Below are 57376 nucleotides of genomic sequence, written 5' to 3' on the forward strand. Positions count from 1 at the left end.
CAGCATGCTGCATATACGAGCATGAGCGTATTGAGCGTAGAATACAGGATTTTCATTGGATTTGGATACAGCGAGATCCATGTCAAAGTCCATGTGAGTGTCTGCACTTCTCATAGCGAAGAAGTAGCGGACTGCGTCAAGACCGACCTCTTCCATCAAATCGCGCATCGTAACCGCTTTTCCGGTTCGTTTGCTCATTTTCATTTTCTCGCCGTCTTTGTAGAGATGAACGAGCTGAATGATTTCGACCTCAAGCGTTTCTTTCCCATAGCCAAGTGCTTCAATCGCCGCTTTCATTCGGGGAATGTAGCCATGGTGATCGGCACCCCAGATGTTGATGAGCTTTGTGAAGCCGCGGTCCAGCTTGTCCTTGTGATACGCAATGTCCGGAGTCAGGTATGTGTAAGAGCCGTCGTTTTTAATTAAAACGCGGTCTTTGTCATCACCGAATTCAGTAGAGCGGAACCATGTTGCGCCCTCTTCTTCAAAGATGTGTCCTTTTTCGCGAAGAGCTTCAAGGGCATGGTCAATTTTCCCGTTCTGATAAAGACTTGTTTCAGAGTACCACACATCAAACGGCACGCGGAATTCATCCAGGTCCTTTTTCAGTTTATCCATTTCGAATTTCAGCCCGTATTCACGGAAGAAGCCGAGACGTTCATCCCGTTCTTCTGAAACGAAGCGATCTCCATATTCGTCCGCAAGCTTTTGGCCGATTTCCTGGATATCCTTGCCGTGGTAGCCGTCCTCCGGCATCGGTGTATCCTGGCCGAGTGCCTGAAGATAGCGGGCTTCAATGGAAAGGGCAAGATTATTGATTTGATTTCCTGCATCATTGATGTAATATTCTCTGGATACATCATAGCCTGCTTTAGCAAGGATATTGCAAAGCGAATCACCTACGGCTGCGCCGCGGGCATGTCCAAGGTGAAGCGTACCCGTTGGATTGGCGGACACAAACTCCACTTGAAGCTTTTCGCCGTTTCCAATATTGGACTCTCCATATTTGTCACCAGCATCTAAAATAGCCGGTACAAGGTCTGTAAGATAGGCGTTGTTCATGTGAAAATTGATAAAACCTGGCCCTGCGATTTCAATTTTTTTAATGGAAGCTTTTTCTTTATCGAAATGATTGACGATCTCTTCTGCAATCATGCGCGGCGCTTTTTTAGCGACTCTCGCCAGCTGCATAGCCATGTTTGTTGAAAAATCGCCGTGCGCTTTTTCTTTAGGCACTTCCAGCACAACGTCCGGTATTTGGGATGCTTCTGCAAGCCCTGCATGTTGAACTGAAGCTTTTACTTCCTGTTTTAAACGTTCTTTCATTTGCTCGACGATGTTCATGACTTGGCCTCCTTAAAATCAATCAAAAGGGTGTGAAGGTGAGTTTGCCCTTCCCCCATATGCAGTTCGTATTCAATCTCCAGTTTGCCTTCAGCCGATTCATGGTTAATGATTTGAGCTACCCTCGATGTATAGGTAGTCATTTGAAGAGTTCCGAGAGGGGTTTTGTAATGTGTGAGCGTTTCAGCATCCTTAATAAAACGCTGTTTCATGGAGACAGCGCCTGACCTGAAGACAATCGTTTCCTCTGGCTTCATTTTCACGATGGTCTGAATCGTGCCGTATTCCTGCTCTTCCTTGTAAGTAAGGTAAGGAACCGAATCTTTTATGTAAAAGCTGCCGCTTGAACGGAATTCAATCGTTTCCGTTTCTCCTTCATTTCGGATCTTTGAATGAATGTAGAGGCTTACTGGTGTCTGTTCCTTCATCTAAGACACATCCTTCCACTATAACTACAATAGTATAAAGATTCTTCATGCAAAGTTCAATAGCATGGGGGAATTGGAAATAAAAACGGACTGTCCGGTATAAATCGCCAAAACCGGCGCTTTATGTGAACAGTCCTGTTGTTCGTTTATCGTTTTTGAACCCAGCCTAAAATCATTTCGCGAATCAGCTTGCTTGCGGTGTTCGCTGTTTGCTCGGATGGATCGTAGATTGGGGCAACTTCTACAAGGTCAGCTCCAACCACTTTGACTTCAGAACGGGCGATTTCATGGATGGATGCAAGCAATTCCTTGGAAGTGATGCCGCCTGCGTCTACGGTTCCCGTTCCAGGAGCGTGAGCAGGATCCAATACGTCAATGTCGATCGTTACGTATACCGGACGTCCGGCAAGCTGCGGCAAAATTTCTTTCAGAGGCTCGAGCACTTCGAATTTTGAAATGTGCATGCCTGCTTCCTTTGCCCATTGGAATTCTTCCTTCATTCCGGAACGGATTCCGAAAGAGTACACATTTTCAGGTCCGATGTGTTCAGCAATTTTACGGATCGGAGTGGAATGGGAGAGCGGCTCTCCTTCATATTCTTCACGAAGGTCCGTATGTGCATCCATATGAATGATGGCCAAATCCGGATATTTCTTCGCGACAGCTTTCATGACAGGCCATGATACAAGATGCTCTCCGCCCATGCCAAGCGGGAACTTGTCCGCTGCCATAAGCCCGTCAATGTACTCCTCAATCATGTCAATGCTGCGCTGCGGGTTGCCGAACGGCAAAGGGATGTCGCCGGCGTCAAAGTATTTAACCTCTTCCAGCTCACGGTCTAAATACGCGCTGTACTCCTCGAGGCCGATGGACACTTCGCGGATGCGGGACGGGCCGAATCTTGATCCCGGACGGTAGCTCACGGTCCAGTCCATTGGCATGCCGTAAATAACCGCCTCGCTTTCCTCATAAGACGGGTGGCTTTTAATAAATACGTTACCTGAATAAGCTTCATCAAATTTCATTTTTCACCCTCCAATTTAGGAAAGGGCGTTCGGTTAAACGCCCTTTTGATTCATCTTATTTCGTTAAGTCCTGTACAAATTTCGGCAGCACGAAAGCTGCTTTATGAAGCTCTTTTGTATAGTATTTTGTTTCAATTTCGTGGAAACGGTCTTCCGGCACTTCAAGCGGATTGTATTTTTTTGATCCGATGGTGAATGTCCACATACCGCTTGGATACGTTGGGATGTTTGCGATATAAAGGTTAGTAATCGGGAAGATTTCGCGGACGTCGCGCTGTACGTTGCGGATCAAATCAGGCGTGAACCAAGGGTTGTCCGACTGGGCAACGAAAATTCCGTCGTCTTTTAGCGCTCTTGAAATACCAGCGTAGAAGCCTTTCGTGAAGAGGTTTACAGCCGGTCCAACAGGCTCTGTGCTGTCTACCATAATCACGTCATACTCGTTTTCGCTCTCAGCAATATGAAGGAAGCCGTCTCCTACTTTTACGTCTACGCGGGGATCATCAAGCTTCCCGGCGATTTCCGGCAAGTATTTCTTGGAGTACTCGATTACTTTTCCATCGATATCAACAAGCGTTGCTTTCTTCACGCTTGGGTGCTTCAGGATTTCGCGTATAACTCCGCCGTCTCCTCCGCCTACTACCAGAACGTTTTCAGGATTCGGGTGAGTGAAAAGAGGAACGTGCGCAACCATTTCGTGATAAACAAACTCGTCCTTTTGAGACGTCATGACCATGCCGTCCAAGTACAGCATGTTTCCGAACTCCTCGGTTTCTACCATTTCAAGGTGCTGAAATTCCGTTTGTTCTGTATGTAAAGTGCGTTTAATTTTCATCGTGATTCCAAAGCTGTCAGTCTGCTTCTCTGTATACCAAAGTTCGGACATGTTTTGATCATCCTTTCAAGTATGTGTTGTCATTTCAGAGACCATCTTGTTTGTACACAGTTTAACCTACCCCAACCGCCTAAAACAAAACCCTATCTCAACCTCTAAAAAAGTATAGAGGAATCCTGCAAAAATGCAAGAAATTTTTAAGGACTATCGGCCCCCGACTGTTTAGAAATACAGATCTTTTTCCATAATGGTAAGAAGAGATTTAAGACGAAACGGGGTGTAAAAAAATGAACGTGATCCATCCTTCAAGAATCCGCCGGACAATTAAACTGGTTCGCGCTTTATTTTTCATCGGCTTGATGCTGCTCGCATTGATGTCCATAGCCGCGGGCATGGTTCTGCTTACTGCCAAGCTGCAGGGGCCTCCGTCTTTAAACGTACCACAGTCAACCATTCTATTTGCAAGCGATCAGTCAAAATTGGGAGAAACGCATTATGGGGAAAAACGCTATTGGACGAACCTTGAGGATATTTCCCCGTATGCGGTTAAGGCCACTTTAGCTATAGAGGACCGCCACTATTTCGAACATCACGGATTTGATTTTAAACGGATTGCCGGAGCGGCATTAGCCGATTTGAAAGCAATGGCCAAAATTCAGGGTGCCAGTACGATTACACAGCAGTACGCCAGGAATCTTTATTTAAGCCATGACAAAACATGGACAAGGAAACTGACGGAAGCTTTTTATACGGTTCGCCTAGAGGTGAACTACAGTAAGGATGAAATACTTGAAGGCTATTTAAATACTATTTATTACGGGCACGGGGCGTACGGGATTGAAGCGGCTTCGAAAACGTATTTCGGGAAAAGCGCTAAAGAATTGACGCTTGCCGAAGCGAGCATGCTTGCCGGGATTCCTAAAGGACCAAGCCTATTCTCTCCTTTTTTAAATGAAAAAAGAGCAAAGGAGCGGCAGAAACTGATCCTCAGCTCGCTTGTCAGTGCAGGTGCCATCAAACATGAGCAGGCAGTTTCAGCAGAGCAGGAGCCTCTTATTTATGCAGGGCCGAAGCCCGAGGAGGAAGCAAAAACGGATGCTCCCTATTTTTATGATCAGGCATTGAAAGAAACGGCCCGGCTGCTTGGTGTTGAACAGGGTGCCCTATCGACCCGCGGCTTAAAAATTTACACTACGCTTGATCCTGTACTTCAGCAAAAAGCTGAAAAACAGGTGAAAGACGTCATTGATCCCGATTCCGCTATCCAGACAGGGCTGATTTCCATCGATCCGAAAACCGGAGCGGTACGGGCAATGGCAGGAGGACGGGACTATGATAAGAGTCCATTCAACCGGGTAACACAAGCCTTCAGGCAGCCCGGCTCGACAATCAAACCGTTCCTGTACTATGCAGCCATCCAAAACGGTTTCACGCCATCTACTATGATGGTCAGCAAACCGACAGTCTTTGAATACGATTCGGGAAAATCATCGTATAAACCAAGCAACTACAATGACTACTATGCAAACGGGCCGATCACTCTCGCCCAGGCGATTGCCCTCTCAGATAACATTTATGCTGTTAAAACCCATCTGTTTATCGGACCGGAAAAGCTCGCTGAGACCGCTCGATTGGCAGGAATAACCAGCAAGCTTCCTGAACTTCCATCGCTTGCACTTGGAACAGCGCCGGCGAGGCTTGAAGAAATGGTGAATGCTTATGGAATGCTTGCCAATGGAGGAAAAAAAATCAGACCGGTGTATGTAACAAGGATCGAGGATGGAACCGGAAATGTTCTCTATAAAGGGAATGCAGCGGCTGGGAAACAGGTTTTAAATGAAAAGGCAGCCTTTGTGACAACCCAGCTGATGATGGGAATGTTTGATACGAAGCTGAGCTCTTATACCTCTGTAACAGGCGGGCAAATCGCCAAAAAACTGACGCGTTCCTACGCTGGCAAATCCGGCACAACCCAGACAGACAGCTGGATGATCGGCTACAGTCCGGAGCTTGTAACGGGAGTGTGGACGGGCTACGACCGCGATAAGGCTCTGGAGCAAGTCGAAGAGCGCGCCTATGCAAAAAACATTTGGGCCGGGTTTATGGAAGATGCATTACGTGAAAAACCGCTGAAGGAGTTCAAGCCTCCCGAAGGTGTTACCGGCGTCTACATTAACCCGGAGAATGGCAAGCTTGCCGGTCCCGGCTGTCCGGTTAAGCGTTTTGTTTATTACCTGGCCGGAACCGAACCGACAGAAATGTGTACGGATCATCTGGATCATAAAACAGCGCCCGGGAAAAAGCATGAGAAAAAGAAGGAAAGCTTCTGGAAGAAATTAAAATTTTGGGATTAGAAAAACCGAGCGGCGAACTGCTCGGTTTTCTTTATTTCAAGCCTTCAAATCTTCCTTCAGCTTCGCCTCTGAACGCTGCCACATTCCGGCATCGTGGGATATGAGGAATTGGGCTAGAATCTCTTTGGATTTCTCATCCATATGCTCGACCATGATTTGCCGTTTCATGGATTTATCCATTTTATTCACATGCTCGGGAAGGGATTTATAGCCTCTTCTGATTTCCCGGTTGACGGTCATCTCACAGGCTGTCACACCGGCGTAGTAAGGTCCTTCCGGCTTGCGGTCGATGGTTACCCAGACCAGCCAGAATGGTTTTGCATCCGGTACATCCTCTTTATTCGGAAGGAATTTAATGCCTTTTTCAACCACACTGCGGGCATGCATCGCCCCGATATCGACAAACGCTTCCCCTTCATTTACGTCCACGAAAACCGGAGAGATGTTATCGAGGCTGAGCGCTCCGACTCCATAGCCTCCATGCCCGTCTGTAGGGTCACTTTTAATTATATTAAAGCCTATGCTCTTTTTCTTTTTTTCTTCCATTGTAAAAAGCCTCCTAAAACAGCGGGTTTAATATCCCATAAAAAAGATTCATAACTAAATACCTGCCCGTTTCCAGAAACGGCCAAACCGTATACTGATCGAGAGGTGTAACGAATAATACAATAAACACAATGAATCCGTACGTTTCAAACTGCGTCATTCTAGGTCTCCATGTCCTTGGAGCCAAATCCTCCAGTATCCGGTAACCATCAAGGGGAGGCAGCGGAAGCAGGTTAAACAGGAATAATGTCACGTTTAAGCCGACAAAAATATCAAAGAAGTTTTTCAATGCATCCGTGACTGGAGGGGAGAAGCTTTCAGCCGTTCCCGATACGAGGAGGATGCTCCATACAGCCGTGCCTAAAAAGGCCATCAGCAGATTGCTCACCGGCCCTGCAACAGAAACCAGCACCCCTGCAAGTCTTGGCTTTTTAAAGTAAAACCGGTTAACCGGAACAGGCCTCGCCCATCCAAAACCGGCAAGTAAAATCAGGATCGTACCGAAAGGGTCCAAGTGGGCAATCGGCGACAAGGTTAGTCTGCCCTCATTTTTCGCTGTCGGATCCCCAAATTTATATGCAACATAGGCATGTGCAAATTCATGCACCGTAAATGCAGCCAGCAGGGTAAGGATAACATATGGCAGCACTTCTAAATCAAAGGCCAAAAAACTGAGAATATCTTCCACGCACACTTCTCCTTTGACACATAATCACTGCATCTATTTTCTGATTAAAGTATACTATATTTAAGGATGAATATCAGTCTCAAGTTCTTATGGATTCAAACAATTGTAAAGGAGCGATTCTAAAATGCCGTACATAACTGTAAAAATGCTGGAAGGCCGTACAGAAGAGCAGAAAAAAGCCCTCGTTGAAAAAGTAACGGCCGCTGTATCTGAAACCACTGGAGCAGCCGAAGACAAAATCGTCGTTTTCATTGAAGAAATGACGAAAAACCACTACGGTGTTGCCGGAAAACGTTTAAGCGATATGTAATCATGATAAACGGCTTACCGAGTGATCGGCGGGCCGTTTTTTAGATAAGGAGGAATAAACAGATGAAACTGCATCCGTCATTTCTAAAAAGAATCGGCCTGAAAGACAAAGGACGCTTACAATTTCGCGACCTTGAGACTATTTTAACAGCCTTTTCATATCATATTCCATTCGAAAACCTCTCGATTCTGCAGAACAAAAGAACTCCACTCGATGCGGAAGCCCTCTCCAATAAAATCATTGAGCAGAAACAAGGCGGAGTTTGCTACGAATTAAATCCGATTCTGTACTATTTTTTACTGGAGAATAATCTTGATGCCCAGCTTGTCCAGGGAACCGTATTCAACCATGAGGCACAGGAATGGAGCCTAAGCGGTACCCACGCCGCTGTCTTAATCCGCACAGGAGAAGGCTCCTATATTCTGGACGCTGGATTTGGAACGAATGTCGCTCAAAAGCAGATTCCGATGAATGGCGAAATCATAGAATCATCTGCAGGCCAATTTCGAATCATAGAAAAAGAGACGAGCGAAGGCAGCCATCTGCTTGAAATGAAGCTTGCGGAGGATGCCTGGAAAACGGGGTACGCTTTTAACGCAGACAGCCAATTGAATCTAGCTGACCTGCAAGACATGCAGGCAAAAATCCACGAACACCCTGACTCTCCGTTTAATAAGAAGCCGCTGGCTGCAATGAGGATGGAAGCTGGTTTTAAAACGTTATCCCCGTCATCCTTTTCGGTAACGGAGGGCGGTCATACAGATAAGCACGGAATTTCTGCTGTGGAATTTGCGGAGATTGCTGAGAGAGAGTTTGGTTTGCACTGACCCTTGCTCTGCTAATGGATTTGCAGATAATAAGCGGCGCGGGTTCCTGACCCGCGCTTCATTAGTGAACTAAAGCTCCGGCACCCGTTTTTTTAACCCTTGCCGGGAAAGGCTTTAAAGAGTATTGCCTCTGTCCCCGGCTGCGGTGAAGCATGTGGGGACTGGCACCGTGCCTGACCCGCTGCCTATTAGTGAGATAAAGCTCCGGCACCCATTCTTCAATCTCTTGCTGGGCAAGGCTTCAAAGAGTATAGTCTCTGTCCCCGGCTGCGGTGAAGTAAGTGGGGACTGGCACCGTGTGACGGTTAAAAGGTTTACAGAGTGCGAGCATGGTTTTTGCACTGACCCTCACTATGCTAAAGCACTAAACCTCCGCCCCCTCACTCTTCGATCGTGGATCTGGCGCTGGCTAGCCCGTTTTTTGCTCTGGCCCCCACTGCGGTGATTCAATGGGGGTCAGTGCAATGCACTGACCCCCGCTCTGCTAAAGCACTAAACCTCCGTCCCCTCACCCTTCGATCGCCGATCTGGCGCTGGCTGACTGATTTTTTGCTCTGGCCCCCGCTGCGTTGATTCGATGGGGGTCAGTGCAAAGGGCACCAGACCCTGTAAACCAGGCGGTGATTAACAGAAAAAACGAGGCCAATCCATTGGATCAGCCCCGTTTACCTTAATGCTTTGTTTTCTCCTTCAGCGCTTCCACATACGTGTACGCCTCATCCACTTCTTCTTCTGTGTACTTCTGTTTGCTTTTAAGGGTAAACACCTTTTCCTTTACTTCTTCCCGCTCGAGACTGTCAAAATACAGGACGGTGGATACGAGTTCAAGGAACCGGGCGGATTGACCGTTCAAGTCGGTCATGCAGGCGTCGAGGGGCGGAATATCAAGGTCATGGTTAGCCAAAAATTCATTTCCGGATTCGGTCAGATTGTAGCGGTATTGATAATAGCCGCCTTTCTTTTCCCGAACTTCATCTACAAATCCAAGGTTGCACAGTTCTTCAATCCTGAGGGTCAGTTCCTCAGAGTATGGTCCGTAAAAGTGAAAATCATATTTTTCATAAAATGGATAATCGATTTTCTTCGCAATGTAGATCATTTTTTGAAGTTTCTTCCGTCCAATGACTTCTCCGGCCGACGAAAACACCTTCAAGACTTTTGCGTGTTCGTTAAGCAATTCCCCGTCATCTCCTAACTCCGTTTTTCTCTCTATCTATTCAGATTGAGCAGTTCCATAATCTTTTTCTTTGCCGTTCGCTTTGTTGATAAATCTTCTATGAGGTCACGCGGAAAATACAGCTTGTGGTCCGTTCTTCTTTTTCCGGAAATGGCGTCTACGATTTCCGACTGTCTGGACAATTCCCTGACTTCGCCGCTTGGCATAAGCAGATGAATGGGAAGGCGTTCTTCCTCTTCTCCAGGACGGTAAAAATCGTACGGCAGATCGGATGAAGAATCCAGGACAAGGTAATATTCAGGGTCGATTCCCGCTTTCTTAAACAGGGCTTTCAGCTCCATCAGCTTCATCATCTGTTCATTGGACGGGTTGAATTCAACATATTTAAATAGATTCCGGTTCAAAAACCGGCGGCACAGGTCTGAGAGAATTTCATCTTCCTCCTCTTCCCAAGCCTGAAAATAAAAGAGAATGACAGATTCATCCAGTTTCAAATAATCCTTCAAGGTGACTTCGTCTTCAAATAATGAGTAGAAGTGAACAGGTTCCTGTTTAAAGGAATAATACTCTTTATGAAGCTGCTTCGCACGGTGAAGGATTTTCGTTAATATGACTTCCGCACTTCGTGTAACGGGATGGAAATAAACTTGCCAATACATTTGATATCGGCTCATGATGTAATCTTCTACAGCATGCATTCCGCTGTATTTAATGACAACCTGATCCTCTCTCGGCCTCATGACGCGAAGAATCCGCTCCATATCGAAATGACCATAGCTCACTCCTGTATAGTAGGCATCACGCTGCAGGTAATCCATTCGGTCGGCATCAATCTGGCTTGAGATTAATGAAACCACCTGTTTATTGGAGTAGGTTTTAGCGATGACCTCTGCCACTTTTTTCGGGAAGTCTCTGCCTTCCGTTTTCAGTACCCGATTGACCTCGGTATCTTCTAGAATAATTCTGCGGGTAAAGTCTTCATGGTCCATATGGAAAACCTTTTCGAAGGAATGGGAAAATGGCCCGTGTCCCAGGTCATGCAGCAAAGCCGCACAAAGACTGACAAGGCGTTCTTCCTCGTTCCATTCTGGTCTTCCATTGAAGACGTCATCAACGATCCTCCGGACAATTTCGTATACTCCCAGAGAATGATTCAGCCGGCTATGCTCGGCCCCGTGAAAAGTAAGATAGGTTGTGCCAAGCTGGCGGACTCTCCGCAGACGCTGAAATTCAGGCGTGCCGATCAGGTCCCAAATCAGCTTGTCCCGGACATGAATATAACGGTGAACCGGGTCTTTAAATACCTTTTCTTCGGACAATTTACCGTTGCGATTTGCCATTCTTTTCCCTCTTCCGTTTTACTTGTATCCATTATAGCTGTTTTCAAGGTTTAGCTGAATGAAAAAATTCTATATTTTGAAATCGAGGGCATAGTCATGTATTGCCCTATTTAGAGGTTGAATAATCGGAATAGCAAAAAGAAAAAAATCACCAAGGCAAAAAAATGCCCGGCGATTTATTTGTGCAGTTTTTTTTCAATTTTATCCAGCAGTTCATCCTCGCTCAAGGCTGAAATCGGACGGTTATTTACGAATGCAAACGATTTTTTTCTGCCCGGTCCGCAGTATGATTGGCAGCCGATATCAATTGCTGCATCGGGGTCCGCTTTTTTCAAGCGGGGGACAAGCGTTTTTATGTTGGTTGCCTGGCAATCGTCGCAAATACGAAATTCATTCGCCATGAATCCCCATTTCCTTTCTTTAATGAAAATTTCTATAGTAAGAGCTAGAGCCCTTATTGTCTTTTTAAACACTAAGGGCTATTTTACCCCGATTATTCCCCTCATGCAACCTCAGAAGGAATTCAATCATCTTCCGAAACTTTCAAAATTTTTCTATTATCCTTTCAAAAAAATGTATAAAAGATTTTAAATCCGGACATTCTGTTAGCAGGAAAACATTACAGTTAATGGGAGTTGAGATCATGAAACAGAGACAGGATGCCTGGTCTGAAGAAAATGACCTGCTGCTTGCCGAAACCGTTCTGCGTCATGTACGTGAAGGAAGTACGCAGCTGAATGCATTTGAAGAAGTTGGAGATAAATTAAACCGCACATCCGCCGCTTGCGGATTCCGCTGGAACGCAGTCGTTCGCCATCAATATGAGAAAGCGCTGCAGCTTGCGAAAAAACAGCGGAAACAAAAAATGAGAGCACTTGGAAAAGGCCAGCCGGCTAAGAAAAAGCTGCTCTACGCACCGCCTGAGGCACCATCTGCAGCGGTTAAGCCCGTATATAAAGAGGAGTTCGCAGAGGAGCAAACCTATGAACCTGCTATTTCATCCTATACAGCACCTGTGCATGATGAAGAGCTGGACTACGAGGAATTGAATGGGGTTTCCTATACAACCCTTAAACAGCCTGCTAGTTTACCTGTATCAGCAGGAGCAATTACGATGGATCAGGTCATTTCGTTTCTTGAGACATACGAAAGCCGGGCGAACCACAATACCGCGCTTAAGCAGGAAAATATCCGCTTAAAGCGTGAGCTGGAAGAGCTTTCAAGACGGAATGAAGAACTGGAAATCAAAATTGCTAAAATGGAAGAGGATTCTGATACAATTCAGGAAGACTACGAAACACTAATGAAAATTATGAATCGCGCAAGAAAGCTGACCCTGTTTGAAGAGGAAGACCGTTCCGCTCCAAAGTTCAAGATGGACCGGAATGGAAACCTTGAAAAAGTAGCCGAATAACCCTTTGCCCCCTCCCCCTATTTAATATAGAAGACGCTCCCGTTTCGGGGGCGTCTCTTTTTAGGAAATCCCTATTTTCTTGTTTCTTTCTATCATCCGGGTTAAGTTTTTCTCGAAAATCAGCTGCTCCTCCATAGAAAGAGAGGAAGAAAAAATCCGTCCGCTTAGGTTTTTCAATGCTGTAAGGAGTTTGAGCATCACATCCTGAATGCTCATCTCCCGTCCGAAAAGCTCGCTTAAAGACGCCATTACTTCCGGAACAATGACGGGGTATTCAAACTTTGTCGCCATTCCCTTCAGACTCTTATCGTAAAAATTCCGGATAACCTCCGCACGGTCCGATCCGCTGCCGGTGACGCAAAGATAAATTTGCACAGCAACTCCGTTTCGGAGACGCCTTTGTGATATTCCCGCGAACTTTTTGCCGCCTATGCTCAAATCATAGCTTCCGGGGCAATAGGAGCCCGTGATCTCTTTTGCTTCTATGGCAAATGCCTGCTCGGGGAACATCACCTTGATCAGCTCCCACATGGCGTCATATCCTCTGTTTATATCAATTCCTTTATCTGTTTCAGGGAAAATAAGAGAGATGTTCAGCACCCCTTCATCCAGTACAACAGCGAGGCCGCCTGAATTCCTGACGACTGTGCGGTAACCTTGAGAGGTTAAATACTTAATCCCTTCTTCAATAAAAGGCAGCCGGGAATCCTGTATCCCTAAAACAATGGTGTCGTGATGAACCCACGTCCTGGCCGTCGCAGGGGACGCCAGAGATCCAGCTGACGTGCAAAGAGTGTCATCATAAGCAAATGACTGCTTTGCGTCAAATTGGGGTCCAAGACTGGACTGATCCAGTATCCTCCATTCAGGCTGCATTAATAGGCTTAAAGACTTTTCTGTCATGGTCATGTAATCCTTTCTATCCGATCGTTATGCAGTGTTTTTATTATAGCATGAACTATTCGGTGCAGAAAAAGGGAGTGGCACTTCCTCGGTTAGGGGAGAACTGCTGCAGCGGGGTTGACTCTTCTGTGGTTAGCGGAGCCATCTGCGGCAGCGTGGCGGGGCCATCTGCGGCAGCGGGGCGGGGCCATCTGCGGCAGCGGGGCGGGGCCATCTGCGGCAGCGGGGCGGGGCCATCTGCGGCAGCGGGGCGGGGCCAGTCCCCTGCAATTTTACCGTATTAAAGCTCCGGCACCATCTCTTCAAACCGTTGATACATAAGGGCTCGCACTGTGCAACCTCTGTCCCCCGCTGCGGTGAAGCATGCCGGGACTGGCACCGTGCCAGTCCCCCGTAATTTTACCGCATTAAAGCTCTGGCACCACATCTTCAAACCGTTGATACAGAAGGGCTTGCGCTGTACGGCCTCTGTCCCCCGCTGCGGTGAAGGATGTCGGGACTGGCCCCTCCCTAAAAGGGAACCCCCTAAAAAAAAGAGCCGGCACCCAAAGGATTTCCCACCCTTTTAGTCCGGCTCACTTATAATTATTGTACCGTTTGTCCTGCTGTTATAAGAGAAAGCTTGTAGACGTCCTCTGCACTGCAGCCGCGGGATAGGTCATTTACCGGGATGTTCAGGCCTTGAAGGATCGGTCCGACTGCTTCGAAGTTTCCTAAACGCTGAGCGATTTTGTAGCCGATGTTTCCTGCTTCAAGGCTTGGGAATACAAATACATTCGCATCGCCTTTGATTACGGAATCCGGGGCTTTCTTTTCTGCTACAGATGGAACGAATGCCGCATCAAACTGGAATTCGCCGTCAAGTACCAGGTTTGGAGCCAATTCTTTTGCGATGTTTACTGCTTCTGAAACTTTTTCCGTTTCGGGAGATTTAGCTGATCCCTTAGTTGAAAAGCTCAGCATCGCAACGCGCGGTTCGATGTCAAACATGCTTGCTGTATTCGCACTTTCAACAGCAATTTCAGCCAAATCCTGAGCGTCTGGAGCAATGTTAATGGCACAGTCAGCAAATACGTATTTTTCGTCTCCGCGGACCATGATGAATACGCCGGATGTTTTTTTCACGCCTTGCTTTGTTTTGATGATTTGAAGTGCCGGGCGAACGGTATCGGCTGTGGAGTGAGCTGCTCCGCTTACCAATCCTTGAGCTTGTCCAGTATACACAAGCATCGTGCCGAAGTAGTTCTCGTCTTTCAGAATTTCACGCGCCTGCTCTTCTGTCGCTTTTCCTTTACGGCGTTCAACAAATGCCTGAACCATGTCTTCAAAGCCTTCGAAGCTGTTCGGGTCTTTAATTTCAACACCATCAAGCTTTACATTCAGTTCAGCCGCTTTCTGCTCAACCTCCTGCTTGTTTCCAATCACGATTGGCTTTAATACGCCTTCTGCAGCCAGACGGGATGCTGCCTCAAGAATACGCTCGTCTGTTCCCTCAGGAAGAACGATTTTTATATCTTTACCGGTAACTTTTTCTTTTAACGTTGCAAACAAATCTGACAAATGAATGCCCTCCTTATTTAGTGCCTCTAATGCTTCCTAGTTTAGGATACTTTACTCAGCAGGAAATTCAAGTCATCTCCCTTTATGACAGCGTTATCAGTGAATAATTCTTTATTTTCAAAACTGAATGACTTTTTATCCGTGCCCCTTTTCCATCTTTTATCATCCTTGTTTTCTACAAGTTTTATTCACAGAGCTAAGAGTTAATTTATGATATAGTTAGGTTAGAATACATAGTGAGAATAGGAGTGGATGGACTTGAACGAAATGCCAAAAAACGAAGCTGCACAAACGCTTGACGGCTGGTACAGTCTCCATGATTTCAGAACGCTTGATTGGGCAGCATGGAAAATGCTTACGGGCGATGAGCGCGAAAGGATTGTCCGCGAATTTACAGGTCTTCTTGAAAAATGGGGCGCTGTTGAGAAAGCAGGAAAAGGCAGTCACGCCCTTTACAGCATTGTCGGACAAAAAGCAGATTTCATGATGATGATTTTAAGACCGACTATGGAGGAATTAAACGAGATTGAAATGGAGTTTAACAAATCCCGTCTTGCTGAATTCACTCTTCCTGCTTTTTCTTATGTGTCCGTTGTCGAGCTAAGCAATTACCTTGCAGGCGAAGGCGATCCTTACGAAAACCCTCAAGTCCGGGCACGATTGTATCCGGAGCTTCCGAAAGCAAATCACGTTTGCTTCTATCCAATGGATAAGCGCCGTCAGGGCAATGACAACTGGTACATGCTTCCGATGGACGAGCGTAAAAGCCTGATGAGAAGCCACGGCATGATCGGCAGACAATATGCGGGTAAAGTAAAGCAAATCATCTCCGGCTCAGTCGGCTTCGATGATTATGAGTGGGGCGTTACGCTTTTTGCAGATGACGTTCTTCAATTCAAAAAATTAGTGTATGAAATGCGTTTTGACGAAGTCAGCGCGCGCTACGGTGAATTCGGTTCCTTCTATGTAGGGAATATTCTCTCCGCTGAAAAAGTACCATCATTTTTTCATATTTAATGAGAAAAGCTCTTTCCCACGGGAAAGAGCTTTTTTAACGTGCGGTAAACTGATTCCGGCTGTCATGATCCCAGTTTTCCCCGCGGTATCCAGTATGTCCCTCCTCATTAATGAAGCAGGGCAAAACCTCATGGACAATACCTGATACTGCATTTTGTGTAAAAAGGATCGTAAATCTCATTTTGGTTGCATCCGTCTGGGCAATTACCGAATTGTGAGGCGTCAGGCTGTTTGAGGGAAGCAGGCGATCGTTCATCGCCATTGTTCCGATTCCTAAGGGCCGGGGTTGGCTGACTCTTATCCAGTAATTTGTCATTTTTACGGCAGAGGCTGGCTCACAGGGGCGGTCAAACACCATTTCGATTTGATTCGCTGCAGTTTGTTTCGCTTCAAGCAGCTTAGGAACCGCTGATACGATATTTAAATCCTCAATTCGGTAGCTGACTCCTGTTTTAAGAAATTTGTCTCCCCTCAGCCGGTAGCTTCCATTGCCGCTGCTTCTCGCCCGAAAGCTCGTTCCATCATCTCCGGTAAGGGTTAAAACCGGTGCAGCCGAAACCAATCCCATGAATTGAATTTCGCTTAGCGTAATCATATTTGCCCTGACCTGTCTGTAGGCCAGCGAATTCCCGCTTCTGTAAAATCCCATCATTTCAGCCGCCCCCTTTTAATCCTAGCCTATGAGGCATTTATCGTTTTTTGCCTTCTTTAAAAAAAGAATAATTCCGCTTCGTTTCTCATACTATGTGTGATGAGAATAGCGTTCAGTCTTTTTCAATCTCTTCTTAGGGGTGGAGGCATGGCTGTTGTTCCTTACAACGTCAAAGAACTGAAGATCTTGCAAGACTGATGAGGGCGGAAGGTGAAGGAGACGGCCCGACAGGCATGCTTCTGGTCGGAAACGCGGGGGTAAACCGGGTCAGAGCTGACTGTCTGGATTTCAAAAAAATTTCATCAATTGAAAGAATGATATTTCAGCGTCCAGGCGGGTTTGAAGCGACTCAGAGAGGCTACTTTTATCAAAGAGCACGTTCCAGTGAAATCGATCTTGCCAAAAAGGTCATTGCCGGCAACCGATACCGTCCAGGGGAATACTCCCTCTGGTTTTTCAGGCCAGGCGGTAACTGCCCTGGCACCTGGTACAATCAGGCAAACTCCGGATGCTACAAATCACACTGCTTTTACAACCCGAGCCAGCCAGCCTGTGCCTCCGTTTATTCGACGCGCTAAGATTATGAGAATGAGTGAAAAGGGGGATTTATATGTTATTCAATAAAAAGCAAGGGAACGGCGGACAGCAGCAGCAGGACGCCTACCCGTATCCGGCATACGGCTACGAGGCCGGATACGATGGTTCCTATGATTACCGGGCTTATCATCCGTTTGCGATGCAGGGACAGCAGGGGCAAGGGCAAATGCAGCAAGGACAGGGACAGCCCGGAATGGGCGGTATGCAAGGACAGGGACAGCCCGGAATGGGACAGCCGGGAATGGGCGGTATGCAAGGACAGCAGCAGGGGCAAGGCGGTATGGGGGCATGCAGGGCCAGCAAGGACAGGGACTTCAGGTTCCGCCTATGCAGTCCCAGCCTTCCCCCTCTCAAAGCATACCCGGCATGCTTCCGCTTGAAGAATCCTATATCGAAAACATCCTGCGGCTGAATCGCGGAAAAACAGCCACTGTTTATATGACGTTCGAAAACAACAAAGAATGGAACGCCATGATTTTCAAAGGAACCATCGAAGCGGCGGGCCGCGATCACATTATTTTGAGTGATCCGCAGACTGGCAGACGGTTCCTGCTGCTGATGGTGTACCTGGATTACATTACGTTTGATGAAGAGATTAATTATGAATATCCGTTTGGAATGACAGCTTCTTCGCCGCGATAATGGGTGAGTAGTTGGATTGGCACTGTAACGTTAACGGTGCGCGCGCGGGTAGCACTGACCCTCAACGCTTCACCGCAAGCGGGGTCAAAGGCAGCTCCTTGCGACCCTTTGAGAGAGTAAGGCGGAGACAGGATGGGGACGGAGCTTTAGTCCTTTATTAGAGCGGGGGTCAGTGCACTGCACTGACCCTCAACGCTTCACCGCAAAAGGGGCCAAAGACAGCTCCTGACAAACCTTTGGGAGAGTAAGGCTTAGACAGAATGGGGACGGAGCTTTAGTCCTTTATCAGAGCGGGGGTCAGTGCACTCGCCGATCGCACAAAATGCAGATTTCAAACCTCAAAAAAGGGCGGTGCCAAATGCACCGCCCTTTCCCTATTCACAGAAATTTAAATGCAGCAACCACGATCATGACCCATGAGGCAAGGAAGCATAGTCCCCCAAGCGGTGTAATCGCGCCAAGTACGCTGATTTGGGTAACAGCCAGCACATAAAGGCTTCCGGAAAAAAGAATGATTCCTGCGAACATGATCCAGCCTGCCCAAGTGACCAGTCCAGCCTGAGATATTTTGTCTGCAAGAAACGCAGCAACGAACAGGCCTCCTGCATGGAACATCTGATATGTGACCGCTTTTTCCCAGATGGCGATGTATTTCTCAGGGATTTTCCCTTCCAATCCGTGCGCTCCAAAAGCACCGAGCGCTACAGCTAAAAAGGCGTTAACTGCGGCAAGGATAATAAACAGCTTCATTTCGACCAGCTCCTGTTATGAAATCGTCTCTTTTCATCTTACCCCACGGGTACCAACTTTCCAACTGCCGCTCTATTGAACGTTTTGTGACGGTTACGTCTTCTTTCCAAACCTCATTGTCAGCTGATCGACGATAATCGCGATGTTGGTTCCTAAAATCAGGCCATTGTTGAATATGGAAATCAATACCGGCGGGAATCCTTCAAATGCATCAGGCGGAACATACATCGCTCCGGTTCCTGTCAGCAAAGCAATCCCCATCGTATAGAGCATTCGATCTTTATTTGTCGTTTCATTCAGCTGCCTGAGAGCCATTCCTATCATTCCGGAGAATACGACAAACTGGACAGCAAAGCCTACCGGTGCAGGAAGGGCAGCAAACAGGTTTAATACGAGCGGAATCATACTCATAGCGATGACGAGCAGGTTGGCTATAATAAACGGAAGCCGGGCGCCATTTCCGGTTGTCGTGATGAATCCAGCGGCTCCGGAGATCGGGACAGGCCCAACCGCTCCCGTCAGGCCGCTGATTCCGTGGCTGATTCCGGCAAAAATACCGGCTCTTCTTCCGCGTCCATGCTCATCTTTTTCATCCTTGTTTAATGCTTTCACTGCCTGCTCGGCTACTTTAATGCTCGCCAGCATATTGGCAATCAGCAGCAGGGTAATAAAAAAGGCGGTGACAATCATGCCTGCATTGAAAACAGGCGCCCCAAATGGAAACAGGACGGGAAGGGAGAACCAATCAGAAGTCCCTTTAACCGGCTTGGCTAAGCCGAGCAAAGCAAAAACTCCCCATCCGGCGACCAGACCGATCAAGATGGAATATTGCTTGAAAAATTGCCGCTTCATCCGGCTCAGGAAAAATGTGAAAAGCAGGATTGCCGCTGCGGCCGCGAATACGGCCGGATCCACCTTTGAGCCTCTGTAGCCTACTCCCATGATACCTTTCACAATGGAGCCGCTCAGCTGGAAAACAAGGAGGAGCAAATACGTCCCTGTGACAAGCGGAGTAAACAGCTTGGCTAATTTATCAACAAGTCCGAAGAGAGCGAACAGCAGGAAAAAACCGCCGCTCATCAAAAGGGCGCCCTGCAGGTTCTGCAGCGTATCTATGTAGCTCGCAAACAGGGTGCTGCTAAGTCCTGCATAAATGGAATACACGCCCCACCATAGTCCAGCCGGCCCTTCATTAATTGGCAGTCTGTGCCCAAAAAGCACCTGCATCAACCCTGCAAGACCAAGCACAAATAACGTGCTTTGAATCAGGATAGCCGTTTGGCTTCCATCAAGCTGATAAAGCTGGCCGATCGCAATCGGCACTACAATCGTAGAAGCAATGATAAAGAACACCCATTGAAGGGCCGATAATAGCAATTTCATAACTTGGATTCCTCCATTAAAAAAAGCCGAAAAAACGGCTTATTAAAAATCAAACAGGGATGAGCCATTGGCTCCTTCATCTTTTAAACGTTCACCGGTACCAAGAGACTTTTGAGAAGGAGGCTTGGATATTCCCATCATTTTCTGAAGCTCATATTCGCTGACTCCGCTCTCTGATACGGTCTTCGGCTTCTCGGGATAGCGTGCCGGTTCCTGATCCAGGACGACATCGCAAAGGCTTTTAATCACGAGAAGCTTTTCACGGATGGCTTGATCGGAATCGGATATTCTCGCTTCTCGAAGCTCGGTTTCCATTTTGTTCAGAAGCTGGTGTATTGAAATGTCCATTTCGACCCTCCTTCTCTTTATATGCGTTCTTTTATTTTACCATTAAAAACTTAACGATGCAGAGGTGCGCGGAATCAATGAAAAACCAGCCTCGCAATCGGAAGCTGGTTTAGAAGTTAAATTAAGTAGCCGCTTTTGCCGTAACTCATTATAAGAAAGTTTTAAACCACCACTTCTCCAAGTGGGTGTTCGCAGAAACGCTAAATGACGTCCTCCTTGTCATATAGACGAAGGCTTGCCATTTTCGCTTCAATGTAAAACTCCCTATTACAGCTTAAAGGTTAAAACTTTATTATCATTACGAACAATGCAGCTAGTTACCATATAGTACATCATTCTTTTCATTAACACAAGCGGTTTGATCTACCAGCCAAACATCATTAAAATAAATAGTCCAAAAGAACCAAAAGGCTATTCAAAGGTTTTAATTATCCTTATTCGTGCTAAATGAATAGTGGACAACAAAACCAGGAGGCGACAAGAAATGAAACCAGTAGTTAGAGAATATACAAATGATGAAACATTGAAAAATGATGTTTTGGAATTAAAAGCACAAGGTGTAAATCCGAAAGATTTATACGTACTTTCTCATGATGATGAGCGTACAAACCGTGTAGCAGGCAATGCCGATGCCAACACAATCGGACTTTCAGAAATGGGTCTTGGCACCGCAGTAGGCAACATGTTCAGCAAAAAAGGCGACGAGCTTCGCGCAAAACTTCAAGAAGTAGGCTTCTCTGAAGCAGAAGCTGAGGCTTATGAAGAAAAATTAGATCAAGGGAAAATCCTTTTGATTGTAACCGATCATGAGCGGGCAAAATCCCTGGTATAAGTAATGCAGAAAAGGCTGGCGCAATGCCAGCCTTTTTTTATGTCTTAAAACTCTATTTTTCTATACACCAGTCGATTTCCCTCAATCCTTTTTCCCTTAAAAATGCATTGGTTCTTGAAAATGGCCTGCTGCCGAAGAACCCGCGGTTTGCTGAAAACGGACTAGGATGGGGAGATTCAATGACCGTATGCTTCGTGAGATCAATAAGCTCTTTTTTTGCCTGCGCATGTTTTCCCCAAAGGATAAAAACGACAGGCTCTTCTTTATTGTTTAAACTCCGGATGACTTCATCCGTAAACCGCTCCCATCCGAGACCCTTATGGGAGTTCGCTTCCCCTTTTCGAACTGATAATACCGTATTTAATAACAGAACACCTTCTTCGGCCCATTTGATGAGGGAACCGTGATCAGGTTCTGTACAGCCAAGATCTTCCGCCAATTCTTTATAAATATTTTTCAGGGAGGGCGGTTTTCGGACACCTTCCTTTACCGAAAAGCTTAATCCGTGGGCCTGTCCCGGTCCATGATACGGATCCTGGCCAATGATGACGGCCCTTACGCTGCTGAACGGCGTCAGATGCAGGGCGTTGAAAAGCTCATAAGGATCCGGATAAACCGTTCCATTTTCGTATTCCTGCTTGAGCTTTTCCCTAAGTGAATGGTAGTATTCTGCTGAAAACACATCTTCTAATTCATTCCACCAGTCATTCTCTATGAGCTGCTTCATGTAATCACCCCGACTTGCTATTTGGCTAATGAATTCTCCTGGGCGAGCCTGGAGACGATTGGCATACCGTCCCAAATAATCTCGCTCGAGGATTCAAGGCTCTTGATTTCCGGTTCTTCAAGAAGAGTAGAAAAGTTCTTAACCTCAAGCTCTCCCAGATCGTGCTTGTCTGCAAAGATATTTAAAAATCCTTCTCTTACTGAGTTCAGCTGGGCGGATTGATTGTCTCCCTCTCCATCAAAGGAATAAATGACCCCCGCAACAGGAACGCGTTTTACGATATGTTTCTTCATGACTCTGAGAATGAAGTCCCAATCCCAATAGTTATGGACATCCAAATCAAAATAGCCAATTTCCTCATGCAGCTTCCTTTTATATAGACTTCCGGACGGTACGTAAGTAGAGAACCTCTTCATATTCTGCGGATCATACTGATAGGCAAACAGTCTCCTCTCCTGAGGGAACCGGATAAACCGCTGCCATTTAAACCGGACAATTTCAGCGTCTGAATACACGAGGTCGGCCTTATCCAGCGAGCGGGACATTCTCTCCAGATGGGAAGGCATCAGCAGATCATCGTCATCGCACAGCATAATGGCGTCTCCTGTCGCCTGCCTCACGCCCAGATTTCTTGCTGTAACGTGTCCTCCATTTTCCGTCAGATGCTGAATTTGAATGGGAAGTTCAGGATACATTTCCTGCAGCCTGTCCACTCGTTCACCTGCATCGTTCACAATAATAATTTCGTGCGGCTTCAGAGTCTGCCGCAATAGGCATTCCATTAACTCGGCAAGTGCCCATAAACGGTTATAGGTGGTCACAACGACAGAAATTTTCATTTAGAGATCCCTCACTTACGTTTCTTATGTTTTCATTAAATCATATATTGCGCTTGATATCACCTTTCAGCCGGTTAGTTTTTGCAGCTGATGAATAGGGTAAAGGTTGATATCACACAGTCTTGAGGAGGAAATAAGCATGAAATTATTTGTTGTGGAAAACGGTGTTCAGGCCACTGAGAAAGTGAAGGACTTGGAAGAACAAGGCATCAGCAAAAATTCCATTTTTTTATTCGCTCAGGATGAAGAGCGGTCGAAGCACCTGACAGAAAACACAGATACGAGCAAAATGAACACACTCGATAAAGGGCTTTTTAATACAATGGCGAACGCATTCCGTTCAAGAACAGAGGAATTAACATCCAAGATGGCTGCGCTTGGTGTCAGCCAGAATGAATCCTTAAAATACGAGGAAGAGCTTTCAAACGGACGAATCGTGATCCTGGCGAAGGAAAAATAATATCAGGATTAATTTTATTGCCATTTTTTGCACATAAAAGAAGACTAACCCTTTGCCGGGTTAGTCTTTCAATTAGTAAGTTTTGCTATACAGGATACTGATTATTAATGATTGTGCGCTCTTCTTGAACCGCCCATCTTTCTCATAACGAGCTGTACGATAAATACAACGATGGCTGCACCGATAATGGCAGGAATGATTGCAAATCCTGCAATATCAGGACCCCATGTTCCAAATAGACCGTGACCTAACCAAGCGCCTGCAAAACCTGCGATGATCGAACCGATAATTCCTCCAGGCATAGAGCCTTTCACTAGAAGGTCTCCGATCCACCCGATTACTAATGCTACAATGATTGATACGATAAAGTTCATAAGATTGACACTCCTTTAGGTTTTATTACTCTATAGATTCCTCTTAAATACTACTTTAAAACCTATTAAACCTTGAATTTCGCATAAATGGTTCTAAATACCTCATTCAGATTCCTTATATTACCTTTAAGTAGTTTGAAAGATTCAAAAATGGACTTGCCTGTCCCACTGCCCCCGCAGGAGTCTCATGCCTTCCTCTCCAATCAACAGGTGTTAAAAAATCAGCATAATGCTATAACATAGCTATTAATAAAAAGAACAATTGTAAAGTCCGCTTTTTTTCATACCGGGGAAGAGTTTATAGAAAAGGATGATGTAACTGGGGGGCATTGAAGAATCCGACTCACTAAATTCATTTCCTTTTTAGAAAGGCTTCATCATTAAATTCATAAAAAAAGACCAACCCTCTGACGGATCAGTCTTTCAGCTCGCATATTCAGCTTGTTTACAATGGCCTTCTTCTGGTCGCTTTGAAGATTAAACCTGTAAGAAATACGACGATGGCGGCACCGATGATTGCCGGAATAATGTAAAATCCTGCAATTTCAGGGCCCCATGCTCCAAGCAGTGCACTTCCGAGCCATGCACCCGCGAAGCCGGCAATGATTGAACCGATGATGCCGCCGGGCATGGTGTTTTTAACAAGCAAGTCACCAATCCAGCCAATTACTAATGCCACTAATATAGATACGATGAGGTTCATAATTTTTTCACACCTCCAGATTTTCGTACTCTTTATTCATACTCTTCATAATCCTTGTTTATTCGATTTATATAATAAACAGGCTATACTGCTCATACCAAAAAAAAACCGCTTCTCTGCAGAAGCGGCAATTCTCTTATTCTTTTTTTAGCAATACAGAAGCAAGCGGTGCCAGTTTAAGAGTGCCTTTTATTTTTTCATTTGTTGCACAATCGATATAATTTCCTTCCGGAAGGGCGATTTCTGCTGGATGATCGACGGAGTGATTCATGGCACTCAGGAATTTTTCGCGGCGAACCACTTCAACCTCTTTTTCCGTTTCAATCACTTCAGCTCCAGCCTCTTGGAAGATTTCTTTGTACAGGGCTGTCAGCATGGTTTCTTCAAGGGCGGTACCGATATAATAGACCGTTCCTTTGCCATACTTGTTTTTTGTAACAGCAGCTGTGCCTTTATAGAAGCAGTCATCATATTCAGCAAGCACTTCAGCTGTCACAGGGTCAATCAGGTCACACCATACCGTCGCAGCGGACTCTAATCCGCTAAGACTTCCTTTTACCCCATTCACCTTATTTTGCTGGCCGGTTTGCAGAGATTCATATTCATTAATCGTAATCCCCGTCATTTCTGTCAGCTCTCCAGGCAGGGTTTGGCCTGTAACAAAATTGTTCGGTTTTTTTACACCTGAACGGTAGCTGAATACGACGGTTCCCCCGTTTTCTGCATAGCGTTTCAGTTTTTCAGTGAAAACCGGATTTTCAAGGAAATAGATTGGGACAAATACAGCCTTGTATCCTTCGAGGCTGCTGCGGCTGTTCACGGCATCCGTTGCTACGTTGAGCTTGTGTGCAGGTGTATAATGCCTTAAAAGCTCCTGACGGTGAGAGAACGCGCTGCTTTGAGGCTGAATGTTCCACGCCCAGGCATTTTCTGTATCATAGTAAACCGCTGCCTGTGCTTCATATTTTGAAGCGATCCAATCATCGCCGTGTTCCTTCAGCGAATCAATGACTTCCTTTACTTCGTTGTATTTTCGTTTAGGAATGCCATCATGATCCAGAATTCCATGGCAAAATTCCTCTGTTCCAAAATGGGCCGCACGCCACCTGAAATAAACAATCGCTTCTGCTCCTCTTGAGATTGCCTGATAGGTCCATAGCTTAATATGACCAGGTCTCGGAAGGTAGCCGATTTTACTCCAGCCCTGTGCACCGGAGAGTTCTTCCATTACCCAATAGCCTTTTCCGTTTTTCGTTCCCCGGCACAGGTCGTGCTGATGGGCAATTGCTGACGGAGACACTGGTTCTGCGAGTCCGCCCCAAACAGGGTAGTTGTCGTACGAAACATAATCCAAATCCTCAGCCATATCCCATTGATTGATCGCTTGATCCGTATACACAAAGTTATGGGTTAAAAACTGATCCTTGCTGATATTGGCTCTTAAGCAATCTGTTTGAAGCTTGTTGTAGCTTGTGTAAGCATCCGCGCAAAAGCGGTCGAAATCAAGCAGCAGGCTTGGATTGTGTTCCTGGAGAACCTTGCGCGGAACCGGAATTTGAGACCAGTCAGTGTACGTTTGACTCCAGAAAACAGTGCCCCAGTTTTCGTTCAGCTGATCGAGCGTTCCGTATTTTTTCTCAAGCCACGTCTGGAAGGCTTTGCGGTCTTCCTCTCCATAGCTGCGGTCCGATTTTTCATGTCCGTATTCGTTATCGGTCTGCCAGCCGATTACGTCCGGATGCTGTCCGTAATGCTTTGCCATCTCAGTTACAATCTTCTTTGTGTATTCACGGAAAATCCGGCTGTTCACCGTGTAATGCCTTCTTGCCCCAAAAGAGATCTGGACCCCATTCTCATCTGTCGGCAGAATTTCCGGGTGCTTTTGAATGAGCCATGCCGGCGGCGTCGCAGTCGGTGTACCAAGCACCACCTTGATTCCGCTTTCAGTCAGCAGCTTAATCGCCCGGTCATAAAGAGAAAAATCGCAGCGGCCTTCCTCCGGCTCCATCAGCTGCCAGCCAAATTCGGCAAGCCTTACCACGTTGACGCCAAGCTCCTTCATGAGCCTGACATCCTCCGGCCATCTTGTTTCAGGCCATTGCTCAGGGTAGTAATCCACTCCGATATACATACTCCAACACTCCAGTCTGCTTATAGTAAGGCGGGAACTCCCCCCGTTTTTTCAATAAATGCTGTGAATGCAGCTATTCCTTTTTCATTTCGTTTGAAAACACCCGCGTGCTCAAGGATGACTGCAAATACTCTGCCTAATTCCTCCTGCAGAACCGCATAGCTGTTTTCGCTTGTCACGCTGCAGCGCTCCTTAATTTCCAGAGCCCATTCAAGGTGCTGCTTGAGTTCCGGATGCTGAGTGATTTGCTCTGCTGCGAATTCAGAGGGCAGCAGCTCCGCAAGCTTCTGCATTTCCTCCGTCAGCCTGCCCGGCAGAACGGCCAGCCCCATCACTTCAATCAGTCCTATGTTTTCTTTCTTAATATGATGAACCTCCTGATGAGGATGGAAGATCCCCATTGGATGCTCGTCACTCGTCCGGTTGTTGCGGAGAACAAGATCAAGCTCAAATAGTCCTCCCCTTCGCCGTGCGATCGGTGTAATCGTATTATGCGGTTCATCCCCTGTTGCAGAAATGACGTCAGCATCCGGATCGGAATAACCCTTCCACTCGTTGAGCAAATATTCCGCAGCCCGGACAAGCTCTCCTTTATCCGTCCCTTGAAGCCTCAGCACAGACATCGGCCATTTGACGATTCCCGCTTTAATCCCAGGGTATCCAGGAAAGGAAAACGTCTTTTCCATTTCCGCTTTCGCCATCGGAAAGTCGTGACGGCCTCCCTGAAAATGATCATGACTGAGAATCGATCCGCCGACAATTGGAAGATCTGCGTTTGAGCCAAGAAAATAATGAGGATACTCATCTGTGAAATCCAGGAGCCTCACAAAAGTTTCTTTTGAAATACGCATTGGTTTGTGCTCTCCCGAAAGCACTATGCAATGCTCGTTATAGTAAACATAAGGAGAATACTGCAGATACCATTCTTCCCGATTAAGCGCCACAGGAATAATCCTGTGATTTTGCCTGGCGGGATGATTCAGTCTTCCCGCATACCCGGTATTTTCCTTGCAGAGCAAGCATTCCGGATAGCTGCTGTCCGCTAGATTTTTAGCGGCCGCAATCGCTTTTGGATCCTTTTCAGGCTTAGATAAATTAATAGTGATTTCCATTTTCCCGTAAGGAGTTTTCGAATACCAATGCTGATTTTTCGCAATGCGGTCGGTCCGGATGTAATGAACATCCTGAGATGACTGATAGAACGCGTCTGTCGCAGCTTCGATTCCTTCCCTTGCTGCCGTTTCCCGGAATCTGCGGATTACTTCAGACTGGGATGGAGTCAGACAGCCCATCAGCTTCGTATCAAGCAAATCCCGATAGGTCACAGAGTCCGCTTCAAGCCTTCCGTTTTCAGCTGCCCAATCGAGGATTTTCTGCAGGATAGGCACCGGGGTGTCCGGAACCTCACCTAAGGACGCTTCTGTTTTTTCCCCGTTTAAACCAAGTACTTCAAAAAGCTTATTTCTTACGAGATCCAAATCCCATTTTGAAACGAGCTTTCTCTCAATTCCGAATTGAAGCAGTTCCTCCAGGTGAGTGTAAATTGGATTTGCCATGACATTCCCTCCCTATTGAATAGCTGAAGACTTTAGTAGCCTTTTGGATTCTTTTGAAACCAATTCCAAGCACTTTCAATGATTGTATGAAGATCGGCATATTTCGGCTTCCATCCAAGCTCCTGCATCACTTTTTCAGAGGACGCCACAAGTCTGGCCGGATCTCCTGCCCGTCTTGGAGCAACCTCTGCCGGTATCGGATGTCCCGTTACCTGGCGAGCCACATCGATGACTTCCTTCACTGAAAAGCCATTTCCATTTCCGAGATTATACGTACCGCTCACACGCTGTTTTCTTAAAGAATCAAGGGCAAGCAAATGAGCGTCAGCAAGATCGGTCACATGAATGTAGTCCCTGATGCATGTACCGTCCGGTGTAGCATAGTCATCTCCGAAAATCATGATTTTGTCGCGCTGCCCAAGCGCTACTTGAAGAATAATTGGAATGAGGTGTGTTTCCGGCTGATGGTCTTCGCCAAGCTTTCCATCCATATGGGCACCCGCAACATTAAAGTAGCGAAGAACCATATAATTTAGTCCGTACGCCTGCTCTGACCACTTCAGCATTTTTTCAATCGCAAGCTTCGTTTCTCCATATGGATTCGTCGGTTCGGTCGGCTCGGTTTCCTGGATTGGAATATTTTTTGCCTCCCCGTAAGCCGCTGCTGTTGAAGAGAAAACAATCTTTTTTACGCCAAATTCCTTCATAACCTTTAAAAGGGACAGGGCGCCATACACATTGTTATCGTAATATTTCAATGGATCCTCAACGCTTTCTCCAACTAAGGAGTCTGCCGCAAAGTGCATAACCGCCTCAATTTCATTCTCTTCAAAAAGCTTTCTTAGGAAAGCCTCGTCTCTCAAGTCGCCTGTATAGAGCTTCGCACCTTCTAAAACGGCTTCAATATGCCCTTTTTGCAGACTGTCTGCTACGATCACCTTTTCCCCGCGATCCAACAGCTCTGATACTGCATGGCTTCCAATGTAACCCGCTCCGCCGCAAACTAAAATTGACATGTCTTTTCCTCCTCAAATATGAGTGATTTCACGTGCTCCTTCACCAACCTCAACTACATAAAACTCAGGGGTAAGCCCTATTTCTTTTTTATAGGCAGCGCCGGCCTCTGAAATAAATTTTTCGACAGCTGATTTCCGAACAATGCTGACGGTGCACCCTCCGAATCCTGCTCCAGTCATTCTGGAGCCGATTACACCCGGCTGTTTCCATGCGATTTCCACCATGGCATCGAGTTCTTTCCCGGTTACTTCATAGTCATCCCTTAAAGATAAATGGGAATCATTCATTAATTGTCCGAATCCCTCTTCATCTCCATCATGCAGCTTCTTAACTGCCTGTAATGTACGGATGTTTTCAAGCACCGCATGTTTTGCTCTTTTGCGGTCTGTTTCGTTTTCAATGAGATGCTGATTTTCTTCAAATTCTTCTGCTGTTAAGTCTCCAAGTGAATGGATATCAAGCCTCGTTTGCAGATTTTTCAGCGCACGCTCGCATTCTGCGCGGCGCTCATTGTATTTAGAATCTGCGAGCGTTCTTCGTTTCCCTGTATTGGAGATCACGAGAACAGAATCCTTCAGCTCCAGCGGGCTGTACTGATATTCAAGAGTTTGGCAGTTTAGCAGAACTGCAGCGTCCTTTTTCCCCATCCCAATCGCGAACTGATCCATTATGCCGCAGCTGACACCGATAAATTCATTTTCTGCATGCTGGCTCATTTTGACAAGCTCTAATCTATCAATCGTTGATCTTGTGAGCTCATTTATCATGACAGCAGAAGCCAGTTCGATGGAAGCGGAAGAGGACAGGCCTGCGCCATTCGGAATGTTGCCGTAAAACAGAACATCCAGTCCATGATTCATCTGGATTCCCCTCAGACTGAACTCCTTCAGGACACCCTTCGGATAATTCGCCCAATCATGCTCCTTCTTATATAGGAGATCATCCGCCTGAAATTCGATCATGCCATTATCTTCAAAGTTCAGCGAATACATACGCATCATTTGATCGCTTCTCTCTCTAACCAAGCAATACGTCCCTACATTAAGTGCACAGGGAAACACGTGGCCGCCGTTATAATCCGTATGTTCACCTATTAAATTCACTCTTCCTGGGGCAAAGAAGACTCTCGGTTCTGTACCTTTGCCGAATACTTCATTAAATTGATTAATTAACTGTGTATGCATACGTCACCCACCTGACATTCTATAAAAATTATTCATTGAAAACGTATTCAATATCTACTTTCATTGTAGAGGTGTGAACAGGGGATGACAATGGTAAAATAGTTAAGAACTATAGGTATTTTTTTGCTTGCAAGAAAACATCCTGTTGCGGATGACTTCAACGCTTATTTGACTTTTACGTCATAAGCATTCAATCGATAAAACAATCTTTTTTTGCTTGGAGGGGGATCGATTATGTCAGATTCACAGTACGGAGCGGTCGCCTTCCGCTTTAAAGAGGAACCAGTCAATCACCTCGCACAGCTCTGGTCAGTCGGCTGGGACTTGCAGTCATCTCCGATTTATTCCTGGAGCGGTACAGAGCGCAAGGATCTTGGCAAGGTCATTTTTCAGGTCACCTTATCCGGCTATGGGGAAATTCAGATAGATGGCAGGACGCATCGTGTTCAGCCCGGTCAGGCTTTTATTGTAAAAAGCCCGAGTGATTACCGTTATTATTTGCCTGAAACAAGCGAAAAGTGGGAGTTTATGTACGTGACGCTTTTTGGCCAGGAAGCGGATCGCTGCTTCGAACACATCAAGGAAAAAACGAACCAGGTCATCCGGTTTCATCCTGAATCTGTTCCAGTCAAGCTTGTTAAACAGATCTATGATGAAGCCAACAGCAAAAATATAACGTCAGCTTATAAAGGCTCAAGTCTTGCTTATCAATTCATTATGGAGCTTTACGAATATGTATCGGCGATGGACAGGGAAATGGAAGACTGGCCTGAAAGCATAGTCAGTGCTGTCCTGTTTGCCAGACATTCGTACCACAATCCCATCGGTCCTGATGAAATGGCGGATGCATCCGGGCTCTCCCGTTACCACTTCACGAGAATCTTTAAGAAAAATACAGGTCTCACACCGATTCAATATTTAACGAATATCCGCATTGCAAAGGCGCTTGAGCTTCTTTGTCACACCAAATATACAATCGAGGAAATTGCTGTACTTGTAGGCTATACGAACGCAAATTACTTAAATAAGGTGTGCCGGAAAGTAACAGGCAAATCCCCAGGACAGCTCAGAAAAGAAAAAGCCGGGTGGCAGCAGGATAAATTCATTCAGGAATAGACTTATGTATCTATTTCAATCGTCAGCGAACCCTTTGAGTGGACAATTTTCATGCTGGTCCCAGGAGTCATGATATTTTCAAAAATATCCTTGGCCGTTTGAAGAGCGAGCTCCATCCGCTCCGCTTTCTCCGCTTCTTCCTCGTTCAATTCACTTTGACGAAGGGCGGAAAGCACTTGGTCATGGTCTTTCTCCAAACGCTCATAAATTTCATCGTATAAGGCTTGAATTTTCAACGTGTTCACCTGCTTCTTATCCATTTGTGGCCTATTATATCATGATTTAGAGGATGAAAAAAAACCGCCGGACCCATGTCCGGCGGCTTTCCTCATTATCCATTTGCAAATCCAGCTGATGAGAAGAGTACATAGACGGTAATCATTGCAACAACCGCGGCAAAGCCCATTGGATAGAGGAGCTTCCAAGGCGTCATATCCACGACCTTCTGATCTTCAAGCTCATAGACCGTGTCCTTAGGCCAGATTTTTCCGATCAGGAGCATCAGTCCGACACACAGAACAAACAATACAGCAAGAATGTGAAGGAAATGAATTCCCGTATCCCAAACAAGCTGGGTGATTGCATATACCGAAATGAACAGCGCCAGCGAAATTTTCGCAGCAATGGCCGGCACCCGTTTCGTTGCATATCCAACAATGATAATGGTCAGAATCGGCACATTATAGAATCCGTTTACAATCTGGAGATACTGGAAAAACCCTTGCGGAACAAACATGATCAGCGGTGCCACACACATGGCAAATATAGCAAGGAACGTACCGACAATTTTCCCGTTTTTCACAACCTGTGCATCCGTTGCATTTGGACGAATAAAAGGCTTGTAAATGTTTAACGCAAAAAGTGTAACCGATGAGTTTAATGCAGAATTAAAGGAGGATAATATCGCTCCAAACAATACGGCTGCAAAGAACCCGACAAGAGGAGTAGGAAGTACATGGTTTACAAGCTTTGGATAAGCCTCCATCGGTTCCAGTCCAGGACCAAAGATATTATAAGCGATGATTCCCGGCAGGATTAGAAAGGCAGGACCCAACAGTTTCAGAAATGCTGTGATGACAAGCCCTTTTTGCCCTTCTTTCAGATTTTTGGCAGCAAGCGCCCTTTGAATAATATGCTGTGCTGTTCCCCAATAAAAAAGGTTAACAAGCAGCATTCCCGTAAACATCGTACTGAAAGGAACAGGATCCGTATTGGATCCAATTGAATTCAATTTTTCCGGTGTATTTTCAGCAATAGACTGGAAGCCCGCAATCGGTGAACCATCTCCAAGCATTGTCAATCCAAGGAACGGAATAAGAAGTCCTCCAATGAGCAGCCCTATTCCGTTTATCGTATCGGACACTGCGACCGCTTTCAAACCGCCGAATATCGCATAAATCGATCCAATAATTCCAATCGCCCAAACCATTATCCAGATTGAGGTTTCATAGCTTACACCAAACACTTCCTGCACATTAAAAATCGAGCTTAATGCTGTCGCTCCTGAATACAAGATGGGAGGAAGAAGATTAAGGACATATCCAAACAAGAAAAGGAGCGTAACAATCTGTTTTGTTCCGCTGTCGAACCGTTTTTCAAGAAAATCCGGGATGGTCGTAATTCCTCCCTTTAAATAGCGCGGGAGCAAGAAAAAGGCTACTAAAACAAGCGCGATTGAGGATCCAACCTCCCAGCCCATTACTGACATATTAAACTTATAACCGTCTGCATTCAGCCCGACTAGCTGCTCAGTTGATAGATTTGTCAGCAATAAAGACCCTGCAATTACCCAGGCCCCAAGGCTCCGGCCACCCAGGAAATAACCATCCTGAGTATCAAGCTTCTCATCCCTCGTCAGAAAATAGGAAATAACAGCCACTAAACCCGTGAAAAAGATAAACGAAAATACCGTCAATACATTCATGCAACCAGCTCCCAGTTGTGTAGTTAACGCTTTCAAAATGACTTGTGCACACTTTATTAATTTAATAAACTATGACTAATCTTCAGTGCTTCCCATTTTATTAACGCTTTCACATTCCGTCAACCGGGCCAAAATTGCTCGTTTAGAGGACATTTTTGCTTGAGGGGAAAAGCTGCATGGAGTTATTGAGCGGAGGATACTGGGTTTGACGCTGCTGTGGGATAGCCGCTTTGTCTGACGAACTATTCATACAAAGCTCTGCGAAAAAAAGCCATCCAACACTGGATAGCCGGAATACTGCTTATTCATTTTTTTTCATGTAAGCGAGCGTCTTGCTGATCCCAGCTTCGTATGGTGTAGCAGGAAGGATCCCGATATGGTTTTGATATTTTTCCCCTGAGAGGATGACCGGGTTCTCATATAAATACATCATTTCTCTCATTTCCTTCATATTCCGATCAAACAGCCCCATCAGCCAAATTGTACGTTTCCCTATCTTCAACACTGGTTTTGTATAGGCTGCTTCCCTTTGAAAAATTTGCATCAATTCCTTTCCGCTGATCACACCTGAACCGGGAATATTCCAGTTCTGACCGAATGAATCCTCTTTCATTGCCAGTGCAACGGCTGCCTTTGCACCGTCCGGTGTATAAATGTATTCCCTTTTACTGTTCAGATCCCCAATGAAAATCGTTCTTTTATTCGAAGAAACTGGTTTGAGCGTTTGATGCAGAAGAGTATTTTCAGCATTAGGTCCGTAGTAATCCGGAAAATGAAGGATCATATAGCTTACTCCTGATTCCTTTACCATTTTTTCAAGGGAAAGGCGAATCTGCCCTTTCTTAGTATGAGGACTTTTTTGCGCTGTTTCTTCTACTTTTTTGCCATTCTGCTTTCCATAGGCGTAAATATTATCAATAATAATGAGTTTAGCGTTTTCAGCTTTAGCCGCATTGATTGCATTCTTCATAATAGCTGGGTGTCCCTCTGTCCAATCCGGATAAGGTACACTTACTGTATGAAAGATCATATCCGCTCCTTTGCAGGCATTGAGGATATCCCTTTCTGCATATGCATCACCGATTACAATCCCGACTCCTTCTTTTCCTCCAAAAAGCCGCTCCAATTTCGCTTTGTTCCTGGCAAAGGCTGTGACCTTAAAACCTTTCTCGATCAGCTCATTAACAAGGGAGTATCCCATTCCTCCGGATGCTCCTAAAACGACTGCATTTTTCATAAAATATCATCCTTTTGTTTTTATTTAACCATCGGTCAATAAAGTGTAAAAAGCAGGCCGCAGAGTAATCTGCAGCTAAGATTTCGGAACTAGTGTATTCATTAAAAACTGCACATGATGATTGGCCATCTCTCTTGAATCCTCAAACGCCATTCCCGTTTTGCTGTAATGAGTCACAAATCCATGCAGCGAAAGGAAAATGGACCAGATTTGCGAAACCGTGACGCTGCCTGCAGAAAGCTTGTATATAGATTGAGCAAACTTTTCATAGCTTAAATTTGGCTCCTGCGCAAAGTAGCTCTTCACTTCCTCATCTTTTATAAGGAACATCACTTCATAATGGCTTTGATGAGTCAGTCCGAATTCAATGTAACCGAATAATATGCTTCTCAGCTTCTCTTCATTGGATAACTGTTTCTTCTCAAGGATCTCATCCAGCACCTCATTTAGTAATTGAAAGTCCTCACGCACCATTGCATAAAAAAGCTCAGCCTTGCTTTTGAAATGGTAATAAATAGATCCATGGCTGTAACCGAGCTCGGCTGCAATTTTTCTCACTGAAACATTCTGATACCCTTCCGCTACAAAGAGTTCCCGGGCTGAAGCAATAATGATGTCTCTAGTTAATTCCTGTTTAACTGCTTTTCTTGCTGCCACTTTTACACCCCGTTTTATTAACCGATGTTCAATTAATAATTTACCTCATTTTTCCACCAATAGCAACCCCTTTTCTCCCTCGGCCAGGAATCTTTATAACAGAGCAATCAATTGGTATAATAAACAAGATAAATAAAAGGTTAATTTGGATGGAGGTACAACATATGAACATGCCTAAAGCATTAACCATTGCCGGTTCGGACAGCAGCGGCGGAGCAGGAATCCAAGCTGACCTGAAAACCTTCCAGGAGCATGGTGTATACGGAATGTCTGCTTTAACTGTGATTGTCGCGATGGATCCCCATAACGAATGGCACCATCAAGTCTTCCCGGTTGAGCTCGATGTGATAAAGCCCCAGCTTTCTACAATCGTTGAAGGTATCGGAGCGGACGCAATGAAGACCGGCATGCTGCCAACTGTGGATATTATCCGCCTTGCAGCGGATACGATTAAGAAACATGGTCTGAAAAACGTAGTAGTCGATCCCGTTATGGTGTGCAAGGGAGCAGATGAGGTTCTGTACCCAGAGCTTGCTGAAGCACTGCGTGATATTCTGACGCCGGTTGCTACCGTAGTGACGCCTAATCTTTTCGAAGCCGGACAGCTAAGCGGTATTGGAACCATTACTACAGTCGAACAAATGAAAGACGCTGCAGCGAAAATCCATGCACTAGGCGCTCCTTATGTTCTTGTCAAAGGCGGCGGAAAACTTGAGCATGAAAAAGCAGTAGACGTTCTCTACGACGGAACGGATTTCGAAATTCTGGAAAGCGAACGGATCGACACAACTTACACCCACGGCGCAGGATGCACATACTCATCTGCTATCACGGCAAACCTGGCAAAAGGCCTGGACGTAAAAGATGCCATATACGAAGCGAAGAAATTTATTACAGCAGCGATTAAACATTCCTTCCCGCTTAATGAATATGTAGGACCTACCAACCATGCAGGCTTGAGACTGCACGGAGAATAAATAACAAAAAACAGCCCGTTGATGCACGGGCTGTTTTTTGTTTGGATGTGGAGGTGGGGGTGGGTAATCTGATATGGTTGGGAGACGCCTCGCATTGTGCTTTTTCAGGATTGAAGTCTGGGAAGGCACGCTTTTTTTCGTTTGCCTGGCAATCTTGCCTGGCATCGCACGCTTTTCCCGGTTTGCCTGGCATTCTTGCCTGGCATTGCACGCTTTTCCTTGTTTGCCTGGCATTCTTGCCTGGCATTGCACACATTTCCCTGTTTGCCTGGAATTCTTGCCTGGCATCGCACACATTTCCCCGTTTGCCTGGCATTCTTGCCTGGCATTGCAGGCTTTTCCTTGTTTGCGTGGCATTCTTGCCTAGCATTGCACGCTTTTCCCCGGTTGTCTGGCAATCTTGCCTGGCATCGCACGCTTTTCCCGGTTTGCCTGGCATTGCACTTCGTACCACGTTTGCAGTGATTTCTGCCATTTTCTCCGATTATCACATCTATTAGTATTATTAATACTGATTTCGGAAAACATCCAGTTATCCACAATTTTATGAAGCTTTGGTTATTATTTTGTAAATTATTAGATATACACAGGGGAAAACTCCTTTACAAACATCTTATCCACAGAACTTATCAACATATCCACAAAAGTTACCCACATTTTGTGTGGGTACATGCGTTCCCTACTATATCTGCACTTGGTATTTTAGTCATACACAAGTTGTTCACAGGTTTTCTATTATCAACAAGGAATTGGGAAGGGCTATGGAGAATTTATGGGAGATGGAAAGGTAAAACTTTTACGGAGTTTGCTTATTTCCATTTGCTGGTGTGCTAGAATAATAGAAAAAGCCGGGGGAAACTGCTTCAATGCCAGAACTTTTATTAATATTTCTCATTGCTTATGCAGTCTGCTTTATCCTGTTTTCCATTTTGTTTTCCTTTTTATATTTATTTTCAGGAAAAAAGAGGCCATTGGGCCAGGCTGCAGAAGATGTCGTCGATCTTCTCATCTTAACGCCTGCCGGATGGATTATTTCGATTTTATACTTTTTGTATCTTGTGGCAGCTTTTCCTTTTTGGTGGTTCTCAAAACGTAAATAGGGAACAAGCCCCCGGGTATGCTGGGGCTTGTTTCTTTACTTCTTGTCAAAGCCTTTCTTTTGAACAAAGTCTTTCATATACATCCTTTGGGGATGGGATAGCATTTGCGCCATTTGGCCGGTCCATGTATCAGAGCGCCTTCCGTCCGTGCGTTCATTGTAGTAGGCGGACACAGTTTCGTTATACTCTTTCAGCTGCTCTTCGTATTGCTCTCCAGTGTCATACTGTTCTTCAAAATAAAGATGGTTAAATGGAAGCCGCGGTTTTACATCCGGGTTTTGGTCCGGGTAGCCAATTGTCATTCCAAAGAGCGGAATTACCCGGTCAGGAGTTTTAAGAACATTTGATACTTCAGGAAGATTGTTCCTCAACCCTCCGATATAGCAGATGCCAAGTCCCATTGATTCTGCAGCGATTGCTGTATTTTGGGCAGCGAGAGCAGCATCAATGATCGCTACCATGAATTTTTCAGTGCTTTCAATGGAATCGGTGACATCTTGTTTCTCCATTTCCCCTACTTTTTGGTGGCGGTAAAGGTCTGCGCAGAATACAAAGAAGTGGCCGTTATGTGCCACATATGACTGGTTTCCTGCAAGCTCTGCCAGCTTCTGCTTCGTTTCAGGGTTTTTCACGCCGATGATTGAGTAGGCTTGAATATTGCTGGATGTAGAAGCAGCCTGTGCGGCTTTTACGAGCAGGGATATTTGTTCGTCCGTGAGGGGACGATCCTGGAATTTTCGTATTGAGCGGTGATTTAAGATGGTTTCAATTGTTGTATTCATTTGATTCAATCCTTTCTAATGCATATCGGTCAGAACTATTTAAGCGGGCTGATAGAACAGCAAATAGAGCGTTTTGCATCTTTAGCTTTTCTTCCATAACACAGCTGCATCCTCATGAATTTCCTGATTAAAGAGTATCGGAGTTGATTGGCCTCCGTCAAACAATTGAATTGGAGCGGCTTTAGCCGAAAAAAAATCCCCTTCAGAGATCGAAGGGGTTCCTTAAGTTTTCGGGAAGGTAAAGCCTTCTCCGAATACATCGCGAACGTCATGGATTACGACAAACGCTTTGTCATCAATTTTATGAACGATTTTTTTCAGCTGAAACAGCTCTTGTTTATTAATGACGATATAGAGAATATCGCGCGATTCTTTCGTATAGCTGCCTTTTGCAGAAATAACCGTGACACCCCGGTCCATATCTTCATTAACCCGGCTCGCGACTTCATCCGCATGATCAGAAATAATGGTGGCGGCTTTTCTCGTATCGAAGCCTTCCAGAATATAATCGAGCACCTTGGTACTAATGTAGATAGAGATTACGGTATACATGGTATTAGCAGCACCTATGACAAAATAAGAGCTTAGCACCACAATCATATCGAACAGCAGCATCGAGCTGCTTACACTCCAGCCAAAATATTTTTGAGTCATTCTCGCTAGAATGGCCGAGCCCCCGTTGTACCGCCTGCGCGAAGAACGAGTCCGAGACCGATCCCGATGAAAATACCGGCAAAAACGGTTCCCAAGATGGCATCTTCAATTGGTGCTGCCATTCCTTCCGTTAGATGCAGGAAAACGGAAGTGAACACAATGGAGATGATAGAATAATAGGTTACACGCTTGCTCAGCAAGCGAAAGCCGACTGAAAGCAAAATACCGTTCATTATGAAGTTGGTAATTCCAGGCGACCAATGAAGCACATAATAAAGAAGCATCGAAATTCCCGTTACGCCGCCTTCACCCAGTTCATTTGGGATGGCAAACAGATTAACTCCGATTGCAAAAAAGAAAGATCCTATGATGAGCAGGCTGTATTCTTTAATATTTGTTAGCATAGTTGTCTCTCCTTGAAGATTTTCGTAAAAAAAGCGCCGGTGTCCGGAACAGATCTTTTCCGTGCAGCGGTCTTCCGAAACACTGAACAGACCTGCCTCCTTCAGACCTCAGGCTGCAAGTCTGTCCATTACTATAGCACCCTCTAAAGCGATTATCAACACTCAGAAGGGTATTAAAATTCTTCCATTTCCGTTTGTTTCGTTTCCCTTCCCAGAAATGCAACTGAAAGCACACCGATGATGATGGAGAAACAGAAAATTGTAAAGATCGTTCCTATTTCAACATTCATTTTAATCATATAACCAACAAGCAGCGGTCCCAATATTCCACCGATTCTTCCGAACGAGGCCGCCATCCCTGATCCTGTTCCCCGAATGGAAGTTGGATACTGTTCAGGGGTGTATGCATAGAGCGCTCCCCATGCCCCAAGATTAAAGAAGGAAAGAAACATTCCTGACGCAAGAAGCAGCGCTGGTGTTTCTGCATTTCCAAAGAAATAGGCACTCAGAGCAGTACCTGACAGGTAAACAATCAGGACAAATTTCCGGCCCTTTTTTTCAATCAGCCAGGCCGCACTGAAGTAACCTGGAAGCTGAGCAAGAGTCATAATAAGGACATATTCAAAACTTTTAATTAAGGTGAATCCTTTCATGGTCATGACGCTTGGCAGCCATAGAAACATACCGTAATAGGAAAATACCACGGAAAACCATAGAATCCAAAGCATAGCGGTGCGTTTTTTGTATTTCCCGCTCCATACCTTCGCTACTTTTTGCAGCATCGTTTCCTGGTCTTTTTCCTGAACAGCCTTAAACGCTTTGGAATCCGGAAGATTCCATCGTAAATATAGTGCATAAAATGCAGGAAGTGCACTGATGACCAGTGCTGTCTGCCAGCCAAAACGCGGAATGATAAAGAAGGCAATCAAGGCTGCAAGGAGCCATCCGCCTGCCCAAAAGCTTTCAAGAAGTACGACGATGCGGCCTCTTTCATGCGGTTTCACACTTTCTGAGACGAGCGTCGAGGCAACCGGTAGCTCGCCACCTAAACCCATTCCTATGATAAATCGCAAAACAAGAAAAACAGGCAGTGCCCAAGCCAGGGCAGATAGTCCGCTTCCCACAGAAAACAACAGAAGAGTGATAATAAAAACGTTTTTTCTGCCGATGCGGTCCGCCATCAAGCCAAAAATGAGAGCCCCGGCTGCCATCCCAATTGAATTGACCGAGCCGATCCAAGCCATTTGATCCGGTTTCAGATGCCATTCAACCGCAAGCGCGGCGATAATAAATGAGAGGAGTCCAACATCCATTGCATCAAACATCCAACCCATTCCTGCTATCCCTAAAAGCTTCCGTTTCGAAAGCTTTGTTTGATCATTCATATGTAACACCCTTCTTTTTCAAAATTCTTCTTTATTATGTCACATTCCTTTATTTTAGGAAATAAGAATAGGTGAAACAGCTTGCAGGAATGCGCCATTCACTCTAATCAACAGGTGTTAAGCTTTAACATAATCCTATGCAAATTAAAAAGCCTGACTTTCCAGGCTTTTTCAGGTTCTATACCACTTGTATACCGATTTCAATGTTAACCTCTGGCAGCTGCGGCGTTTCCACTGTGTTCTAATTTCAGCAAGCCTCATTCTATTTCTTTCTTATTGAATTACCGTACCCTGAGCAGGAATTGGGTTTCCTTTCAGCATTCTGGCAAAATGCATCAGGTTAAACGCAAGCATTTGCACATGCTGTTTTGTAAATTCATTTTTATGTCCATCCGCTTCAATAAAAGAAGGACCTGGTCCAGCCTCTCCCACCCAATATGTATCAACATTTGGAGGAACGGTAAAGCCCATATGCGAAAGACCGTACAAAATGGATTTGGCCGCATCTTTTGCTCCATCCTCATTCCCTGTTACAACGACTCCGCCGACTTTGTTGTAATAGATGGATTGTCCTTTTTCATTGGTCAGGCTGCTTCCGCCATACAGCCTCTCCATAACCATGGCTGCAATGCTGCTTTTCTCCCCAATCCAAAGGGGGGTGCCTATGATTAAAATATCCGCCTCTATCACTTTTTCAAAGATCTGCGGCCATTCATCTCCTCCACCCATATCATCGGAGATTCCAAAAGCGACTTTATAGTCAGCTACTCTGACTGTTTCAACAAATACTCCTTCACGCTGCATGATGCCGGTGGCCTTTTTGACTAACGCTTCAGTATTCGATTCTTCATCGCCCTTTTTTAAGGAACAGTTTAATACCAGTGCTTTTACCGTCATGTTTTGAGCCTCCTCAAAGTATATAGTTTAAAAATTCCACAATTGAGAAATGCTAAACGTAAAAATAGGCAAATTTTCTCAAACAAAATCCTTTAATTATCAGAATTTTGTGTTATACTAATTGTAACAGAAAGTTCACAAATTGTTCTTTTCTCTGTCACAATTGGTCAAGTTATGTAAGCGCTAACAAATTTGACAAGGAGGTAAGTGAAATGGATGTGTTCGTGGTTTATCTTTTCATCGCGACAGCAACTCCTTTATTTCTCTGGCCTGAACGAAAGAGATTAGCAATCATCCATATTCCGTTTATTGTTGGAATGTGGGCTTACTTTCTCCTCTATCTCAGCGGAAGCTTAAATTTCATCGATCACTACGTCCTCAATATGATCTTCGTCGGCAATGTAGTATTTGCCCATATCGCAGCATTCCTAATTTATGCCTTCCCGATCATTAAGCGTGAGCATGAGAAGAAGCACGCTCCAAAATCACCAATTATTGAATAACCCTTGCATCGAACTCGGTGCAGGGTTTTTTCTTGTATTAGGCATCTCCGGATTCACTTCTACTCTGTTATCGGACGTTCACGCTTTTATCGAACACTCATGGATGGACATCGGACATTCTAGTACGGATATCGCCCGCTCCGCTTCCCACGTTTATCGGACGTTCACGATGTGAGCCCCATATTCAAGTACAGATTTCCAGCGGAGGTGACTTTATATTAGCCTCTGTTAAACTTGGCTGTGATTTCCGTTGCAGGCTGTTAGCTTATCCTTAGGCGGGCGGTGAGCCTCCTCCTGGCTTCGCCACTGCGGGGTCTCACCTGTCCCGCTGCTCCCGCAGGAGTCTCGCGCCTTCCACTCCAATCAACAGGTGTTAAAAATCAACATAAGACTTTAACAGAGCCTTATATTAAAACAAAAAACCGGTAATCGCTGCCCAATCTGGGATAGCGATTACCGGTTTACTATTGTTTATTTACCTTCATGTTCTCCATGTTCACCATGAGAAGGCGGGTTTTTCTGATGTTCTGAGTGACCGCCATGCGATCCCATTACCCAAACTGTTCCAGCTACGATTACAATCGCAATGAATGCTGCAAACACAGTATTGAGGGTTTGAATCCATCCGCTGCTGCTCTCTGTCATATGCATGAACATAAGCAGCTGAAGTGCAGCCTGGAAGAAAGCAAAGACGAAAATGATGATCAGGATAGTGGTATCAGAGAATCCTGATGCTAAGCCTACCCATAGAGCGAGCAATGTTAAAACGATGGATAATGCAAAACCAATGACATTGCTCCATGGGAATTTATCATGAGATGAATGTGTGTTATGAGATGTTTGAGTATTTCCAGCCATATTACAACACCATCCCCATCAAATAGACTCCAGTGAAAATGAAAATCCAGACGACGTCAAGGAAATGCCAGTAAAGACTTGAGATAAAAAGCTTGGTAGCAGTTTGTGGTGTTAAACCGCGCTTTTTAACCTGGATTAGGATTAAGGAAATCCATGCGATACCGATGGATACGTGAAGTCCGTGTGTCCCTGCAAGAACAAAGAATGCGGACCAGAAAGCACTTGTCTGGAGCGTAGCGCCTTCATGTACATACTCAACGAACTCAAATACTTCGTAGCCAACAAAGCCGGCGCCGAGAAGAAGGGTAATAATCGTCCAAATGAATACACCCTTCATGTTGTGGCGGCGCAGCTCATGAATGGCAATACCGCTTGTAAAACTGCTTATCAAAAGCAGGAATGTCATAATCAATACGCCTTCTACTTTGAACATATCCCCAGGAAGCGGACCATCTGCAGTTTGGTTAAATAATGCGAAATACGTTGCAAAAAGTGTAGAGAACAACGCAATTTCCGCTCCAAGGAAAATCCAGAAGCCTACAATATTCAATCTGCCTATTTCAGATTGATATTCCAGCGGCGTGTTTGAACCATCATGTGTGTGTGAATGTCCCAAATTTCACGCCTCCTTTAAACGGTTGCCCGTTTTTCAGTTTCTTGTATTTCTTCTACGCTGACATAGTAGCCATCGTCAATTTCAAGCGAGCGAAGGATCATTGTTGCAAATACACCGACTAATCCGATAATCGCCATCCACCATAGGGAGAAGACCATACCGAATCCTGCGATACCGAAAGCTACTGACATAATAAGCGGTCTGCCGGAATAGTTCGGCATGTGAATCGGTTTATATTCAACTGCTTCGCGTTTGCCAGTCGTTTTATTTCTTTGTTTCATTCTCCACCATTCATCCATGCCAGTTACTTCAGGGATAACAGCGAAGTTGTAGTGCGGCGGAATTGCTGTAGATGTCGCCCACTCAAGTGTACGGCCATCCCATGCATCTCCTGTTTGCTCTCTTTCCGCAAAACGGAAGCTGTAATAGATGTTGTAAACAAGAACCATAAATCCAACAGCCATACCAAGTGCTCCGATTGAAGCAACAATGTTCAGATCCTGCCAGCCGTCTGCTGCATCGTATGTGTTAACACGGCGCGGCATACCGTCAAGACCTAAGAAGAACATTGGGAAGAAACAAACGTTAAATCCAATGTTAAAGAACCAGAAGCTCCAGCGGCCGATTCTTTCGTTCAGTTTGTGGCCGAACATTTTTGGATACCAGTAGTAAAGACCAGCGAAACACGCATAAACTGTTCCGGCAATCAATACGTAGTGGAAGTGAGCAACAAGGAAGTACGTATTATGGTATTGATAGTCAGCTGCTGCCATTGCTAGCATAACCCCTGTAACTCCCCCGATTACGAATGTCGGGATGAAAGCAAGAGACCAAAGCATTGCAACAGTGAATTTAATTCTTCCTTTGTAAAGCGTAAACAGCCAGTTAAATATTTTTACACCTGTAGGAATGGCAATTGCCATGGTTGTGATTGAGAATACAGAGTTAACTCCAGCGCTTGAACCCATTGTAAAGAAGTGATGCACCCATACAAGGAAGCTCAAACCGGAAATAACAACGATTGCGGCAACCATCGCTTTATATCCGAACAGTGCTTTTCGTGCAAATGTAGCAATGATTTCCGAGAAGATACCGAAAGCCGGAAGGATAACGATATATACCTCAGGATGTCCCCAAATCCAGAAAAGGTTCGCCCACAGCATCGGCATACCGCCGTCTGCAAGAGTAAAGAAGTGGGAACCGAACAAGCGGTCAAATGTCATAAGTGCAAGTGCTACAGTCAATACAGGGAAAGCGAACACAATGATCAGACATGTGATAAGAGCAGTCCATGTAAACATAGGCATACGCATAAGCGTCATACCTTTTGCACGCATTTTCAAGATCGTAACCATGAAGTTAATACCCGTCATCAAAGTACCGATACCTGCTACTTGAAGACCAAGCAAATAATAGTTCTGCCCTGGTCCAGGAGAGCTTTCAACACCGGCAAGAGGCATGTAAGCTGTCCAGCCTGCTGATGGAGAACCCCCGAATACAAATGAAATATTAAAGAGCATCGCTCCGACGAAAAATGTCCAAAAGCTCAATGAGTTCAAATAAGGATAAGCAACGTCGCGTGCACCGATTTGAAGAGGAACGACAACGTTGATCAGTCCAATCAGGAACGGCATCGCCATGAAGATAATCATGATCGTTCCATGTGTCGTGAATATTTCATTGTAATGCTGAGAGTTCAGGAACTCTGCATTATTTACCGTGAGCTGAGCACGCATAAGGAGTGCATCGACCCCTCCGCGGAAAAGCATCAAAATTGCGGCAATGATATACATAATCCCCAATTTTTTATGGTCAACCGAAGTCAGCCAGTTCGTCCATAGCCATTTCCATTTTTTGAAGTAGGAAAGGACGAAAATAATTGCAACTGTAGTAAGACCAATAGATACTTGAGCTCCCATAATAAGCGGATCGTCAAGGATCAAATTGTTCTTGATAAATTCAAACATTGAATTTCCTCCTTTCCTATTTGGAGCCTAATTCTTCCCCGGTATCATTCTTTTCTTTTTCTTCGGTCTTTGAATGATGCTCCTGGTAAGTTACTCCGTATTTCTCACGGACTCTGATTGCATATTCAGGGTCCTTCGCGTGATCTACAAATCCTAAGTGAGTTGAAGAGAATGTCATCGGTTTCGCATCACCAGGGAACATTAATTTCTCATACTGCTCCTCTTTCAGTTCAGGAGCACTTTGGCTTTTCTTCACCCAGGCAGCGAAATCTTTCTCTGTTTGGGAGTAGACTTTAAAACGCTGTTTTGTAAATCCTTCACCTGTGAAGTTGGCATTGCGTCCTTCGTATACACCAGGCTCATCGGATTGAAGGTAAAGCTTCATTTCCATTTCTGACATAGCATATTTCTGTCCGCCTAGCTGAGGAATCCAGAATGATGCCATTGTGTCAGCAGATGTTAAACGGAATTCCAGCGGACGATCCTCAGGAATATAAAGCTGATTGACTGTCTCAATATCTTCCTCCGGATAACTGAAGATCCACTTCCAGTCTACAGATGTTGCATAAACAACAAGCGGTTTCTTATCCGCGTGTTCACTTTCCGGTATTTCTTCCAGGCTGTAGATGGCCTGAACTGTTGGAATGGAAAGTGCGATTACGATAATAATCGGAATAACCGTCCAAACAATCTCAAGAAACTTGCTGCCTTCCATTTCAGGCGGCTCATATCCCATGTTTGCAGGGCGCTCGCGGTATTTAAAAATAATAAGAACAAACAAAACGAAGACAACTGCTATGATAAACAGCATAAATACGATAGAGAGCATGATCAGGTCTCTTTGCTGCGCGGCAACCGGTCCTTTCGGATCGAGAACGGCCATCTGGCTGCAGCCGCCAAGCAAAAACACTGACATTAAAGCTCCAAATAAAATGATAGGTTTCAAATATTTACCCAAAAGGTTCACCATCCTTCCCAATCCTTCTATAAATAATGACAAAAAAGTCTATAAGCACAGCAATCACTTAAACTTTTACCCTTATAGTAACAGACCACAAACAAAAATGGCTTTCCAAATTTTAATGTCATCCAGTTTTCATACAAAAGTCACATCTTGTTCAATATTTTTTCACAATATGTTCACACAATTGGATAATTCTAGATTTCGGGGAAAATCCACTCTCTGTATCCAGCTGGAGGGCAGTAGCAGAAAAGTAAAATTTTATTAAGTGTACATGACGAAATGCAGAATTTACTGGCCGTTAATAAGTGATAAACGCTTTCATTGTTTGCCTGGCTTACGTTTGAACATTTTTGTACGGTGGAATATACAGATTATATCAGGGAGGTGGAGATTTTGTCGAAAGAAAGCACTAAACACCGTAATGAACATCCTGAGCAAGTACCTACAGATAATGAGAGCATGCACGATAAATTTGAGAGCGAACAAACGGTTGATTCCATTCCTTTGGAAGATTTAAAAAAAGATATGCAGGATGAGAAAAAGAAGCATAAAACGAAGTCTGATTCAGATTCAGAAGATAAATTCAAAAAGAGAAAATAAGAAGAACGGCGTATCTATCCGCTGAGTCATCAGCAGGTACGCCGTTCTTTTTTGCTGTATCAGCATTTCATAAAAACTATTCCAAGCTTTGTGAAAGGAGCTGTCAAAATACCTCTTAGATCTGTTTCCGTCATACCCAAGTTAAAATATAAGAGACTGCGTTCGTTCTAGATATTTTTTAGTAAAAAAGTAATTTTAAACTCATAATAATGTAAAAAAAAGAAGTCGTTTTTTAGGGCTTCGGTCATATATAACGGTCATTCTTTACCATTAAGACGGTCATATTTCCTTCAAAAAATATTTTTCCAGAAACTCTTGCATTGTGCATTTATATTTCATATAATCAGAATGCAAACGGTTGCACTTTATGTTGCATATTATTTTTTACTTTATTAGTAAAATGTATTCGGTTTCAGCCATGCATTTTTATTTACTTATCAATGTAAGCCCATACACAGAGGAGGAGCAAGTCATGAAAAGTTTATTTTCATTTGATTTCTGGCAAAAGTTCGGTAAAGCACTTATGGTAGTGGTTGCCGTTATGCCTGCTGCCGGAATCATGATTTCTTTAGGGAAATTAGTAGCGATGATGGGAGGGGACGTCACCCTTGTCATGACCATCGCACGAGTAATGGAGGATATCGGATGGGCGATCATCACGAACCTTCACATTTTATTTGCAGTAGCCATTGGGGGATCCTGGGCTAAAGAACGTGCCGGCGGTGCCTTTGCTGCCCTAATCGCATTCGTTCTAATTAACCGGATCACTGGTGCGATCTTCGGAGTAAACGCTGCCATGTTCGATGATCCGAACGCAGTAGTAAACTCATTGTTTGGACAAGATCTTCTTGTAAAAGATTATTTCACATCAGTACTTGGGGCTCCGGCCCTTAACATGGGAGTTTTCGTTGGAATCATTTCCGGTTTCCTCGGAGCGAACCTGTTCAATAAATATTACAACTACAGTAAATTGCCTGATGCTCTTGCTTTCTTCAACGGAAAACGTTTTGTACCGTTCGCTGTTATTGGCGGATCTGTCATTACTGCAATCGTCCTGTCTCTTGTATGGCCTTTCGTCCAAGGTTTGCTGAATGACTTCGGTAAATGGATTGCGTCTTCTAAAGATACTGCACCAATCATTGCACCATTCATCTTTGGGACACTTGAGCGTCTGCTCCTTCCTTTCGGATTGCACCACATGCTGACGGTTCCGATGAACTATACTGCTCTTGGCGGAACGTACACCGTTCTGACTGGATCAAGCGCAGGAACAGTCGTTTCCGGTCAAGATCCGCTATGGCTTGCTTGGATTGCTGACTTGAACAACTACCTGGCTGCAGGAAACCAGGCTGGATACGAAAAACTATTGAACGACGTTCACCCTGCCCGCTTTAAAGTAGGACAAATGATTCTTTCAACTGCTTCTTTGATCGGTATCGCTTATGCCATGTACCGCAATGTTGATAAAGACAAACGCAAAAAGTACAAATCCATGTTCTTTTCTGCCGGTCTTGCAGTATTCCTTACTGGGGTTACAGAACCGATTGAATTCATGTTCATGTTTGCTGCACCGCTTTTGTATATTGTTTATGCCATTACTACAGGACTTGCATTTGCCCTTGCTGATATCATTAACCTGCGCGTCCACTCATTCGGATTCATTGAGCTGTTAACTCGCACCCCGATGATCTTCAAAGCTGGACTGTGGATGGATTTCGTAAACTTCCTTATTGCATGTGCTGTGTTCTTCGGACTGAACTTCGGAGTGGCGCATTTCCTAATCAAACGCTTCAACTTCCCAACACCGGGACGCAATGGAAACTACATTGACAACGAAGATGGCGAAAAAACAGGCGGAGCTGTTCAAGAAGGTTCTCTCGCACCTGCTATCATTGAACTTCTTGGTGGAAGATCCAATATTACAGATGTAGATGCCTGCATGACACGCCTTCGTGTAACAGTAAAAGATTCTTCCCTTGTAGCAGGCGAACCTAAATGGAAAGAACAAGGCGCACTTGGCCTGATCGTTAAAGACAAAGGCGTACAAGCCATCTACGGACCAAAAGCAGACGTTATTAAATCTGATATCCAGGATTTACTGGGAGCATAATATGAAATTGCTGACTCTTAACTGCCATGCCTGGATCGAAGAGAACCAAATGGAAAAGATAAGAACTCTAGCGAAAACAATCGCCGAGAAAGACTATGACGTCATTGCACTCCAGGAAGTGAATCAGTCTATAAATGAAGAAACGGCATATGGCCTTGTTAAAAAAGACAATTATGCCGTTGTTCTTCTCGCTGAGCTAAACAAGCTCGGCATTCAAGGCTATGAACTTCAATGGGGCCAATCACACATCGGCTACGATATTTATGAGGAAGGGTCGGCCATCTTGTCGAAATTCCCCATCAGGGAAACTCATTCCTTCCTTATAACAAACAGTACAGACACTGCCTATTGGAAAACCAGACGGATTGTCGGCGTAACGGTTGAAGCTGAAAATGAACTGGTTTCCTTTTACTCCTGCCACCTCGGCTGGTGGGACGATGCAGAAGAACCCTTCAAAGAGCAAGCAGTTTCACTGCTCCGCCAGGTTCATAAAGAACACCGCTTCTTCCTGATGGGCGACTTCAATAATAACGCACACATCCGCGGTGAAGGCTATGACTATTTAAAAAGCCAGGGCCTCCTGGATACGTATGAACTCGCTGAACAAAAAGACAGCGGCATAACCGTTCCAGGCAAAATAGCCGGATGGGAAGAAAATGAAAACCCGCTTCGAATCGATTTGATTTTAACCAATCAGCCGCTCAGGGTAATGAGTTCTGCCGTGATCTTTAACGGGGTGAATAAGGCTATGGTGTCGGATCATTTTGGGGTGGAGATAGAGATTCTTGATTTAATATAGAAGGAAAGCGGTCTGCAGAATGTTCTGCGGGCCGCTTTTTTATGGGTAAGGGGGGTGCTGGTGCTGGTGCAGCTGCAGTTTGCCTGGCATTGCACGTTCTTCCCATTTTGCCTGGCATCGCACTCCTTTTACACCTTTGCCCGGCATTCTTCCCTGGCATTGCACGTTCTTCCCATTTTGCCTGGCATTCTTGCCTGGCATCGCACTCCTTTTTCATCTTGCCTGGCATTCTTGCCTGGCATTGCACGTTCTTCCCATTTTGCCTGGCATTCTTGCCTGGCATCGCACTCCTTTTTCATCTTGCCTGGCATTCTTGCCTGGCATCGCACGTTCTTCCCATTTTGCCTGGCATTCTTGCCTGGCATCGCACTCCTTTTTCATCTTGCCTGGCATTCTTCCCTGGCATTGCACGTTCTTCCCATTTTGCCTGGCATTCTTGCCTGGCATCGCACTCCTTTTTCATCTTGCCTGGCATTCTTGCCTGGCATCGCACGTTCTTCCCATTTTGCCTGGCATTCTTGCCTGGCATCGCACTCCTTTTTCATCTTGCCTGGCATTCTTGCCTGGCATCACAACAACAAACACAGTCACCACCAACCAAAAAAACCGGCCTCCCAACAGGAAGACCGGTTTTTCCATTTATTCTTCTATTCCTGTCTTTTTCCGACTGTCTTTTTCCGAAACTTACTAAAGACCTCATACACAATCGGTACAATCAAAAGAGTAAGAAGCGTTGAACTGGTCAAACCGCCAATAACGGTGATGCCCAGTCCTTTGGAGATCAGTCCGCTTCCTTCCAGTCCCAGTGCAAGCGGTGCTAGAGCACCAATCGTGGCAATTGCGGTCATCAGGATTGGTCTTAGTCGGGTTGTTCCGGCCTCGAGGATGGCCTCGCGGGTCGGGATGCCCTCTTTTTCCTTATGGATGACGCGGTCAATCAGTACGATAGCGTTTGTTACAACGATCCCAATGAGCATCAGTGCTCCGATCATAGAGGAAATACTGATGGTTTCTCCTGCAATGTATAATCCAGCGAGTGCTCCGATTACAGTGAAAGGCAGGGAGAACAGGATCGCAAATGGCGCGAGGCCGCCGCCAAACGTAATGACGAGAATCAGGTAGACGATCGCAATGGCTGCAAGCATCGCAAGTCCAAGCTGGGAGAAGGACTCCTGGATGTCTTCGCTTACACCGCCCATTGAAATATCGACTCCGGATGGCTGCTTCACATCATTTATTTTTTCTTGAACGGCTGCTGATACCTTCCCTACATCATCCGCTTTGATATCTCCGGATACAGAGACGCTGATTTTTCCATCGCGCCGGGAGATGGTATCAGAGGTGGAACCTTCTTTAACCTCAACAACATCTTTAATGGCGACTTCCTTCCCTAGAGAGGAAGCCACTTTTTTGTTCGTCAGATCTTGAATGTCTTCCAGTTTTTCTTCTTCAGCCTGCAGATAGACATTTACATCTTTTCCATCTTTTTTAATAGTGGTTACAATCGGACGCTTTGTTTCCTGGCTTAGCTCCATACCGATTTGACCGGCAGTTAGGCCGAGCTCGCTAAGCTTTTTCTGGTTAGCAACGAGCGTAAATTCCTCATATGTTTTGGACAATCCGCTCTTCACATTTTCCAGGTCGCTATTGTTTTTAAGAATTTTTTCAACGTCTGCTACAACCGGCTTGATGTCATCAATATTTTCTCCATTTACGAAAACTTCCAGCGAGTTGCTGCTGCCGCCTGAGGAGAAGCTTTGGGAAGCCCATTCTCCTTTTGACGTTCTTTTTTGAAGATCTTCAATGACCTTTTCCTTTTCGGCCTCGAAATTTTCAGTGTCATCTTTATATTGAACAAAGAAGAGCGCTTGGTTTTGAGCTCCCGGATTCATCGGGTTTTCTCCGCCAAGAGAATATTGAATCGTCTCTGCCCCTTTGCGTCCATCAAAATATTTTTCTGCATCAAGGGCAATTTTTTCTGAATCTTCACGGGTTTGTCCAGGTTCAGGATTGTATGTCGCCATCACCATTTTTTCCTCTTCATCCGGAAGGAAGCTGACTCCGATCAGAGGAACCAATGCAAGGCTTCCGACCAGCAGCAGGATGGCGATACCTGACGTGATCCATTTATGATTCAGGGACCAGTTTAGTACTCTTCTGTAAAAGCCTGATAGTTTCCCTGGCTTTTCTTCTTCTTTGTGATGCTTCTCGTTTACTCCCTTTTTAAAGAAGGAGTGTGCCAGCATTGGAACGATGGTGATTGCAACCAATAAAGATGCGAGCAGCGAGAACACAATGGTAAGCGCAAAAGGAAGGAATAGTTCACCAATCATTCCTTTTACGAGACCCAGCGGCAGGAATACAGCAATGGTCACGATGGTGGAAGACATAATCGGAATAAACATTTCCTTGGTAGCTGATTTAATCAGCTCCGCTCCTTTAAGCGGTTCTCCTTTAAGAGACATTCTTCTGAATATGTTTTCTATAACAACAATGGAATCATCGACTACCCGTCCGATTGCGACAGTCATCGCACCGAGGGTCATAATGTTAAGGGTAATATCCATCTGATTTAAAATCAGGACCGCAATCAGCAAGGAAAGCGGAATGGAAATGACAGAAATAATCGTTGTCCGGACATTTCTTAGGAATAAGAGAATAATCAGGACCGCAAAACCAGCGCCAAACAATGCTTTGCTCAGCATCGTATTAACGGACTTTTCAATCGGTTCTCCCTGGTCGAAGGTGGATGTAAAATGAACACCGGGATAATCTTTTTCCAATGTTTTCACTTGTTTTTCAACAGCATTAACGACATCTACCGTATTTGCATCCTCTGATTTAACAATCTGGAAGCCTATGGATTCCTGGCCATTTGTACGTGAAATCGATTCTGCCTTACCGACGATCTTGATGTCTGCCAGCTCACTAAGCTTAACTGTAGGAAGCTTTGCGGACTGAGCAGCTCCAGGCTGTGCCTGCTGAGGCTGTCCTGCTGCACCTTGCTGCGGCGGAGCTTGGCCGCTGCCCTGCTGAGGTGAAGTTTGTGCACTTCCCTGCTGAGGTGATGCCGGTGAAGTTCCCTGCTGCTGACCGGCTCCTTGCTGTGCAGGAGCCTGCTGGGCGGACGAGCTTTGAGGAACAGCTGGTATCTCCATATTTTTCAAATCATCTATTGTTGATATATTTCCATCAACAACGACCGATTTTTCTGTATTTCCAAAAGTGTAAAGCCCAAGCGGGGATGTGACGTCCGAGCCTTTGATCATATTTTGAACGGTTTCTTCATTAAGACCGTATTTTTTAAGCTGATCCTGTTTGAAGACAAGCTGTGCTTCTTCTACCTGCTGGCCTGTCAGCTGGACAGAGCCGACGCCTTCTAAGCCTTCAAAGGATGGCAGCATTTCTTCCTCTGCCTTTTTCGTGAGCTCTTGCAGTGACTCTTTGTCGCTTGAAGCACTTAGAACAATTACAGGGAATGCGTTCAGACTAAGCCGGGAAACTTCAGGTTCTTCAACTCCATCCGGCAATTCCAATGAACTTAAAGCATCCTCTGCTTCCTGCTTTGCTTCGTCCATATCCTTTTCATACCCGTATTCGATTTGCAGGGATGAGACGTTTTGGAAGGAGGACGAGCTGACTGTGCTGACTCCATTTAAGTTCTGAAGCTTTTTCTCCATCGGCTCGGACAGTTTGTCAGCCACCTGCTGGGGAGTAGCTCCCGGATAAACTGCAGTAACGGTTAAGAGCGGAGTATTAATGTTGGGGATTGTTTCAAGCTTCATATTCAGCCCGGAATACAGGCCTGCTGCGGTTACGATAATGGTAAGCAGCCATACGGCGAATTTATTCTTTAGTGAAAAGCCGATTATTCGATTCATTGCTGTCCTCCTATGTAAATTGACTGGTCGGTCATAACCATTTATAATATAACTGACCGAATAGTCATAGTCAATGAATATGATGTGAACAAATGAACAAACTGCCAGATATACTCCGGGGAGCGACGAGCATGAATGAAAAAGAAATGATCATTATGGATGAAGCCATTAAATTATTTGCAGATAAAGGATTTCGTGCGGCTTCTATACAAGAGATTGCTACAGCAAGCGGCATTTCGAAAGGTGCTTTTTATCTGCATTTTAAATCAAAGGAAGCCCTGCTGCTCTCTATCCTGCAGCAGCATCACCAGCAATTTGAAGAACAGGTGGCGCTGATTGAAAAAAAGGAACTGAATTCAAGGGAGAAGTTTACTGAATGGATGTCGCTTACCTTTGATGAAATCTCCAAACACCGCGAATTTATTATTACCCAGATCAGGGAACAAACTGTCCCGTTTAATAAAGAGATTGAAAACTTTTTCCGCCAGAAGGAGTGGGAAAGCTATTTAATGTTCGAAAAAAATCTGCTCGGAATGTATGGAGAAGAGATCCGTCCGTTTTTGGGAGACTTGATTATTCTTGCAAAAGGAATGCTGCGTTCTTATTTGGAGCTGATTATCTTTGACGTGCTGCATTTCGACCGGTCTCAATTAGCCTCCTTTCTGCTTGAGCGAATGGATCACCTTGTGGAAGGCTTTTATAAAAGCGAACTGGATCCGATCATTTCTGAACAATCCATGAAGGTAATGTGGAAGTCCATCCGCACGGCAAAGCTAGGGTCTGCGGAATATGTCCTTGAACATCTGCAGGAGACAAGAAAACTGGCCAATGATAACGAGGACATCATGGTAACCTTAGATGTACTGGAGGAAGAGCTTCAAAGTGAACAGCTGCGAAAGCCCGTTGTTAAAGGGATGCTGACGAACTTAGAGCAACAGGAAGCTTTTAAAGAATTTGCAGGAATTGTGAGAAAATACATTTTACAGGAAAAGGAGCCGCAATAGCAGGCTCCTTTTTCAATCTAGTTAGTTAAATACTGATGCCGCCCATTCAGGGTGGTCAATGAATGGATTGCGGTTATGCTGATAATCGCTGTAAATGACGTCATTGCGGTGGCGTTCCCAATCGCTGACAGGATCCTGCTGATGCCATTGCAGAAGAACGGATTTTTTGCCCATGTAAGGAGCAGATCCATTGTTCACACTCTCATTCAGCTCAAGATTCGGTTCGCCGCTGTCGCCTTCATAACGGACAGCCATGTAAAAGATCATACGTGCTACATCACCTTTAACTTCGTCGCGAGGCTCCCATGAGTCGCTGTCGAAATAGTTTCCAAGTGCTTCTGAGTGCTGGGATCCGCCGTTATCAAAATCCAGGTTTCCTCTTGAACTATTTACGGAAACGTCTGTCGGACGAAGATGATGAATATCTGTTCCCGGTCCCATTGCTGTTCCGAAATCACCATGTGATTTTGCCCAAACATGTTCCCGGTTCCAATCATCTGGATTTCCGCCGTTTGTCAGCTTGCTCTGTGAACGTCCTGTATATAATAGAATGACATTATTTGAGTTAAGCGGGTCTTCATCAGTATGGCGCAATGCATCCCATACTGCGTCGTAAGAAAGCTCCGTGTGGTCATCGATAATATTGTGCAAAGCAGATTTTAGTGAAGCTCCTGTTTTACCAATGGCCGGATTGTAGTATGTGCCGTCATAAGGAGACGGAGTCGTTGTTCCGCCGCCGTCAGAGCCGCCGCCATCATCTGGAGGGACGGTCCCGCCTGCTTTTTCCATTTGAACAGGGTTTTTTAATCCTGCATGGGAAAAATAAGCAGATAGGCTGCCTGTTGCTTTAATTGCCTGGCCTTTTAAAGAAGGATTAGACTGAAGGCCGAACGTACTGCGGTAAGAAGTGGAAAGCTGAACATAAATCATATTGGCCGGGTTTGTTTCGCTTGGAGAATCCGCCAATGCCACTGCATAATCATTTGGATAGCTGCTCGTTATAACAGTCGTAGCTGCAGTGGGCTGTCCCACTACATAACCTTGAACAGTTTTGGAAGAACCATTTTGATTGCTGATTGCCTGTGAAACAGAGAATGGGCTTGCCCAAGTACCGCTTCCAGTGACGGCTTCAGTTTGTGCAGGCGCCAGCATGGAAAGGATGAAAATTAAGACAAAAGATAGCGAGATGATTGGCTTTACTCTTTTTTTCAAGGTCGTTCCTCCTGAGATTATGTTCTCCCTGTATCCAATCGCCAAAGTTTTTCTCTTTTTCTAGTATTTTTCATTTCTATTATTTCTCTTTTCTAAATGGAGCCACAAGTTCCAATAGTAGCAATCCACTCAAGGCTAATGTCCCGGATTTGCAGAGACTGTCGAAGATGATATGAAAATGAGGAAAAGACAGAATTTACATATTTTTCTGAATTCATTATAATGGAAGGGATTTAAAACACTTGTCTTAAAAGGAGGAAATGGATTGGACATAAAAGAAGAGGCTCAAGTACAAGCCGAAAGAAATAAGGGGGCACGCATTGACTATACGGCCATTGCTGAATCACCAGCCTTCCGGAATCTGCTCGCTAAAAAGAAGAAGTTTATTTTGCCCTTATCTTTATTTTTCCTAGCATTTTATTTTACCCTGCCTGTTCTCACCGCTTATACAAAAGTTCTGAATAACCCTGCAATCGGAGCGATTAGCTGGGCATGGGTATTCGCTTTTGCCCAATTTATTATGACATGGGTTTTGTGCTCTCTCTATTCCAAAAAAGCTGCTTCATTTGACGTAATGGTTGAAGACATCCGCACGGAAGCAAAACAATAGGAGGATTATATGAATCTATTAGCCTTTTCTCTGTTTCTGGCGATTGTTGCCTTAACCTTGGTTATTACCTATGCTGCTTCCAAAAGGACAAAAACAACGAGTGATTTTTATACAGCGGATGGATCGCTGACAGGCTGGCAAAACGGTCTTGCCATCGCAGGAGATTACATGTCTGCAGCTTCGTTTTTAGGAATCGCCGGAATGGTAGCGCTTTCAGGTTTCGGTGGTTTTTTCTACAGTATCGGATTCCTGGTCGCTTATCTCGTGGTGCTTTACCTTGTAGCCGAGCCATTAAGAAATCTCGGAAAATACACAATGGCAGACATGATCGCCGCCCGCTTTGATGATAAAAAAGTTAGGGGTGTAGCTGCGCTCAATACGATATCCATTTCCATTTTCTATATGATTGCCCAGCTGGTAGGCGCCGGAGCCCTGATTAAACTGCTTTTAGGAATCGACTACATATGGTCTGTATTAATTGTAGGAACCTTAATGACCGTGTATGTTGTGTTCGGAGGAATGACTGCTACGAGCTGGGTGCAAATCGTAAAAGCACTTCTCCTGATGATTGGAACCTTTATTATTTCAGTTATTGTTTTCGCGAAGTTTGACTTTAATATAATGAATATGTTTGAGGAGATGAAATCTGCCACTCCTCTTGGGGAAGCCTTTTTAAATCCCGGAAACAAATTCACAAACCCGCTCGACACCATCTCTCTTAATCTCGCATTGGTACTCGGGACAGCCGGGCTTCCTCATATCTTAATCAGGTTCTTCACAGTAAAGGATGCCATTACCGCCAGAAAATCAGTTGTTTATGCTACATGGATTATCGGAATCTTTTACGTAATGACCATTTTTCTTGGCTTCGGAGCTGCTGCTTTTGTAGGCTATGACCGGATTGTAGAAGCGAATGCAGCAGGAAATATGGCTGCGCCGCTGCTTGCTCAAGCCCTTGGGGGAGACTTCCTTTTCGCCTTTGTATCAGCCGTAGCGTTCGCTACGATTCTTGCCGTAGTAGCCGGACTTGTTCTATCAGCTGCTTCTGCATTTGCGCACGACTTCTACAGTCATATCCTGCGTAAGGGGAAGGCAACAGAAAAGGAACAGGTCGTCGCAGCGAGATGGGCATCCGTGGGAGTCGCGATTCTATCAA

At 45.2% G+C, this 57376-nt stretch carries 55 protein-coding genes, 1 other RNA gene and 5 pseudogenes (2 of these 61 cut by a window edge); 19 read left to right on the top strand and 42 right to left on the bottom strand.

Annotated features, from left to right (window positions below):
• The 4 genes from argS to speE all read right to left on the bottom strand — a co-directional run.
• Positions 1-1344: the 5' portion of an arginine--tRNA ligase gene (gene argS / locus J9317_RS19320; RefSeq protein ID WP_211561636.1), read on the bottom strand. It extends 327 nt beyond the left edge of the window; only the first 1344 of its 1671 coding nucleotides appear in the window; the start codon lies at positions 1342-1344; its stop codon lies beyond the left edge, outside the window.
• Positions 1341-1772, bottom strand: a complete 432-nt coding sequence (locus tag J9317_RS19325) for a YwiB family protein (protein ID WP_211561638.1) — start codon at positions 1770-1772, stop codon at positions 1341-1343. The genes argS and J9317_RS19325 overlap by 4 nt, the downstream gene beginning before the upstream one ends.
• Positions 1773-1918: 146 nt before the next feature.
• Complete coding sequence (gene speB, locus J9317_RS19330; protein ID WP_211561640.1) at positions 1919-2797, bottom strand: agmatinase; 879 nt, start codon at positions 2795-2797, stop codon at positions 1919-1921.
• 55 nt (positions 2798-2852) lie between these two features.
• Positions 2853-3683 carry a spermidine synthase gene (speE, locus tag J9317_RS19335; RefSeq protein WP_211561642.1) on the bottom strand — a complete coding sequence of 277 codons (831 nt, stop codon included), beginning with the start codon at positions 3681-3683 and terminating at the stop codon, positions 2853-2855.
• Between the two features lie 236 nt (positions 3684-3919).
• On the opposite strand from speE, the gene J9317_RS19340 reads away from it, so the two are divergent.
• Positions 3920-5986: a transglycosylase domain-containing protein gene (locus J9317_RS19340; RefSeq protein WP_211561644.1), complete on the top strand. Its 2067-nt coding sequence runs from the start codon at positions 3920-3922 to the stop codon at positions 5984-5986.
• Between the two features lie 36 nt (positions 5987-6022).
• Here the strand turns inward: J9317_RS19340 and J9317_RS19345 are convergent, their stop codons facing one another.
• Positions 6023-6532: a YwhD family protein gene (locus J9317_RS19345; RefSeq protein WP_211561646.1), complete on the bottom strand. Its 510-nt coding sequence runs from the start codon at positions 6530-6532 to the stop codon at positions 6023-6025.
• A 13-nt stretch (positions 6533-6545) separates the two neighbouring features.
• Positions 6546-7211 (bottom strand): site-2 protease family protein, encoded by a 666-nt coding sequence (locus J9317_RS19350; protein WP_211562519.1) that lies wholly within the window; start codon positions 7209-7211, stop codon positions 6546-6548.
• Positions 7212-7344: 133 nt separating this feature from the next.
• Here J9317_RS19350 and thmT point away from each other — a divergent pair, with 133 nt between their 5' ends.
• Positions 7345-7530, top strand: a complete 186-nt coding sequence (gene thmT / locus J9317_RS19355) for a 2-hydroxymuconate tautomerase (protein WP_211561648.1) — start codon at positions 7345-7347, stop codon at positions 7528-7530.
• A 62-nt stretch (positions 7531-7592) separates the two neighbouring features.
• Positions 7593-8357, top strand: a complete 765-nt coding sequence (locus J9317_RS19360) for an arylamine N-acetyltransferase family protein (RefSeq protein WP_211561650.1) — start codon at positions 7593-7595, stop codon at positions 8355-8357.
• A gap of 670 nt (positions 8358-9027) precedes the next feature.
• Here J9317_RS19360 and J9317_RS19365 read toward each other — a convergent pair.
• The 3 genes from J9317_RS19365 to J9317_RS19375 all read right to left on the bottom strand — a co-directional run bounded on the left by J9317_RS19365 (position 9028) and on the right by J9317_RS19375 (position 11275).
• Positions 9028-9534: a YwgA family protein gene (locus J9317_RS19365; protein WP_211561652.1), complete on the bottom strand. Its 507-nt coding sequence runs from the start codon at positions 9532-9534 to the stop codon at positions 9028-9030.
• A 32-nt stretch (positions 9535-9566) separates the two neighbouring features.
• The gene (locus J9317_RS19370; RefSeq protein WP_211561654.1) at positions 9567-10874 is read right to left on the bottom strand and encodes an HD domain-containing protein; all 1308 of its coding nucleotides are present in this window, start codon (positions 10872-10874) and stop codon (positions 9567-9569) included.
• A gap of 176 nt (positions 10875-11050) precedes the next feature.
• The gene (locus tag J9317_RS19375; RefSeq protein WP_211561656.1) at positions 11051-11275 is read right to left on the bottom strand and encodes a YuzB family protein; all 225 of its coding nucleotides are present in this window, start codon (positions 11273-11275) and stop codon (positions 11051-11053) included.
• Between the two features lie 242 nt (positions 11276-11517).
• On the opposite strand from J9317_RS19375, the gene J9317_RS19380 reads away from it, so the two are divergent.
• Entirely contained in the window at positions 11518-12288 is a 771-nt protein-coding gene (locus J9317_RS19380; RefSeq protein ID WP_284143287.1) for an RsfA family transcriptional regulator, read from the top strand.
• A 60-nt stretch (positions 12289-12348) separates the two neighbouring features.
• Here the strand turns inward: J9317_RS19380 and lipL are convergent, their stop codons facing one another.
• A complete protein-coding gene (gene lipL, locus J9317_RS19385) occupies positions 12349-13191 on the bottom strand; it encodes an octanoyl-[GcvH]:protein N-octanoyltransferase (RefSeq protein ID WP_211561658.1) in 843 nt (280 codons plus the stop codon).
• A gap of 585 nt (positions 13192-13776) precedes the next feature.
• Entirely contained in the window at positions 13777-14751 is a 975-nt protein-coding gene (pta, locus tag J9317_RS19390) for a phosphate acetyltransferase (RefSeq protein ID WP_211561660.1), read from the bottom strand.
• A gap of 267 nt (positions 14752-15018) precedes the next feature.
• Between pta and hemQ the strand changes: the two genes are divergently transcribed.
• Positions 15019-15768 (top strand): hydrogen peroxide-dependent heme synthase, encoded by a 750-nt coding sequence (hemQ, locus tag J9317_RS19395; RefSeq protein WP_431190714.1) that lies wholly within the window; start codon positions 15019-15021, stop codon positions 15766-15768.
• Positions 15769-15802: 34 nt separating this feature from the next.
• Here hemQ and J9317_RS20700 read toward each other — a convergent pair whose 3' ends face one another.
• Positions 15803-16420, bottom strand: a complete 618-nt coding sequence (locus J9317_RS20700; RefSeq protein ID WP_249292253.1) for a hypothetical protein — start codon at positions 16418-16420, stop codon at positions 15803-15805.
• A 147-nt stretch (positions 16421-16567) separates the two neighbouring features.
• On the opposite strand from J9317_RS20700, the pseudogene J9317_RS19405 reads away from it, so the two are divergent.
• Positions 16568-16998, top strand: a pseudogene (locus J9317_RS19405) (cell wall hydrolase).
• Between the two features lie 158 nt (positions 16999-17156).
• Positions 17157-17659, top strand: a pseudogene (gerQ, locus tag J9317_RS19410) (spore coat protein GerQ).
• Positions 17660-18037: 378 nt separating this feature from the next.
• Here gerQ and J9317_RS19415 read toward each other — a convergent pair.
• The 4 genes from J9317_RS19415 to ssrS form a co-directional block, all read right to left on the bottom strand.
• Complete coding sequence (locus tag J9317_RS19415) at positions 18038-18409, bottom strand: DUF423 domain-containing protein (RefSeq protein ID WP_211561668.1); 372 nt, start codon at positions 18407-18409, stop codon at positions 18038-18040.
• Between the two features lie 93 nt (positions 18410-18502).
• Positions 18503-19792, bottom strand: a complete 1290-nt coding sequence (locus tag J9317_RS19420) for a purine/pyrimidine permease (RefSeq protein ID WP_211561670.1) — start codon at positions 19790-19792, stop codon at positions 18503-18505.
• A gap of 42 nt (positions 19793-19834) precedes the next feature.
• On the bottom strand, positions 19835-20140 hold the full coding sequence (locus tag J9317_RS19425; RefSeq protein WP_211561671.1) for a YwdI family protein: 306 nt from the start codon (positions 20138-20140) through the stop codon (positions 19835-19837).
• A gap of 122 nt (positions 20141-20262) precedes the next feature.
• Positions 20263-20459, bottom strand: a non-coding RNA gene (gene ssrS, locus J9317_RS19430) — 6S RNA.
• A gap of 165 nt (positions 20460-20624) precedes the next feature.
• Between ssrS and J9317_RS19435 the strand changes: the two genes are divergently transcribed.
• Entirely contained in the window at positions 20625-20972 is a 348-nt protein-coding gene (locus J9317_RS19435; RefSeq protein WP_211561672.1) for a YflT domain-containing protein, read from the top strand.
• Positions 20973-21024: 52 nt separating this feature from the next.
• Here J9317_RS19435 and J9317_RS19440 read toward each other — a convergent pair whose 3' ends face one another.
• Together J9317_RS19440 and J9317_RS19445 are read right to left on the bottom strand one after the other, a co-directional pair.
• Positions 21025-21699 (bottom strand): uracil-DNA glycosylase, encoded by a 675-nt coding sequence (locus J9317_RS19440; protein WP_211561673.1) that lies wholly within the window; start codon positions 21697-21699, stop codon positions 21025-21027.
• Positions 21700-21716: 17 nt separating this feature from the next.
• Positions 21717-22538, bottom strand: a complete 822-nt coding sequence (locus J9317_RS19445; protein WP_211561678.1) for a glycosyltransferase family 2 protein — start codon at positions 22536-22538, stop codon at positions 21717-21719.
• Positions 22539-22677: 139 nt separating this feature from the next.
• Here J9317_RS19445 and J9317_RS19450 point away from each other — a divergent pair, with 139 nt between their 5' ends.
• Complete coding sequence (locus J9317_RS19450; RefSeq protein WP_211561680.1) at positions 22678-22998, top strand: YflT domain-containing protein; 321 nt, start codon at positions 22678-22680, stop codon at positions 22996-22998.
• Positions 22999-23102: 104 nt separating this feature from the next.
• On the opposite strand, the gene J9317_RS19455 is transcribed toward J9317_RS19450, so the two are convergent.
• From J9317_RS19455 to J9317_RS19480, 6 genes are all read right to left on the bottom strand, one after another.
• On the bottom strand, positions 23103-23372 hold the full coding sequence (locus J9317_RS19455; protein WP_035407930.1) for a GlsB/YeaQ/YmgE family stress response membrane protein: 270 nt from the start codon (positions 23370-23372) through the stop codon (positions 23103-23105).
• Between the two features lie 445 nt (positions 23373-23817).
• A complete protein-coding gene (locus J9317_RS19460; protein WP_211561682.1) occupies positions 23818-24075 on the bottom strand; it encodes a GlsB/YeaQ/YmgE family stress response membrane protein in 258 nt (85 codons plus the stop codon).
• 136 nt (positions 24076-24211) lie between these two features.
• On the bottom strand, positions 24212-26206 hold the full coding sequence (locus tag J9317_RS19465) for a beta-galactosidase (RefSeq protein WP_211561684.1): 1995 nt from the start codon (positions 26204-26206) through the stop codon (positions 24212-24214).
• A 20-nt stretch (positions 26207-26226) separates the two neighbouring features.
• Entirely contained in the window at positions 26227-27762 is a 1536-nt protein-coding gene (gene galT, locus J9317_RS19470; RefSeq protein WP_211561685.1) for a UDP-glucose--hexose-1-phosphate uridylyltransferase, read from the bottom strand.
• A 32-nt stretch (positions 27763-27794) separates the two neighbouring features.
• Positions 27795-28778, bottom strand: coding sequence for a UDP-glucose 4-epimerase GalE (gene galE, locus J9317_RS19475; protein WP_211561687.1), 984 nt, complete (start codon positions 28776-28778; stop codon positions 27795-27797).
• 12 nt (positions 28779-28790) lie between these two features.
• On the bottom strand, positions 28791-29963 hold the full coding sequence (locus tag J9317_RS19480) for a galactokinase (RefSeq protein ID WP_211561689.1): 1173 nt from the start codon (positions 29961-29963) through the stop codon (positions 28791-28793).
• Between the two features lie 234 nt (positions 29964-30197).
• Here J9317_RS19480 and J9317_RS19485 point away from each other — a divergent pair, with 234 nt between their 5' ends.
• Positions 30198-31079, top strand: a complete 882-nt coding sequence (locus tag J9317_RS19485) for an AraC family transcriptional regulator (protein ID WP_211561691.1) — start codon at positions 30198-30200, stop codon at positions 31077-31079.
• Positions 31080-31081: 2 nt separating this feature from the next.
• Here J9317_RS19485 and J9317_RS19490 read toward each other — a convergent pair whose 3' ends face one another.
• The 4 genes from J9317_RS19490 to J9317_RS19505 all read right to left on the bottom strand — a co-directional run bounded on the left by J9317_RS19490 (position 31082) and on the right by J9317_RS19505 (position 34897).
• Entirely contained in the window at positions 31082-31315 is a 234-nt protein-coding gene (locus J9317_RS19490) for a hypothetical protein (RefSeq protein ID WP_249292255.1), read from the bottom strand.
• A gap of 95 nt (positions 31316-31410) precedes the next feature.
• Positions 31411-33003, bottom strand: coding sequence for a solute:sodium symporter family transporter (locus J9317_RS19495; protein WP_211561694.1), 1593 nt, complete (start codon positions 33001-33003; stop codon positions 31411-31413).
• A gap of 301 nt (positions 33004-33304) precedes the next feature.
• Entirely contained in the window at positions 33305-34240 is a 936-nt protein-coding gene (locus tag J9317_RS19500; RefSeq protein ID WP_211561696.1) for an NAD(P)H-binding protein, read from the bottom strand.
• Positions 34241-34315: 75 nt separating this feature from the next.
• The gene (locus J9317_RS19505; protein ID WP_211561698.1) at positions 34316-34897 is read right to left on the bottom strand and encodes a TetR/AcrR family transcriptional regulator; all 582 of its coding nucleotides are present in this window, start codon (positions 34895-34897) and stop codon (positions 34316-34318) included.
• A 164-nt stretch (positions 34898-35061) separates the two neighbouring features.
• Here J9317_RS19505 and J9317_RS19510 point away from each other — a divergent pair, with 164 nt between their 5' ends.
• On the top strand, positions 35062-35874 hold the full coding sequence (locus tag J9317_RS19510) for a bifunctional hydroxymethylpyrimidine kinase/phosphomethylpyrimidine kinase (protein ID WP_211561700.1): 813 nt from the start codon (positions 35062-35064) through the stop codon (positions 35872-35874).
• Here J9317_RS19510 and J9317_RS19515 read toward each other — a convergent pair.
• Complete coding sequence (locus J9317_RS19515) at positions 35837-36349, bottom strand: hypothetical protein (protein ID WP_211561702.1); 513 nt, start codon at positions 36347-36349, stop codon at positions 35837-35839. The two genes, J9317_RS19510 and J9317_RS19515, sit on opposite strands and share 38 nt — an antisense overlap.
• A 391-nt stretch (positions 36350-36740) precedes the next feature.
• On the opposite strand from J9317_RS19515, the gene J9317_RS19520 reads away from it, so the two are divergent.
• Positions 36741-36974, top strand: coding sequence for a hypothetical protein (locus J9317_RS19520; protein WP_211561704.1), 234 nt, complete (start codon positions 36741-36743; stop codon positions 36972-36974).
• A gap of 35 nt (positions 36975-37009) precedes the next feature.
• On the opposite strand, the gene nfsA is transcribed toward J9317_RS19520, so the two are convergent.
• The 4 genes and pseudogenes from nfsA to J9317_RS19540 form a co-directional block, all read right to left on the bottom strand.
• Positions 37010-37756 carry an oxygen-insensitive NADPH nitroreductase gene (gene nfsA, locus J9317_RS19525; RefSeq protein WP_211561706.1) on the bottom strand — a complete coding sequence of 249 codons (747 nt, stop codon included), beginning with the start codon at positions 37754-37756 and terminating at the stop codon, positions 37010-37012.
• Positions 37757-37978: 222 nt separating this feature from the next.
• A pseudogene (locus J9317_RS19530) lies at positions 37979-38814 on the bottom strand (YitT family protein).
• 173 nt (positions 38815-38987) lie between these two features.
• Positions 38988-40199 (bottom strand): MFS transporter, encoded by a 1212-nt coding sequence (locus J9317_RS19535; protein ID WP_211561708.1) that lies wholly within the window; start codon positions 40197-40199, stop codon positions 38988-38990.
• 273 nt (positions 40200-40472) lie between these two features.
• Positions 40473-41096 (bottom strand): flavodoxin family protein, encoded by a 624-nt coding sequence (locus J9317_RS19540; protein WP_211561710.1) that lies wholly within the window; start codon positions 41094-41096, stop codon positions 40473-40475.
• Positions 41097-41308: 212 nt separating this feature from the next.
• Here J9317_RS19540 and J9317_RS19545 point away from each other — a divergent pair, with 212 nt between their 5' ends.
• Positions 41309-41599, top strand: a complete 291-nt coding sequence (locus J9317_RS19545) for a spore morphogenesis/germination protein YwcE (RefSeq protein ID WP_035407889.1) — start codon at positions 41309-41311, stop codon at positions 41597-41599.
• Between the two features lie 471 nt (positions 41600-42070).
• Here the strand turns inward: J9317_RS19545 and qoxD are convergent, their stop codons facing one another.
• Genes qoxD through qoxA form a run of 4 tightly spaced genes read right to left on the bottom strand, consistent with a single transcriptional unit; the run spans position 42071 to position 46010 of the window.
• Entirely contained in the window at positions 42071-42457 is a 387-nt protein-coding gene (gene qoxD / locus J9317_RS19550) for a cytochrome aa3 quinol oxidase subunit IV (protein ID WP_035410278.1), read from the bottom strand.
• 1 nt (position 42458) lies between these two features.
• On the bottom strand, positions 42459-43073 hold the full coding sequence (gene qoxC / locus J9317_RS19555) for a cytochrome aa3 quinol oxidase subunit III (protein ID WP_211561719.1): 615 nt from the start codon (positions 43071-43073) through the stop codon (positions 42459-42461).
• Between the two features lie 14 nt (positions 43074-43087).
• Positions 43088-45040, bottom strand: a complete 1953-nt coding sequence (gene qoxB, locus J9317_RS19560) for a cytochrome aa3 quinol oxidase subunit I (protein WP_051860776.1) — start codon at positions 45038-45040, stop codon at positions 43088-43090.
• A gap of 16 nt (positions 45041-45056) precedes the next feature.
• A complete protein-coding gene (qoxA, locus tag J9317_RS19565) occupies positions 45057-46010 on the bottom strand; it encodes a cytochrome aa3 quinol oxidase subunit II (RefSeq protein WP_211561721.1) in 954 nt (317 codons plus the stop codon).
• 378 nt (positions 46011-46388) lie between these two features.
• Here qoxA and J9317_RS19570 point away from each other — a divergent pair, with 378 nt between their 5' ends.
• The 3 genes from J9317_RS19570 to J9317_RS19580 all read left to right on the top strand — a co-directional run bounded on the left by J9317_RS19570 (position 46389) and on the right by J9317_RS19580 (position 49513).
• Positions 46389-46604, top strand: a complete 216-nt coding sequence (locus tag J9317_RS19570; RefSeq protein WP_347880571.1) for a hypothetical protein — start codon at positions 46389-46391, stop codon at positions 46602-46604.
• Between the two features lie 472 nt (positions 46605-47076).
• Positions 47077-48714: a PTS transporter subunit IIBC gene (locus tag J9317_RS19575; RefSeq protein ID WP_211561725.1), complete on the top strand. Its 1638-nt coding sequence runs from the start codon at positions 47077-47079 to the stop codon at positions 48712-48714.
• A 1-nt stretch (position 48715) separates the two neighbouring features.
• Positions 48716-49513, top strand: coding sequence for an endonuclease/exonuclease/phosphatase family protein (locus tag J9317_RS19580; RefSeq protein WP_211561727.1), 798 nt, complete (start codon positions 48716-48718; stop codon positions 49511-49513).
• A gap of 128 nt (positions 49514-49641) precedes the next feature.
• Here the strand turns inward: J9317_RS19580 and J9317_RS19585 are convergent, their stop codons facing one another.
• From J9317_RS19585 to J9317_RS21105, 4 genes and pseudogenes are all read right to left on the bottom strand, one after another.
• Positions 49642-49878, bottom strand: coding sequence for a hypothetical protein (locus J9317_RS19585; protein WP_211561729.1), 237 nt, complete (start codon positions 49876-49878; stop codon positions 49642-49644).
• Between the two features lie 12 nt (positions 49879-49890).
• A complete protein-coding gene (locus J9317_RS19590) occupies positions 49891-50058 on the bottom strand; it encodes a hypothetical protein (protein ID WP_211561731.1) in 168 nt (55 codons plus the stop codon).
• A gap of 102 nt (positions 50059-50160) precedes the next feature.
• Positions 50161-52539: pseudogene (locus J9317_RS19595) on the bottom strand (efflux RND transporter permease subunit); the annotation flags it as partial.
• Between the two features lie 102 nt (positions 52540-52641).
• Positions 52642-53394 (bottom strand): annotated as a pseudogene (locus J9317_RS21105) (efflux RND transporter permease subunit); the annotation flags it as partial.
• A gap of 131 nt (positions 53395-53525) precedes the next feature.
• On the opposite strand from J9317_RS21105, the gene J9317_RS19600 reads away from it, so the two are divergent.
• Positions 53526-54398 (top strand): TetR/AcrR family transcriptional regulator, encoded by an 873-nt coding sequence (locus J9317_RS19600; protein WP_211561735.1) that lies wholly within the window; start codon positions 53526-53528, stop codon positions 54396-54398.
• Positions 54399-54419: 21 nt separating this feature from the next.
• Here J9317_RS19600 and J9317_RS19605 read toward each other — a convergent pair whose 3' ends face one another.
• Positions 54420-55550, bottom strand: coding sequence for an endonuclease (locus J9317_RS19605; protein WP_211562522.1), 1131 nt, complete (start codon positions 55548-55550; stop codon positions 54420-54422).
• Between the two features lie 325 nt (positions 55551-55875).
• Between J9317_RS19605 and J9317_RS19610 the strand changes: the two genes are divergently transcribed.
• Both J9317_RS19610 and J9317_RS19615 read left to right on the top strand, forming a co-directional pair.
• Positions 55876-56220: a DUF485 domain-containing protein gene (locus tag J9317_RS19610; RefSeq protein WP_249292257.1), complete on the top strand. Its 345-nt coding sequence runs from the start codon at positions 55876-55878 to the stop codon at positions 56218-56220.
• Between the two features lie 9 nt (positions 56221-56229).
• A protein-coding gene (locus J9317_RS19615) for a solute symporter family protein (RefSeq protein ID WP_211561737.1) crosses the window boundary here: on the top strand, positions 56230-57376 show its 5' portion. 395 nt of this gene lie beyond the right edge of the window; the window shows 1147 of its 1542 coding nt (coding positions 1-1147); the start codon lies at positions 56230-56232; the stop codon falls past the right edge of the window.

The sequence above is a fragment of the Metabacillus flavus genome (assembly GCF_018283675.1).
Taxonomy (GTDB): Bacteria; Bacillota; Bacilli; order Bacillales; family Bacillaceae; genus Metabacillus_B; species Metabacillus_B flavus.

Bases quoted from the DNA above. Each gene is read 5' to 3' on its own strand.
- J9317_RS19325 (WP_211561638.1), bottom strand. From the start codon at position 1,772: ATGAAGGAACAGACACCAGTAAGCCTCTACATTCATTCAAAGATCCGA.
- speB (WP_211561640.1), bottom strand. From the start codon at position 2,797: ATGAAATTTGATGAAGCTTATTCAGGTAACGTATTTATTAAAAGCCAC.
- speE (WP_211561642.1), bottom strand. From the start codon at position 3,683: ATGTCCGAACTTTGGTATACAGAGAAGCAGACTGACAGCTTTGGAATC.
- J9317_RS19340 (WP_211561644.1), top strand. From the start codon at position 3,920: ATGAACGTGATCCATCCTTCAAGAATCCGCCGGACAATTAAACTGGTT.
- J9317_RS19345 (WP_211561646.1), bottom strand. From the start codon at position 6,532: ATGGAAGAAAAAAAGAAAAAGAGCATAGGCTTTAATATAATTAAAAGT.
- thmT (WP_211561648.1), top strand. From the start codon at position 7,345: ATGCCGTACATAACTGTAAAAATGCTGGAAGGCCGTACAGAAGAGCAG.
- J9317_RS19360 (WP_211561650.1), top strand. From the start codon at position 7,593: ATGAAACTGCATCCGTCATTTCTAAAAAGAATCGGCCTGAAAGACAAA.
- J9317_RS19370 (WP_211561654.1), bottom strand. From the start codon at position 10,874: ATGGCAAATCGCAACGGTAAATTGTCCGAAGAAAAGGTATTTAAAGAC.
- J9317_RS19375 (WP_211561656.1), bottom strand. From the start codon at position 11,275: ATGGCGAATGAATTTCGTATTTGCGACGATTGCCAGGCAACCAACATA.
- J9317_RS19380 (WP_284143287.1), top strand. From the start codon at position 11,518: ATGAAACAGAGACAGGATGCCTGGTCTGAAGAAAATGACCTGCTGCTT.
- lipL (WP_211561658.1), bottom strand. From the start codon at position 13,191: ATGACAGAAAAGTCTTTAAGCCTATTAATGCAGCCTGAATGGAGGATA.
- hemQ (WP_431190714.1), top strand. From the start codon at position 15,019: ATGCCAAAAAACGAAGCTGCACAAACGCTTGACGGCTGGTACAGTCTC.
- J9317_RS20700 (WP_249292253.1), bottom strand. From the start codon at position 16,420: ATGATGGGATTTTACAGAAGCGGGAATTCGCTGGCCTACAGACAGGTC.
- J9317_RS19415 (WP_211561668.1), bottom strand. From the start codon at position 18,409: ATGAAGCTGTTTATTATCCTTGCCGCAGTTAACGCCTTTTTAGCTGTA.
- J9317_RS19420 (WP_211561670.1), bottom strand. From the start codon at position 19,792: ATGAAATTGCTATTATCGGCCCTTCAATGGGTGTTCTTTATCATTGCT.
- J9317_RS19425 (WP_211561671.1), bottom strand. From the start codon at position 20,140: ATGGACATTTCAATACACCAGCTTCTGAACAAAATGGAAACCGAGCTT.
- J9317_RS19435 (WP_211561672.1), top strand. From the start codon at position 20,625: ATGAAACCAGTAGTTAGAGAATATACAAATGATGAAACATTGAAAAAT.
- J9317_RS19440 (WP_211561673.1), bottom strand. From the start codon at position 21,699: ATGAAGCAGCTCATAGAGAATGACTGGTGGAATGAATTAGAAGATGTG.
- J9317_RS19445 (WP_211561678.1), bottom strand. From the start codon at position 22,538: ATGAAAATTTCTGTCGTTGTGACCACCTATAACCGTTTATGGGCACTT.
- J9317_RS19450 (WP_211561680.1), top strand. From the start codon at position 22,678: ATGAAATTATTTGTTGTGGAAAACGGTGTTCAGGCCACTGAGAAAGTG.
- J9317_RS19455 (WP_035407930.1), bottom strand. From the start codon at position 23,372: ATGAACTTTATCGTATCAATCATTGTAGCATTAGTAATCGGGTGGATC.
- J9317_RS19460 (WP_211561682.1), bottom strand. From the start codon at position 24,075: ATGAACCTCATCGTATCTATATTAGTGGCATTAGTAATTGGCTGGATT.
- J9317_RS19465 (WP_211561684.1), bottom strand. From the start codon at position 26,206: ATGTATATCGGAGTGGATTACTACCCTGAGCAATGGCCTGAAACAAGA.
- galT (WP_211561685.1), bottom strand. From the start codon at position 27,762: ATGGCAAATCCAATTTACACTCACCTGGAGGAACTGCTTCAATTCGGA.
- galE (WP_211561687.1), bottom strand. From the start codon at position 28,778: ATGTCAATTTTAGTTTGCGGCGGAGCGGGTTACATTGGAAGCCATGCA.
- J9317_RS19480 (WP_211561689.1), bottom strand. From the start codon at position 29,963: ATGCATACACAGTTAATTAATCAATTTAATGAAGTATTCGGCAAAGGT.
- J9317_RS19485 (WP_211561691.1), top strand. From the start codon at position 30,198: ATGTCAGATTCACAGTACGGAGCGGTCGCCTTCCGCTTTAAAGAGGAA.
- J9317_RS19495 (WP_211561694.1), bottom strand. From the start codon at position 33,003: ATGAATGTATTGACGGTATTTTCGTTTATCTTTTTCACGGGTTTAGTG.
- J9317_RS19500 (WP_211561696.1), bottom strand. From the start codon at position 34,240: ATGAAAAATGCAGTCGTTTTAGGAGCATCCGGAGGAATGGGATACTCC.
- J9317_RS19510 (WP_211561700.1), top strand. From the start codon at position 35,062: ATGAACATGCCTAAAGCATTAACCATTGCCGGTTCGGACAGCAGCGGC.
- J9317_RS19515 (WP_211561702.1), bottom strand. From the start codon at position 36,349: ATGGCAGAAATCACTGCAAACGTGGTACGAAGTGCAATGCCAGGCAAA.
- J9317_RS19520 (WP_211561704.1), top strand. From the start codon at position 36,741: ATGCCAGAACTTTTATTAATATTTCTCATTGCTTATGCAGTCTGCTTT.
- nfsA (WP_211561706.1), bottom strand. From the start codon at position 37,756: ATGAATACAACAATTGAAACCATCTTAAATCACCGCTCAATACGAAAA.
- J9317_RS19535 (WP_211561708.1), bottom strand. From the start codon at position 40,199: ATGAATGATCAAACAAAGCTTTCGAAACGGAAGCTTTTAGGGATAGCA.
- J9317_RS19540 (WP_211561710.1), bottom strand. From the start codon at position 41,096: ATGACGGTAAAAGCACTGGTATTAAACTGTTCCTTAAAAAAGGGCGAT.
- J9317_RS19545 (WP_035407889.1), top strand. From the start codon at position 41,309: ATGGATGTGTTCGTGGTTTATCTTTTCATCGCGACAGCAACTCCTTTA.
- qoxD (WP_035410278.1), bottom strand. From the start codon at position 42,457: ATGGCTGGAAATACTCAAACATCTCATAACACACATTCATCTCATGAT.
- qoxB (WP_051860776.1), bottom strand. From the start codon at position 45,040: ATGTTTGAATTTATCAAGAACAATTTGATCCTTGACGATCCGCTTATT.
- qoxA (WP_211561721.1), bottom strand. From the start codon at position 46,010: ATGGTGAACCTTTTGGGTAAATATTTGAAACCTATCATTTTATTTGGA.
- J9317_RS19575 (WP_211561725.1), top strand. From the start codon at position 47,077: ATGAAAAGTTTATTTTCATTTGATTTCTGGCAAAAGTTCGGTAAAGCA.
- J9317_RS19580 (WP_211561727.1), top strand. From the start codon at position 48,716: ATGAAATTGCTGACTCTTAACTGCCATGCCTGGATCGAAGAGAACCAA.
- J9317_RS19585 (WP_211561729.1), bottom strand. From the start codon at position 49,878: ATGCCAGGCAAGAATGCCAGGCAAAATGGGAAGAACGTGCGATGCCAG.
- J9317_RS19590 (WP_211561731.1), bottom strand. From the start codon at position 50,058: ATGAAAAAGGAGTGCGATGCCAGGCAAGAATGCCAGGCAAAATGGGAA.
- J9317_RS19600 (WP_211561735.1), top strand. From the start codon at position 53,526: ATGAATGAAAAAGAAATGATCATTATGGATGAAGCCATTAAATTATTT.
- J9317_RS19605 (WP_211562522.1), bottom strand. From the start codon at position 55,550: ATGCTGGCGCCTGCACAAACTGAAGCCGTCACTGGAAGCGGTACTTGG.